This window comes from Mannheimia sp. (genome assembly GCF_056854775.1).
In genome coordinates this window covers 1-42,561 of record NZ_JBXGGI010000152.1, presented here as the reverse complement: position 1 = coordinate 42,561, position 42,561 = coordinate 1, and the positions used below count along the sequence as shown (strand labels likewise).

General features: G+C 39.7%; 43 protein-coding genes and 1 pseudogene. 19 read left to right on the top strand and 25 right to left on the bottom strand.

The window, feature by feature from the left end; genetic code table 11:
* Together ACJHV0_RS10985 and ACJHV0_RS10980 are read right to left on the bottom strand one after the other, a co-directional pair.
* Positions 1 to 845, bottom strand: a pseudogene (locus ACJHV0_RS10985) (iron ABC transporter permease); the annotation flags it as partial.
* A gap of 50 nt (positions 846 to 895) precedes the next feature.
* Complete coding sequence (locus tag ACJHV0_RS10980; RefSeq protein ID WP_025235044.1) at positions 896 to 1,930, bottom strand: ABC transporter substrate-binding protein; 1,035 nt, start codon at positions 1,928 to 1,930, stop codon at positions 896 to 898.
* A gap of 208 nt (positions 1,931 to 2,138) precedes the next feature.
* Here ACJHV0_RS10980 and ACJHV0_RS10975 point away from each other — a divergent pair, with 208 nt between their 5' ends.
* From ACJHV0_RS10975 to glmS, 5 genes are all read left to right on the top strand, one after another.
* Positions 2,139 to 2,573: a MarR family transcriptional regulator gene (locus ACJHV0_RS10975; protein ID WP_283386589.1), complete on the top strand. Its 435-nt coding sequence runs from the start codon at positions 2,139 to 2,141 to the stop codon at positions 2,571 to 2,573.
* Positions 2,566 to 3,408 (top strand): ABC transporter six-transmembrane domain-containing protein, encoded by an 843-nt coding sequence (locus ACJHV0_RS10970; RefSeq protein WP_483134213.1) that lies wholly within the window; start codon positions 2,566 to 2,568, stop codon positions 3,406 to 3,408. The genes ACJHV0_RS10975 and ACJHV0_RS10970 overlap by 8 nt, the downstream gene beginning before the upstream one ends.
* Positions 3,409 to 3,504: 96 nt before the next feature.
* Positions 3,505 to 3,705 (top strand): glycine zipper 2TM domain-containing protein, encoded by a 201-nt coding sequence (locus tag ACJHV0_RS10965; RefSeq protein ID WP_025235047.1) that lies wholly within the window; start codon positions 3,505 to 3,507, stop codon positions 3,703 to 3,705.
* 157 nt (positions 3,706 to 3,862) lie between these two features.
* On the top strand, positions 3,863 to 4,624 hold the full coding sequence (locus tag ACJHV0_RS10960; RefSeq protein ID WP_483134212.1) for a DeoR/GlpR family DNA-binding transcription regulator: 762 nt from the start codon (positions 3,863 to 3,865) through the stop codon (positions 4,622 to 4,624).
* 91 nt (positions 4,625 to 4,715) lie between these two features.
* On the top strand, positions 4,716 to 6,551 hold the full coding sequence (glmS, locus tag ACJHV0_RS10955; protein ID WP_483134211.1) for a glutamine--fructose-6-phosphate transaminase (isomerizing): 1,836 nt from the start codon (positions 4,716 to 4,718) through the stop codon (positions 6,549 to 6,551).
* A gap of 131 nt (positions 6,552 to 6,682) precedes the next feature.
* Here glmS and ACJHV0_RS10950 read toward each other — a convergent pair whose 3' ends face one another.
* From ACJHV0_RS10950 to ltnD, 9 genes are all read right to left on the bottom strand, one after another.
* Positions 6,683 to 7,510, bottom strand: coding sequence for a cysteine ABC transporter substrate-binding protein (locus ACJHV0_RS10950; protein WP_483134210.1), 828 nt, complete (start codon positions 7,508 to 7,510; stop codon positions 6,683 to 6,685).
* A 20-nt stretch (positions 7,511 to 7,530) separates the two neighbouring features.
* Entirely contained in the window at positions 7,531 to 8,262 is a 732-nt protein-coding gene (locus ACJHV0_RS10945) for an amino acid ABC transporter ATP-binding protein (RefSeq protein WP_283387060.1), read from the bottom strand.
* Positions 8,263 to 8,439: 177 nt separating this feature from the next.
* Positions 8,440 to 9,783, bottom strand: a complete 1,344-nt coding sequence (locus tag ACJHV0_RS10940; protein WP_483134209.1) for an alpha/beta hydrolase-fold protein — start codon at positions 9,781 to 9,783, stop codon at positions 8,440 to 8,442.
* Between the two features lie 64 nt (positions 9,784 to 9,847).
* Positions 9,848 to 11,320 (bottom strand): GntT/GntP/DsdX family permease, encoded by a 1,473-nt coding sequence (locus ACJHV0_RS10935; RefSeq protein ID WP_483134208.1) that lies wholly within the window; start codon positions 11,318 to 11,320, stop codon positions 9,848 to 9,850.
* A 14-nt stretch (positions 11,321 to 11,334) separates the two neighbouring features.
* Complete coding sequence (gene denD, locus ACJHV0_RS10930) at positions 11,335 to 12,282, bottom strand: D-erythronate dehydrogenase (protein ID WP_483134207.1); 948 nt, start codon at positions 12,280 to 12,282, stop codon at positions 11,335 to 11,337.
* 12 nt (positions 12,283 to 12,294) lie between these two features.
* The gene (gene otnI / locus ACJHV0_RS10925) at positions 12,295 to 13,071 is read right to left on the bottom strand and encodes a 2-oxo-tetronate isomerase (protein ID WP_483134206.1); all 777 of its coding nucleotides are present in this window, start codon (positions 13,069 to 13,071) and stop codon (positions 12,295 to 12,297) included.
* A gap of 1 nt (position 13,072) precedes the next feature.
* Complete coding sequence (gene otnC, locus ACJHV0_RS10920) at positions 13,073 to 13,705, bottom strand: 3-oxo-tetronate 4-phosphate decarboxylase (RefSeq protein WP_283386578.1); 633 nt, start codon at positions 13,703 to 13,705, stop codon at positions 13,073 to 13,075.
* Positions 13,702 to 14,943 carry a 3-oxo-tetronate kinase gene (otnK, locus tag ACJHV0_RS10915; protein WP_334256998.1) on the bottom strand — a complete coding sequence of 414 codons (1,242 nt, stop codon included), beginning with the start codon at positions 14,941 to 14,943 and terminating at the stop codon, positions 13,702 to 13,704. The genes otnC and otnK overlap by 4 nt, the downstream gene beginning before the upstream one ends.
* Positions 14,943 to 15,848 (bottom strand): L-threonate dehydrogenase, encoded by a 906-nt coding sequence (gene ltnD / locus ACJHV0_RS10910; RefSeq protein WP_483134205.1) that lies wholly within the window; start codon positions 15,846 to 15,848, stop codon positions 14,943 to 14,945. Before ltnD ends, otnK begins: the two co-directional genes overlap by 1 nt.
* A gap of 174 nt (positions 15,849 to 16,022) precedes the next feature.
* Here ltnD and ACJHV0_RS10905 point away from each other — a divergent pair, with 174 nt between their 5' ends.
* Positions 16,023 to 16,781: a DeoR/GlpR family DNA-binding transcription regulator gene (locus tag ACJHV0_RS10905; protein ID WP_283386575.1), complete on the top strand. Its 759-nt coding sequence runs from the start codon at positions 16,023 to 16,025 to the stop codon at positions 16,779 to 16,781.
* Between the two features lie 3 nt (positions 16,782 to 16,784).
* On the opposite strand, the gene ACJHV0_RS10900 is transcribed toward ACJHV0_RS10905, so the two are convergent.
* The 6 genes from ACJHV0_RS10900 to ulaG all read right to left on the bottom strand — a co-directional run bounded on the left by ACJHV0_RS10900 (position 16,785) and on the right by ulaG (position 21,825).
* Positions 16,785 to 17,453 (bottom strand): amino acid ABC transporter permease, encoded by a 669-nt coding sequence (locus ACJHV0_RS10900; protein WP_483134204.1) that lies wholly within the window; start codon positions 17,451 to 17,453, stop codon positions 16,785 to 16,787.
* Positions 17,443 to 18,102: an amino acid ABC transporter permease gene (locus ACJHV0_RS10895; protein ID WP_483134203.1), complete on the bottom strand. Its 660-nt coding sequence runs from the start codon at positions 18,100 to 18,102 to the stop codon at positions 17,443 to 17,445. Before ACJHV0_RS10895 ends, ACJHV0_RS10900 begins: the two co-directional genes overlap by 11 nt.
* Positions 18,103 to 18,239: 137 nt before the next feature.
* A complete protein-coding gene (locus tag ACJHV0_RS10890; protein WP_283386572.1) occupies positions 18,240 to 18,959 on the bottom strand; it encodes an L-ribulose-5-phosphate 4-epimerase in 720 nt (239 codons plus the stop codon).
* Positions 18,956 to 19,816 carry an L-ribulose-5-phosphate 3-epimerase gene (locus ACJHV0_RS10885; protein ID WP_334234144.1) on the bottom strand — a complete coding sequence of 287 codons (861 nt, stop codon included), beginning with the start codon at positions 19,814 to 19,816 and terminating at the stop codon, positions 18,956 to 18,958. The genes ACJHV0_RS10890 and ACJHV0_RS10885 overlap by 4 nt, the downstream gene beginning before the upstream one ends.
* Before the next feature lie 89 nt (positions 19,817 to 19,905).
* The gene (ulaR, locus tag ACJHV0_RS10880; protein WP_483134202.1) at positions 19,906 to 20,649 is read right to left on the bottom strand and encodes an HTH-type transcriptional regulator UlaR; all 744 of its coding nucleotides are present in this window, start codon (positions 20,647 to 20,649) and stop codon (positions 19,906 to 19,908) included.
* A gap of 84 nt (positions 20,650 to 20,733) precedes the next feature.
* Positions 20,734 to 21,825, bottom strand: coding sequence for an L-ascorbate 6-phosphate lactonase (ulaG, locus tag ACJHV0_RS10875; RefSeq protein WP_483134201.1), 1,092 nt, complete (start codon positions 21,823 to 21,825; stop codon positions 20,734 to 20,736).
* A 363-nt stretch (positions 21,826 to 22,188) separates the two neighbouring features.
* Here ulaG and ACJHV0_RS10870 point away from each other — a divergent pair, with 363 nt between their 5' ends.
* The 4 genes from ACJHV0_RS10870 to ACJHV0_RS10855 are packed head-to-tail and all read left to right on the top strand — an operon-like array spanning position 22,189 to position 25,985.
* Complete coding sequence (locus ACJHV0_RS10870; protein ID WP_483134200.1) at positions 22,189 to 23,985, top strand: PTS ascorbate-specific subunit IIBC; 1,797 nt, start codon at positions 22,189 to 22,191, stop codon at positions 23,983 to 23,985.
* Between the two features lie 50 nt (positions 23,986 to 24,035).
* The gene (gene aphA, locus ACJHV0_RS10865; protein WP_025235067.1) at positions 24,036 to 24,755 is read left to right on the top strand and encodes an acid phosphatase AphA; all 720 of its coding nucleotides are present in this window, start codon (positions 24,036 to 24,038) and stop codon (positions 24,753 to 24,755) included.
* Positions 24,756 to 24,796: 41 nt separating this feature from the next.
* Positions 24,797 to 25,267 (top strand): PTS sugar transporter subunit IIA, encoded by a 471-nt coding sequence (locus ACJHV0_RS10860; protein WP_334229539.1) that lies wholly within the window; start codon positions 24,797 to 24,799, stop codon positions 25,265 to 25,267.
* Positions 25,268 to 25,304: 37 nt separating this feature from the next.
* Complete coding sequence (locus ACJHV0_RS10855; RefSeq protein ID WP_025235069.1) at positions 25,305 to 25,985, top strand: 3-keto-L-gulonate-6-phosphate decarboxylase UlaD; 681 nt, start codon at positions 25,305 to 25,307, stop codon at positions 25,983 to 25,985.
* Between the two features lie 69 nt (positions 25,986 to 26,054).
* On the opposite strand, the gene ACJHV0_RS10850 is transcribed toward ACJHV0_RS10855, so the two are convergent.
* From ACJHV0_RS10850 to ACJHV0_RS10835, 4 genes are all read right to left on the bottom strand, one after another.
* Positions 26,055 to 27,194 carry a glycerate kinase gene (locus tag ACJHV0_RS10850; protein ID WP_483134214.1) on the bottom strand — a complete coding sequence of 380 codons (1,140 nt, stop codon included), beginning with the start codon at positions 27,192 to 27,194 and terminating at the stop codon, positions 26,055 to 26,057.
* 9 nt (positions 27,195 to 27,203) lie between these two features.
* A complete protein-coding gene (locus ACJHV0_RS10845; RefSeq protein WP_483134199.1) occupies positions 27,204 to 28,589 on the bottom strand; it encodes a GntP family permease in 1,386 nt (461 codons plus the stop codon).
* 122 nt (positions 28,590 to 28,711) lie between these two features.
* A complete protein-coding gene (locus ACJHV0_RS10840) occupies positions 28,712 to 29,806 on the bottom strand; it encodes a CdaR family transcriptional regulator (RefSeq protein WP_483134198.1) in 1,095 nt (364 codons plus the stop codon).
* A gap of 31 nt (positions 29,807 to 29,837) precedes the next feature.
* Positions 29,838 to 30,671 carry an alpha/beta hydrolase gene (locus tag ACJHV0_RS10835; protein ID WP_483134197.1) on the bottom strand — a complete coding sequence of 278 codons (834 nt, stop codon included), beginning with the start codon at positions 30,669 to 30,671 and terminating at the stop codon, positions 29,838 to 29,840.
* 226 nt (positions 30,672 to 30,897) lie between these two features.
* Between ACJHV0_RS10835 and ACJHV0_RS10830 the strand changes: the two genes are divergently transcribed.
* The 3 genes from ACJHV0_RS10830 to ACJHV0_RS10820 are packed head-to-tail and all read left to right on the top strand — an operon-like array spanning position 30,898 to position 34,500.
* A complete protein-coding gene (locus ACJHV0_RS10830) occupies positions 30,898 to 32,442 on the top strand; it encodes a YjjI family glycine radical enzyme (RefSeq protein WP_483134196.1) in 1,545 nt (514 codons plus the stop codon).
* A 1-nt stretch (position 32,443) separates the two neighbouring features.
* Entirely contained in the window at positions 32,444 to 33,232 is a 789-nt protein-coding gene (locus ACJHV0_RS10825) for a 4Fe-4S cluster-binding domain-containing protein (RefSeq protein WP_334235471.1), read from the top strand.
* Between the two features lie 11 nt (positions 33,233 to 33,243).
* The gene (locus tag ACJHV0_RS10820) at positions 33,244 to 34,500 is read left to right on the top strand and encodes a NupC/NupG family nucleoside CNT transporter (RefSeq protein WP_188157078.1); all 1,257 of its coding nucleotides are present in this window, start codon (positions 33,244 to 33,246) and stop codon (positions 34,498 to 34,500) included.
* 81 nt (positions 34,501 to 34,581) lie between these two features.
* Here ACJHV0_RS10820 and ACJHV0_RS10815 read toward each other — a convergent pair whose 3' ends face one another.
* From ACJHV0_RS10815 to ACJHV0_RS10800, 4 genes are all read right to left on the bottom strand, one after another.
* Positions 34,582 to 36,447, bottom strand: coding sequence for a UDP-glucose:protein N-beta-glucosyltransferase (locus ACJHV0_RS10815; protein ID WP_483134195.1), 1,866 nt, complete (start codon positions 36,445 to 36,447; stop codon positions 34,582 to 34,584).
* Between the two features lie 10 nt (positions 36,448 to 36,457).
* Positions 36,458 to 37,792: a 30S ribosomal protein S12 methylthiotransferase RimO gene (rimO, locus tag ACJHV0_RS10810; protein ID WP_483134194.1), complete on the bottom strand. Its 1,335-nt coding sequence runs from the start codon at positions 37,790 to 37,792 to the stop codon at positions 36,458 to 36,460.
* Between the two features lie 133 nt (positions 37,793 to 37,925).
* The gene (mtnN, locus tag ACJHV0_RS10805; protein ID WP_483134193.1) at positions 37,926 to 38,618 is read right to left on the bottom strand and encodes a 5'-methylthioadenosine/S-adenosylhomocysteine nucleosidase; all 693 of its coding nucleotides are present in this window, start codon (positions 38,616 to 38,618) and stop codon (positions 37,926 to 37,928) included.
* Positions 38,619 to 38,671: 53 nt separating this feature from the next.
* On the bottom strand, positions 38,672 to 38,893 hold the full coding sequence (locus ACJHV0_RS10800; protein ID WP_025235080.1) for a SlyX family protein: 222 nt from the start codon (positions 38,891 to 38,893) through the stop codon (positions 38,672 to 38,674).
* Between the two features lie 86 nt (positions 38,894 to 38,979).
* On the opposite strand from ACJHV0_RS10800, the gene fkpA reads away from it, so the two are divergent.
* The 6 genes from fkpA (at position 38,980) to ACJHV0_RS10770 (ending at position 42,511) form a co-directional block, all read left to right on the top strand.
* Positions 38,980 to 39,705 carry an FKBP-type peptidyl-prolyl cis-trans isomerase gene (fkpA, locus tag ACJHV0_RS10795; RefSeq protein ID WP_025235081.1) on the top strand — a complete coding sequence of 242 codons (726 nt, stop codon included), beginning with the start codon at positions 38,980 to 38,982 and terminating at the stop codon, positions 39,703 to 39,705.
* 95 nt (positions 39,706 to 39,800) lie between these two features.
* Positions 39,801 to 40,469: a helix-turn-helix transcriptional regulator gene (locus ACJHV0_RS10790; protein WP_025235082.1), complete on the top strand. Its 669-nt coding sequence runs from the start codon at positions 39,801 to 39,803 to the stop codon at positions 40,467 to 40,469.
* On the top strand, positions 40,469 to 40,846 hold the full coding sequence (tusD, locus tag ACJHV0_RS10785; protein ID WP_334254428.1) for a sulfurtransferase complex subunit TusD: 378 nt from the start codon (positions 40,469 to 40,471) through the stop codon (positions 40,844 to 40,846). The genes ACJHV0_RS10790 and tusD overlap by 1 nt, the downstream gene beginning before the upstream one ends.
* A gap of 1 nt (position 40,847) precedes the next feature.
* Complete coding sequence (tusC, locus tag ACJHV0_RS10780; protein ID WP_334229529.1) at positions 40,848 to 41,219, top strand: sulfurtransferase complex subunit TusC; 372 nt, start codon at positions 40,848 to 40,850, stop codon at positions 41,217 to 41,219.
* 8 nt (positions 41,220 to 41,227) lie between these two features.
* The gene (gene tusB / locus ACJHV0_RS10775) at positions 41,228 to 41,500 is read left to right on the top strand and encodes a sulfurtransferase complex subunit TusB (RefSeq protein ID WP_025235085.1); all 273 of its coding nucleotides are present in this window, start codon (positions 41,228 to 41,230) and stop codon (positions 41,498 to 41,500) included.
* Positions 41,501 to 41,563: 63 nt separating this feature from the next.
* Positions 41,564 to 42,511: a hypothetical protein gene (locus ACJHV0_RS10770; protein WP_334235475.1), complete on the top strand. Its 948-nt coding sequence runs from the start codon at positions 41,564 to 41,566 to the stop codon at positions 42,509 to 42,511.
* Positions 42,512 to 42,561: the final 50 nt, after the last annotated feature.

Sequence of the window (42,561 nt, the reverse complement as noted above, 5' to 3'; positions counted from 1 at the left end):
ATCATAAAAGACATTGGTGTAAGTGCGAGGGTGTGAGCAATCACAATCCCGGTATAACCATAGAGCCAGTTACTGGCAAAACCAAAGTGTTCCACTAAAAATTCTGTTACGTAACCTGAACGCCCAAGCATTAGCGTTACGCCTAAACCTACCACAAAGGGAGGAGTAACAATAGGTAAAATCGAGAAAATTCGCCCGATGAACGCAGTTCGTTTAGCAATACGAGTGGTATAAAGGGCAAAAGCCAAACCAAACAGAGTGGAAAGCACACCCACCGTTCCCGCAACCGATAAAGAGTTCCCCACCACTCGTGCCACATAAGGCTGTTGTAAAATAGTTAGCACTTGGCTTGGCACAAACTCGTCGCCGTTGTAGAACATTGAAACGAAAATCGCAATGGTTGGGTAAACAATAAAGAAGAAAATCAGCAAAATAATGCTAATCAATGAGCCGATAATAAAGCGATCGCCCTGCATTACTTTAAGAATGGCAAGATTATTAGTGGCTAGCCCTGTAATGGCAATAATCAGAGGCAATACCGCATAGCCTAAGCTGATTTTAAGTACAATTGCCGATAAGAAAATAAAAGCAAATAATAAACCTAAGCCGACTAATTCTAGCTTAGCTCTGCGTTTACAAGCGGTCGGATTTGGCAATAAAAATGCAAAAAGCGATAAGAACCACGCCCAAGTGATATTTAAATTTGGCCAACCCATCGCATTAAAAAGCTCGTCTTTTGTTGAATCAAACAAGCCATAATCTAATGCTTTAGCGGGCAATAAGAGAAAACCGAGTAAACCGATCACCACCCATACAAGCGGTCGGGAAAAAGAAAAACTCTGCATAATACCTCACAGATAGAAAAGAGGGGGAAAGCCCCCTCTAAAAGATAGGATTATTTCGCTAATTTAACTTCATTAACCCATTTGTCAATCAAGCGTTTACGCTCTTCACTTGATCCATATTTCTCAAAATTGTAGTCAATTAAGTTTAAATCTTTTGGATTGAGAGCATAAGGCGAGGCTTCTGCTGTTGTATTGGTTAAAACTTGGAATGCATTCCCTTTTTGCCAAGAGAGTTCTTGAGCTTCTTTAGAAAGCGACCAATCCACGAACAATTTCGCATTTTCAAGATTTCTCGCCCCTTTTAAGATACTCACACCACCAAGCTCATAGCCTGTACCATCAGTGGGGGCTGTCATCTCAATATTTGCTCCGTTTTTCTTCTCAATAGCATAGTCGTGTAAGAAGCCGATACCGATAGTAGTTTCGCCTCGAGCGGTGTTACGAGCCGGCGTAATGCCTGATTTGGTATATTGTGAAATGTTTTTGTGTAATTTGCGGAAGTATTCAAAGGCTTTTTCTTCGCCCCAAAGTTGCACAAAGGTAGCAATTGCTGTGTAAGCTGTGCCTGAACTTTGCGGGTCTGCAATTTGAATCTCGCCTGCTAAACGTGGGTCAAGTAACTCTTCCCAAGTGGTCGGCACTTTCTCAATACCTAATTTTTTCAAACGATCTAAGTTCACGCCGTAACCTAAAATCCCCATATACACCGCAGAGGAATAATTGCCTTTTAATTTTGCAGGATCACGAAATTTTTCGATAATTTGGGTAAGGTTTGGCGATTGATAAGGTTCTAACAAGCCCATTTCTGCCGCTTGTGAATGCGGATCAAGCGTACCGCCGTACCAAACATCCGCCTGAGGGTTATTTTTTTCCGCTTCAATTTTCGCTAATGTGCTACCCGAACCGTTACGCACAAACGAAACTTTTACATCATATTTCTTACCGAAAGCTTGAACTTCTTGCTCACAAAGCTCGTTCGTCGCACTACAATAAACCGTTAAACGACCTTCCGCCAATGCTGATTGAGTAAATAATGAACCGAGTAATAAAGTAGATGCTGTCAAAGCCAATTTTTTCAATTTCATTGTGGTTTCCTTAAAGTTAGGGAGAAAATTAGGCGAAATATAGCAAAAAACGGGACGCAATTCTGTGAGCTGCTTCACAGTTCAACCAAACAAGTGGTCGAATTTGCTTGGGATTTTGCAAATCAGCTTCTAATAAAAGTTGAAATTAGTCCTAAAAATGACTAATATGTGAAATTAGTCAATTTTAGGATTATTTTTAGGAGGGCACTTGCAAAATTATCTCGACCAAATCGGCGATACTTGTACCAATATGTTGATAAGTTACGGCTTGTTCGCAAAAAAGTATCAAATTAATGAAAATGAATTAGCCATTCTCTACACGCTTTGGGTAGAAGGAGCTTGTACCCAAAAACACATTGCTGAAAAATGCCAAATTGCCAAACAAACGATTAATACGCTATGCAAGCGGTGGGAAATTGAGGAAATTTTGCAAAGTGTTATCAGTGAGCAAGATAGACGAGAAAAAACCTTGTATTTTACGGATAAAGGCAGAGCATTTGCTCAACCTATTATTGAAGAATTACTGAGCAGAGAAAATCAAGTTATTAATGCGTTTGGCATACAGAGAATAAAATTTTTACTTGATGAGTTTAAAGCATTGCAAACTGCTTTAAGCCAAAAGCTGGAGAAACATAGTGGCTAGAACAATTCGGACGTTAAAAAATATTGTTAAGATTCACCGTTCGAAATTATTGGCAACCTTTTCGCTTGTGGCATTAGAAAATGTATTGATTTTGCTTTATCCACTTGTTGGTAGCTTTGCGGTAAATGCAGTATTGGCGGGCAATGTTTTCAACGCCTTAGTGTATGCTTTAGTGGTTTTAATTATTTGGGTGGTTGGTTCAGCAAGACGAGCGGTGGATACTCGAGCGTTTGTTAGAATTTATGCCGATTTAGCCATCAAGGCAATTATTAATGAAAAGCAAAAAGGCACAACTTCTTCGGCAACGGCTCACGCAAACTTAGCTCGTCAATTTGTCGCCTTTTTTGAAGAGCATTTGCCGATTTTGATTACAGCTTCATTTTCAATTGTCGGCTCAGTAGTGATGTTGCTGATTATTGAATTTTGGTCAGGTGTGATTGCGTTGACGATTTTAATACTATTTTTGCTGATTTTACCGAGCTATACACGTAAAAATGATCGGCTCTATTTTAAACTGAATAATCGCCTTGAAAATGAAGTACATACTATCGAACGTATTAGAAATGCTGAATTGGTTAAACACTATGATTTGTTATCGAAAATTCGGATTGCCATTTCTAATCGTGAAGCAGTGAGCTTTTTGGTTATTGGCGTTGTGTTGAGCATTTTATTTGGCGTAACCTTAGCTATTCTTGCAAATAAAAAGGTAGAGGCTGGACATATTTATGCCGTCATTACTTATATGTGGAGTTTTGCAATGAGCCTTGATGATATGCCAAGATTGGTTGAAAAATTCTCAGAATTGAAAGATATAGGTAATCGAGTAGAGGTTTAACTATTAATTTATTGAACCTTTTCCAAAAGATAAAATCTTATAAATTGGGTCAAGGAGATTGACCGATTTGAAATTGATTAATAATGAGGGATTAATATGAAATCTATGTTAAAAGTTGTCGGAGTAGCCCTTTTAGCGGTTGCAGTATCAGGCTGTAACAATATGACAAAATCGCAACGTAATACAGCGATTGGTGCTGCTGTTGGTGGTGTTGCAGGCAATGTGATCGGTAATTCAACGGGTGCAACCTTAGGTGGTGCGGCACTTGGTGGCGTAATTGGTAGCCAAATCAAATAATTGCAAAAAATTGACAGAAATGAACCGCTTGTATCGCCAAAGAACAAGCGGTTTTGTTTTGTATAGATTTTGTAAATTATGGATTTCTTGCTTTTCTTTTTATTTTCTTTCTTTATAATGCACAAAGTTTTGAAACGAAACTTAAGTGAAGATTGTAATGTCAAAACGTAACACGCAACAACGCCGTCATTTAATTGTACAGATGGTACAATCGCAACAAGAAGTGAGTGTTGATGAACTCGCTACACTGTTTGAAACTTCAGAAGTTACCATTCGCAAAGACCTAACCGCTTTAGAAGAAAGTGGTTTTTTATTGCGAAAATATGGTGGAGCAGTGAAAATCCCATCAGAAATGATGGAGGAAGAATTTATTGAGCAACTTTCGATTCAAAAGAAAATGATTGCTCAAGCCGCTCGAGATTGTATTCGAGATCATAACCGTATCATTATTGATAGCGGTAGCACGACGGGGGCTTTGGTTAAAGTGTTAAACCAAACAGGTTTAGTAGTGATGACCAACTCGCTGAATTTAGCAGCGGAATTAACCTCTTTGGAATGCGAGCCAACAGTATTAATGACAGGTGGTACTTGGGATTCACGTTCAGAATCTTTTCAAGGAAAAGTGGCTGAACAAGTACTACGTTCGTATGATTTTGACCAACTTTTCATTGGGGCTGATGGGTTAGATCTCGCTCGTGGAACAACTACTTTCAATGAATTAGTAGGGTTAAGTCAAGTGATGGCAGATGTGAGCCGAGAAGTGATAGTGTTGATTGAATCACAAAAAATCGGGCGAAAAATGCCTAATATTGAATTGGAATGGTCGAAAATCACCAGAATTATTACCGACAACCAATTAAGTTTCGAAACGAAAGAACAAATCGAAAAAATGGGTGTCGAAGTGCTTATCGCCAAGTAAGCATATTAAAACAGATATGTAGGGGCGAATTGCAATTCGCCCTCACAAGCAAAATTATTTTATCGTTATTTATTAATAGGAAAGCAAATTTATGTGTGGAATTGTAGGTGCAGTAGCACAGCGTGATGTCGCAGAAATCTTAGTTGATGGTTTACACCGCTTAGAATATCGTGGCTATGACTCAGCCGGTGTGGCGGTATTAAATGCCGATGAGAAAAAAATGCAGATCGTTCGCCGTGTCGGTAAAGTAAAAGCTTTAGACGATGCATTAGAAGCAAAACCGTTATTAGGTGGTACAGGTATCGCTCACACTCGTTGGGCAACACACGGCGAGCCATCAGAAACCAACGCTCACCCACATCGTAGCGGTAAAATTGCGGTGGTGCATAACGGTATTATCGAAAACTACGAAGAATTAAAAGTTGTGTTACAAGAGCGTGGCTATGTGTTCCAATCGCAAACCGATACGGAAGTTATCGCACACTTAGTTGAGTGGGAATTGCGTTCAGCTTCTTCATTATTAGAAGCGGTACAAAAAACCGTAGTACAACTTCGTGGTGCATACGGCACAGTAGTATTAAACGAAGAAGAGCCGGAACATTTAATCGTTGCTCGTTCAGGCAGCCCGCTTGTAATCGGTTATGGTGTAGGTGAAAACTTCTTAGCTTCAGATCCGTTAGCATTATTAAGCGTAACTCGCCGTTTTGCTTATTTGGAAGAAGGCGATGTAGCAGAAATTACTCGCCGTTCTGTTGAGATTTACGACCGTCAAGGCAACAAAGTAGAGCGTGAAATTCACGAAGGTAACGTTGAAGCAGATGCTGCTGATAAAGGTCAATATCGCCACTATATGCAAAAAGAGATTTTTGAACAGCCGGTGGCAATTATGAACACCCTAGACGGTCGTATTAAAGACGGTAAAGTGGATTTATCTGCGATTGCTCCAAATGCCACAGAGATTCTCTCAAAAGTACAACACGTTCAAATTGTGGCTTGCGGTACTTCATACAATGCCGGTATGGTGGCTCGTTATTGGTTTGAATCTGTAGCCGGCGTAAGCTGTGATGTGGAAATCGCCTCAGAATTCCGCTACCGTAAATTTGTAACACGCCCGAACAGCTTATTAATCACGCTTTCTCAATCAGGCGAAACCGCAGATACTTTAGCGGCATTACGTTTAGCGAAAGAGTCTGGCTATATGGCGGCGATGACGGTGTGTAACGTGGCAAGTTCATCTTTAGTGCGTGAATCTGATTTAGCATTCCTAACCAAAGCAGGTGTGGAAATTGGCGTAGCATCAACTAAAGCCTTCACCACCCAATTAACTTGCTTATTGTTATTAAATGTAGCAATCGGTCGCTTACAAGGGAATATGAGCGAAGAACAAGAGCATCACATCGTGCAATCTTTACAACGCTTACCGGCTCAAATTGAAAGTGCGTTAGTGTTCGATAAACAAATCGAAAAATTATCGGAAGATTTTGCTGATAAACACCACACGTTATTCTTAGGACGTGGCGAATACTATCCGATTGCGATGGAATCGGCATTGAAATTAAAAGAGATTTCATACATTCACGCTGAAGCCTACGCAGCGGGTGAATTAAAACACGGTCCGTTAGCATTAATCGACAGCGATATGCCGGTTGTGGTGGTTGCACCTGAAAATGATTTACTTGAAAAAGTGAAATCAAATATTGAAGAAGTGCGCGCCCGTGGCGGTCAATTATATGTATTTGCCGATCACGATGCCGGTTTTGAAGAAGCGGAAGGCTTTAAAACCATCGTTCTACCAAAAGTAGATGAAGTAACTGCCCCAATTTTCTACACCGTGCCGTTACAACTACTTTCATACCACATCGCATTAATTAAAGGCACAGACGTGGATCAACCTCGTAACTTAGCGAAAGCGGTAACCGTAGAGTAACGATAAAAAAACCTTATTCATCACTGAATAAGGTTTTTTCTTCCTTGAAGCTTGCAAGCGGTCAAAAAAGTAGAATTTTTTGCAAATAGTTTAGGTTAGTCAACCGCAAGGTAAGCAATCCGTTCACTTACTTATTTTGCTAAAAGATCTTCTTTTTCGCCATAAACAGGAACTAAAGTTTTCTTATAAGCTTCTTTTAGTTTGCCGTTCGCTTTAAGTTCGCTAATTTCTTTGTTCACGAAATCAAGTAACGCTTTATTACCCTTTTGTACCGCTGGTGCAATTTGCTCAGATGGACCGATATTGCCAATCGCAACATCAAAGTCTACGTTCTCTTTTGCCCAAGCCCAAACTAATGCGTTGTCGTGTGCAAGAGCAACGCCACGTCCGTCTTTTAATGCATTAAAGGTTTCGGTGTTATGGTCGAATTTTAATAACTGAATTTCAGGGTGATTTTTGCTGAAATAAGCATCAGCTGTTGTACCTTTATTCACTAATAAGGTTTTGCCCTCAAGTTGTTTAACATCTGTAATTGGGGCATTTTTTGGAGAAACCACACCTAATGCTACGTTCATATAAGGCTCGGCAAAATCAACCACTTCCGCACGTTCAGGTGTTTTAGTAAAGTTGGCTAATACTAAATCTACTTTATTTGATTTTAGATATTCTACACGGTTTGCTGCTTCTGTGAGTACGAACTCCACTTTGTCAGGGCTACCTAGCAAATCATTAGCGATTTCTTTCGCAATTTCCACATCAAAACCTTGATTTTTACCATTAGCATCAATGTAACCAAATGGTGGTTTATCGCTAAATACCCCAATGCGGATTATACCTTTGTCTTTAATTTGAGCGACGCTATCTTTCGCTTGAGTAGAGCCATTGTTATCACAAGCAGTTAATGTAAAAGCCGCAAGTGTTGTTGCGAGTAGGGTTTTTAAGAGTGTTGAACGTTTCATAATAATTCCTCAAATAGTAGTTAATAATCTAAACCGTGTAAGAACTGTTTTGCCCGCTCGGTTTTCGGTGCTTTAAAAAATTCTTGTGGAGAAGATTGCTCGATGATTTCGCCTTTATCAATAAATACAATACGATCGGCTACCTTCTCTGCAAACCCCATCTCGTGGGTAACAATGAGCATTGACATTCCCTCATCTGCCAATTCCAATACCACATCTAAAACCTCTCTTACCATTTCAGGGTCAAGAGCCGCAGTAATTTCATCTAACAAAATAACTTCAGGGTTCATACATAACGCTCGTACGATAGCAATACGTTGTTTTTGTCCGCCGGAGAGTTCTCTTGGGAAAGCTGTTTTTCTATCAAACAAACCAACTCGTTTTAAGAGTAAATCTGCTTGAGCTTCAACTTCTTCCCGACTGCGTTTTTGAGCCTTTAATGGACCAAGTAAAATATTTTCGATAACGTTTAAGTGTGCGAATAATTCATAGCTTTGAAATACCATTCCCACTTTTTGCCGAGATTGCTCCCAGCTCAAATCTTTGCCAAATTCACCGACACCTTGCATCGTAATTGTGCCACCTTGTTTATCTTCCAATCCATTAATACAACGAAGCAAAGTACTCTTACCACAACCGGAAGGTCCAAGTAATACAACGACTTCGCCTTTATGTAAATCTAAACTCAGATTATTAATTGCGACCGTCTCGCCATATTTTTTATGCAAATTTTGAATAGAGAGTAAAGGCATATATGCGTTGGTTAAGTTATTTGATGAGTTCATTTTGCAAAAAAATTTTTAGGAAAGGAAATTATAAGACGCTATTTTGTATAACTTTTGATTATAAGGGTGGTTTGAGATAAGTTAGGTAACAGAACTGTTACCTAACCTTAAGATTGATTTTATTTTATGAATGATAACCTCACATTACTGGCGTTTTTGTTGAAGTAGCCACTCAATAATTTCAGGACTGTTATAGACAGCGTCCCAAGTATTATGAGGATTGTTATTAACAATGCCATTGTCGCCGGCTTGTTCAAAGCTGAATTCGGTATATTTCACATTAGGGGCGTTAAGTTGCTCGCTTAAAATTTGGTAGTTGATGCGAGAACCTTTCACAGGTGAAACTTTGTCTTCTTTGCTATGGAAGAACCAAATTGGGAGGTCTTTAATCGCCGCCAAATTCGCTTTAGTTGCATTGCCGTCCACCCACTCATTTGTGTAGGCTTCACGTCCGCTCATCAATAAAGCTCCAGCAAAGAAATTTGGACGGGCGAGTAACAGATTTAGTCCGCCCTCTGCCCCACGAGATAAACCGTTCACGTAGATGCGGTTAGTATCAATTTGTGGATTGGCTTTGATAGTTTCATCAATCATTTTGAATACGAGATTGATACGGTTTTCCGTCTGCCAATGAATACCGCCTTTTTGTCCTTTTTCTGCACTATCAAATGGGTCAAAGACTTGGTCATATTGCGGAGCTAACACAAAACTTGGTTCATAAGGCAAGGTTGCAATTGCCCCTTTACTCGAAATTAAATGAGCAAGATTATCTGAACCAACCTGCCCTGAACCGTGTAGGAAAATGACAAGCGGGTATTTTTCATCATTTTTTTGCAAAGGCGAATAGAGGCGATAGTTCAGCTTATTTTTGGGATCATCTAAGCTAATCTGTTTTGCCACGAACTCGTCAAGGTAAGTTGTTTTGATTTTTTCAGGCTCAGCGGTTTGTGTCCATTCTGCCTTACCTAAGGTTGATCCATTCGTTAATTTTAGTAATCCTTTTTGTTCCACCGAATAAGCTAAGCGATTTGCAAAAAATTCAGGAATTCTGACCGCTTGTACCTTCTCACTTTCTACAATTTTGCCGTCTGCCTCTTTAGCTTTGAATTTCATTGGCTCTTTGTTAGCTTCTTTTAGGCTATATGGCACAGCATTTTTATCTGTGGTATCTAATTCAATAATAATATACTTACCGGCTTTCGGAAGGTTTGTGGTTTTCGGCTTACTATTTACATAGGCTTTTAGGACCGAACGGTTTTCTTTTTCCGCATTATCTAAACTGGTTTGGACTTGATAAAGCTGACGAAGATCGCTACCCGATAACACATTTTCAGGGTATTCCAATGCTAAACCGTTAATTTTTTGACCTTGAGGAGTGATTTCGGCAAGTAGAGTAATATTTACCGCTCCGTTAGGTTTAACTTCATCGGCTGCGTATAAGAAAGTAGAGAACGCTAGACCAGCAAGAAGAGAGAGAGTTTTTTTCATAATATTTCCTTATATATAAAAAAATAGACTATGAGATTGTTCTCATAGTCTATTTATCAGTTCATTACTTATTTAAGGTTTTATTTTGAGATTTGATATAGATTGCGATAATTACCATCACTCCAACAGGGAACGCAAGGTCAAATAATGAACCATCGTTACCCCAAACAAGGTTAGCTAGAATAACGCTAATGCCGCCGATACCCCACGCAATAGTGGTTGGTACAGACCAAACAATCATCTGTTTTTTCACATCGTTGATGCCCATCATTCGGTTTACCACCCAGAATAAGCTGTCGTTAAAGTAACCGAAGAAGAGTGAACCCATTGTTGCCGCTTGTGCTGCTAATAACATATTCACGCCCGGAATTTGAGCTAAGATTGGAGCGGAAATAGACGCTGCTGTAATCATTGCAACTGTACCAGAACCCTGAATAAAGCGAACCATTGTTGAAACAATAAACGGAATTAAAATTGGCGAAATCGGTAATTGTGCAATTTGTTCTGCTAATTGTTTACCTGCACCGCTATCACGTAATACTGCACCCAACGCACCACCAGCACCTGTTACTAATAAAATAATACCTGCAGTTTTTACCCCTTCTTCAAGATGAAGAGCAGTTGTTGTTCTATCAGTATTTGGTAGAAGTGTATAGACAGCAACTAATACACTCAACGCAAGTGCAATCATCGGATGACCAACGAAAGCGAAGAATTGATAGACAGCTGATTGAGCTAATTCCGTATTGCCTTTTGCCGCTAAATCAAACATTGCTTTAATGAAAATTAGGGCAATAGGAAGCACGATAGGTAATAAAGATAAACCTAAACTTGGTAAGTTTTTCTTCTCACGGCTCTCGATGTAGTCATCAAATTTTTGTTTTAATTCTTCTTGAGTGAAAACTTGTTGGTTAAACTCAGGGTATTTTTTATCTAACCATTTAGCATACAGAACGATACCAATTACAGGTAATACTGCCATTGCCATACCGACTAATAACATTAAGCCAAGATCAACATTAAATAGTCCTGCAACACCTAATGGACCTGGTGTTGGTGGTACAGTGTGGTGAGTTACTACTAAGCCACCAGCAAGAGCAACCCCTAAGGTTAAAAGTGAACGTTTACCATTTTTCGCTAATGCTTTAGCCACAGGGTAGAGAATAACAAAAGCAGAATCTACGAAGATAGGGATACTTACCACATAGCCTGTGATTGCTAATGCCCATTCTTCTTTTTTCTTACCTAACATTTTGATAAAGCTATATGCCATTTTTTCTGCTGCACCAGAAACTTCAAGCACACTACCCATCATTACACCCAAGCCGATAACAATACCGATACCACCTAATGTGCCACCAAAACCTTTACTGATAGCACCTAAAGTATCATTTACGGACATTCCACCGATAAGACCAGCAAGGGCGGAGGCAATTAACATTGCAATAAATGCGTGAACACGTGTTTTTAATACTAGATAGACTAAGACAAATACGGCAATTAATAGTCCAATAATCGGAATGGGTAAGCCAAACATAGAATTGCTCCTAATTACATATCATATTGAATAAATTGTTGGATGACTTCTTTGAAGTTGTTATCAGCCGTAAAGCCAAGTTTGAGAGCTGTAGCCTTATCTATCTCAACCGGCCAGCTGGCAACAATATTGTTAATATTTTCATCAAATTTGAACTGGACTTTGTCTAAGATTTGTTCTCCTTTTATTGAAACTAAATCAGATAGCATTTGCTCTACGCTTACTGTAAAACCCGGTAGATTAATCACGTGCCAGTCGCGTGGTGGCAAACTAGGTAAAGTTAATGCGTGGATAAAGTTATTAATTACCGTATTCGGGCTGGAAAGCCATAAACGTAATGAGCCTGATACAGGGCAGATAGCCTCTTCCCCGTGTAAAGGTTCACGGATAATACTGCTCACAAAAGAGGATGCTGCTTTATTGGGTTTACCCGGGCGGATACAAATTGTAGGTAAGCGAAGCACAATGCCATCAACAAAACCCTTGCGAGAATAGTCATTGATGAGCAATTCACACATTGCTTTTTGTGAGCCATAAGTTGATTGTGGTGTAACTGCTGTACCATCAGTAATTACATCTGGTAGCTCGCCGCCAAATACCGCTAATGAGCTAGAGAAAATAAAGCGAATATTCGGGTTATTTTTGCGACAAATTTCAAGGAGATTACGAGTTGCTAAGAAATTAATTTCATAACCTAAATCAGGGTCTTGCTCTGCGTGGCTACTCACGATTGCAGCTAAATGGAAAATAGCGGTCGTTTTTTCGGTAATAATTGCATCTAAACCTTCTGGATTTCTTAGATCCATTTCTAAACAACGTACACGAGAGTCATTATTTGGTGCCGTTGGTTTAATCACATCAACTAACACTAATTCTTCAATTTTGTCTGAATGCTGAGTTAATAAGGTTTTTGCAAGGCGTTGTCCTAAAAAGCCTGCTCCACCTGTAATGACGATATTCATTTTATCTATCCTCTATTTATATTGCTCGAACCAACCTAATCCTGCGGTTGTTTCCGCTCTTGGTTTATATTCACAACCCACATAGCCGTCATAACCGATTTCATCGAGTTTGTTGAAAATGTATTCGTAGTTAATTTCGCCTTCATCAGGCTCGTGTCTATCCGGCACAGATGCAATCTGAATATGAGCAAATCTGCCGTTTAATTTATCGGTTAAACGAGAAAGATTGCCGTCCACATTCTGTGCGTGGAAATAATCAAGCTGAACAAATACATTATCTCGATTAACGGCTTCTACAATTTCCAACGTATCAAACTGGCTTTTTAGCAGATAGTTTGGTTTTACTTCAGGGCTGAGTGCTTCCAGTAACACCTTGATACCGTGCGGTTTAAATTTGTCTGCGGCATATTGCACATTTTTGATAAAAGTCTGTTTATAGGCTTCACGATCTTCGCCTTCCGACACAACCGCAGCCATCACGTGCACATTTTTACAACCTAATGTGAGGGCGTACTCCAACGCTAAATCAATATCACGGTGGCTATCCGCTTCACGTCCCGGAATTGCCGACACGCCCCATTCGCCGTTGGAAACATCACCTGCGGCTGTGTTGAACAACACTTGCTTTAAGCCGTATTTCTCTAACTTGGATTTGAGTTCTTCAGCTGGGTAGTCATAAGGCCAAAGGTATTCAACATACTTAAATCCTGCTTTTGCTGCCGCTTCGAAACGCTCTAAAAACGGCACTTCGTTAAACATCATCGTTAAATTTGCTGCAAATTTAGGCATTTTATTTTCCTCTGTTTTTTAGGTCATTCACTTCGTCATCAGTGAGATAACGGACTTTCTGACCCTGTAGAATAAAATGAAGTTTGGCGGTTTCTTCCAACTCTTCGGTGTTATCCACTGCATCAACTAAATCTGAACCTGTTACTACAACACCGTGATTTGCCAGTAAAAAGGCTTTACCATCTAAGGCTCTTTCGCCTAATTCTCTTGCAATATTGCTATCGCCCGGTCGGTAGTAAGGAATAACGGGCAATTTCCCAACACGCATTACATAGTATGGTGTGAAGGCTTTCATTGCGTTATCTGTGTCCAGATTTTCTAAGCAAGAAAGTGCAGTTAAATAAGTTGAATGTAGATGCACGATTGCTTTGCAATTTGGATTTTTCCGGTACATTGCCAAATGGAAAATCGATTCTTTAGAAGGTTTATCGCCCTCAAGTACATTTCCTTCCATATCTAGAACTGAAAGACTCTCAGCCTGTAGCCGTCCGAGTGATGAACCTGTTGGTGTAACTAAAATACGATTTTCATCTAAACGAACGGAAAGATTACCCGCTCCGCCTACAGTATAGCCTCGCTCAAATAAAGAGCGAGCGAGGTTTACCATTTCAATTTTTTGTTCTTGTTCGGTCATTGGTACATTCCTTGTGCATAAGAGAAGAAATCTTCTTTTCCAAAGTTTCCGGATTTCAATGCAAGAAAAATTGGTTTTTCGACCGCTTGTAACCACGGCACACCCGGTGCAATTTGCTTACCGATGTGGAAACCACTAAATCCAAGCTGTTGAACTACAATGCTAGAGGTTTCACCACCTGCGGTAATAAAGTTGGTTACACCAAATGCGTGCAGTTTTTCCGCTAACTTGGCGAATGTTGTTTCAATAGCGTGGCTGGCTTTGTCGCCGCCGAATTGGGTTTGGATCTCTTTGAGTTTTTCCGGCGGTACTGTGGCATAAACCAAAGGAGCTAAGTCACCATCTAAATTCTCAACAACCCATTGGTAGATTTCTTCTACATAGTTCGGGTTGTTAATCGCTTTTTCTGCTTCTAAGAAATAGCTTGGAGCTTGTTGCTTGTACGCACTCACTTGGCTGTTCGTCATTACTGAGCAAGAGCCTGAAAGTACGACGGTTTTGCCTTTGCTTGGCACAAATGCATTCGTGCCTTTCTTACCACCTGAACGGTAAGCCGCCATATAAGCCCCTAAGCCTGAGCCACCGGTGACTAATTTGAAATCCGCCACGGCTTCGGCAAGTACCGCAAGTTGCGAATTATCCGCTGCATCTACAACGGCATATTTGTAGCCTTGTGCTTTTAATTCGGCAAAGCGAACTTTCACACGCTCCACTCCTTGAATCACATCAGCATAAGCAACTAACCCTGTTTTACCTTGAGATTGAGCATCCATTAAACGCACTAAGTTGGCATCTTTCATTGGTGTAATTGGGTGGTTACGCATACCTGATTCGCTTAATAACACATCGCCGACGAATAAGTAGCCGTTAAAGATCGTACGACCATTAACAGGTAGAGCCGGAGTTACCACCGTAAAATCGGTCTCTAATGCTGCCATTAATGCATCAGTAACTGGACCAATATTGCCTTTTTCGGTACTATCGAAAGTTGAGCAATACTTAAAATAGAATTGTGTGCAACCGTTCTGTTTTAACCATTCCAATGCTGACAACGATTGTGCAATCGCTTCATCAACAGGGTTTGAACGAGATTTCAGGCTAATTACAATCGCATCAACGTCATCATTTAATGCTGCTTGGGGTATACCGTTCATCTGTACGGTGCGTAAACCGTTTTCAACTAAGAAGCTGGCAATATCACTCGCACCGGTAAAATCATCTGCAATAATGCCTAGCATTAGTTGCCTCCTTTTTTTGGTAGCTCAATACCGCTGAAAATTTTAATTACGGCACTGTCATCTTCTTTGCCGTAACCTGCGTTACTTGCCTCAGTAAACATTGAATAAGCCGTGCTGGCTAAATGGAGTGGGAAGCGTAAAGATTTTGCTGTGTCGTTTACTAAGCCTAAATCTTTTACGAAAATATCCACCATTGAAAGAGGAGTGTAGTCGCCATCAACGACGTGTTTCATTCGGTTTTCAAACATCCAAGAGTTACCTGCAGCGTTAGTTACTACGTCATACATTAGGTCTAACGGAATACCTGCACGAGCCGCTAATGCCATTGCTTCTGCACCTGCGGCAATATGTACACCAGCTAATAGTTGGTGAATAATTTTCACCGTTGCACCTAAGCCAATTTCTTCGCCGATGTTGTATACTTTGCCTGCAACGGCATCTAAAACAGGTTTTAATTTCTCAAATGCTTGTGCAGAACCTGATGCCATAACCGTCATTTCGCCTTGTGCGGCTTTAGCTGCACCACCTGAAACAGGAGCATCTAACATAATTAAGTCTAAATTTGTTAATTTATGTGAAATTTCTTTCGCATCTTGTGCAGAAATGGTAGATGAAACCATTACTACAGTACCTTTTTTCAAATGTTGTGCTAAACCATTTTCACCAAATAACACGGCATTCACTTGGTTTGCATTCACAACTAATAACAAAACTGCATTTAAATCTGCTGCGAACTCAACTGCATTATTGCTAACACCTTTTGCACCAGCTGCTTTTAAGGTTTCTAAGTAGAGCGGGTTTAAATCTACACCGTAGGTGTCTAAACCTGCTGCGATACAAGACTTCGCTGCTCCCATACCCATTGCACCTAGGCCGATAACGGCAACGCTATATTTTTGACTCATTGTTTATTCCCTCAAATAAATTAATGAACTTGATGGGGGTATATTAACCAATAGGAAAGATAAAATCTGTGATGAAGATCACAAATATTAACAATTTATGTTAACTTTTGTGATTTTAATTTTAGAGGATAAATCTGATATAATTTGTAACAACAACTAAAATTAGGCGAAAAAATGATTCCTATAGAACGACAACAGAAGATATTGCAATTTATTAATAATAATGGGGTAGCTAGTATTCAATTTTTAGCAGATAAGTTAAATGTTTCACATATGACTATCCGTCGTGATATTCAAAAACTTGAAGATGAAGGTAGAATTTCGTTAGTCTCAGGAGGGGCTCAATCCGTTGAAAGATTAGCGGTTGAGTTACCACATATTGATAAATCAAGTTTGTTCCACGAGGAGAAATCCGCCATTGGTACTTTAGCTGCAAAGCTGATTTCAAGCCATACTACCGTATATCTTGATGCAGGCACGACAACGTTAGAAATTGCTCATCAAATTGCAGATAGAAAAGATCTGCTAGTTATTACAAACGACTTTGTAATAGCCCATTATCTTAGTAATGTAGGAAAGTGTGATTTAATTCATATAGGTGGGAGTGTTTGTAAAGAAAATTTCTCAACAACAGGCTCACTTGCTGCGGAGTTTCTTAAGAACCTTTCTATTGATATTGCCTTTATTTCAACCTCATCTTGGAGCTTGAAAGGTTTAACAACGCCAAATGAAAATAAAATTCCTGTAAAAAAAGCGATATTACAATCATCAAAGCAAAATATTTTAGTTACCGATTCATCAAAATACGGCAAAATTGCTACTTTTTTTGTTTGCCCTTTGACCGTATTTGATCAAATTATTTGCGATAGCGGATTGTTTGAAAATGTGCAAGATGCACTTAAAGGGCTTGATGTTAAACTGAATATTGCATAGTAATTAACTCTCCCACCTATGTTCTAATTTGTTCGCCAATAATGAAAGCGGGTAGCAAATTAAGAAATAGAGCACGAAAATTAGCCCATAGACAAAAAATGACGCATTAGGATTGGTAAGAAGGGAATTTTCAATAATCTGTTGTCCTACTTTTACTACTTCAATGACACCAATGAGGGTGGCGAGTGAGCTGGTTTTAATCATTCGAGTAAATAGATTGATCGCACTTGGCAACAGACGGCGAGTACCCTGTGGTAATTCAATGTGGCGGAAAATCTGCATACGGGTTAAACCAGTTGCTTTTGCGGATTCTATTTGGTGTTTTTCGATTGAAGCTAAAGCACCGCGTACCAAATCGCCCATTTCAGCTGTTCCCCATAAAGTAAACACCCATATACAAACCCAAACACCGCTAATGTGAATATCTAACCACGTTGATATGCCAAAATAGAGCATAAAGAGCCAAACTAAGATTGGCACAATGCGTATTGTTTCAAGGTAAAAACGAGTAAATCCGCGTACAATCAGGCTATTTGAACGCATAATCAAGCCAAATAATATGCCTAAAACCAGCGATAGTGTAACGGATATAAAGGATATTTTAGCTGTTAGCCATAGCCCTTGAGCCAAGCGGGCGGCATTTTGCCCTTCCCATAACCAATCAAACCCCATATTTTGCCTTCCTTACTCTGTTTTCAAAATGACGGACCAAAAGCGATATTGGTAGCAAGATAATTAAATAAGCAATAAATAGCATAAATAACGCTTCGTTGGTTTTATAATCCATACCAATAATATCTTTAGTAACAAATAATAATTCTGCTACGGCGATAGCACTAATAACAGAGGTTTCTTTAATTAAAAAGAGTACATTTGCCCCAATGGCTGGAATAGATACTGCCCACGCTTGTGGGAAAATAACATATCGGAAGATTTGGTGAGGTTTTAAGCCGATAGATTTTGCAGCTTCTGTTTGCCCTTTGGGAATAGCTTGTAAACCGGCTCGTAGGCTTTCTGCCATATAGCTAGAACCCAGAAAAACTAAAGCGATTACACCACAAGTAAAGCCGTCCCACTTAATCCCTATTTTCGGTAAGCCATAGTAAAGGAAAAAGAGTTGAATGAGCAAAGGCGTATTACGAGAGAGCTCTATATAACCTTTTGCAATACTATAAAGCGGTCGTATTTTGTAAGCAGTAATAACGGCAACAATCAACCCGAAAAAGAGAGAAAGGGAAATTCCCCAAAACGAGAGTTGCAGGGTAAGCCAAGCTGCATCTAAAAATTTGGGGATACTGTTATAAATATAAGTCCAATTCATATCGCATAAACACTTTGGGGATAATGAGGGCTATTGTGTGAGAAGTAAAATAAAAAGGGAAAGAATTAGAACTACTTTTTTATATAGATTAGTTATAAAAAAATCAGCACATTGCTGTGCTGATTTTTTAGTTTGAATTATTGACCATAGTAAGCATTTTTACCGTGTTTGCGGAGATAGTGCTTATCTAACAATTCTTGCTGCATTGGCTCGATATCCGGGCGAACTTGGTGGCTGATAAAATTCATATAAGCAACTTCTTCTAGCACAACTGAATTATGCACCGCATCGTGTCCGTTTTTACCCCAAGTGAATGGACCGTGTGAATGCACTAATACGCCCGGAATAGCAGTTGGCTCAATACCACGAGTACGGAAAGTTTCCACAATTACACGACCCGTTTCTAATTCATATCCGCCCGCAATTTCTTCAGGGGTCATTTTACGGGTACAAGGAATTGCACCGTAGAAATAATCACCTTGTGTTGTACCGAGTGCTAACAGATCTTTACCTGCTTGAGCCCAACCCACAGCGTTGCGTGAATGCGTATGTACTACGCCGCCAATATCTGTAAATTCACGATAAAGTTCTAAGTGAGTTTCTGTGTCCGAAGATGGCTTTTTATCGCCATATACACGGTTGCCTTGTAAATCAACAAGCACAATATCTTCAACCGTCATTGCATCATATTCAACACCTGATGGTTTTATAGCAACCAAGCCTGTTTCACGGTCAATTTCACTTACATTGCCCCAAGTGAAAGTAACTAAACCGTGTTTTGGTAATTCTAAATTTGCTTTTAAAACACGTTCTCTTAATGCTTGTAATGCCGGTGTTAATTCGGTTAATTGAGTCATAGCGTGAAGCCCCCTTCTGTCATTTTTTGTTCAATCCAACGGCGAGCATTAATAATCTCAGCGATTGGCTCTTCTGCTTTTTCTGTCCACATTTCGATTAAAAATGCACCACGATAATTTAATTCAGCCAGCGTTCTAAAGCAAGCAACAAAATCTACACAGCCATCACCGAACGGCACATCACGGAATTGCCCTTTGCAAGTTTCAGTTACTTTGTAGGTATCTTTCAAGTGGATTGCTGAAATTTTATCCATTCCTAATTTAAGTTCTTCCGCTACGTTATCATTCCACGCAGAGAGATTACCTAAATCAGGATACACCGTAAACCAAGGAGATTTGATAATATCGTCCCATTTCTTCCAGCGAGAGATAGAACTCATAAACTTGGTATCCATAATTTCCACTGCAATAGTAACTTGGTTGCTTGCCGCAAGCTCTACAGCCCATTCTAAGCCTTCTTGGAAACGTTGGATCGTACCTTCGTCTTGCTCTTCATAATAAACATCATAGCCGGCAAGCTGAATGGTGCGAATGCCGAGATCAACTGCTAATTGGATAGCCTTTTCCATAATCTCATAGGCTTTTTGACGCGTTGCTTCATCACGAGAACCGAATGGGAAACGGCGATGCCCTGATAAGCACATTGATGGAATGGTTACACCTGTATTAATGATTGTTTTCACTAATTTAGCACGCTCTTTTTTGCTCCAATCAAGGCGGGCGAGGCGTTCGTCCGTTTCGTCAATCGACATTTCCACAAAGTCAAAACCGCAGACTTTAGCGATGGAAAGTCTATCTTGCCACGAAATATTTTTTGGCAAGGCTTTTTCGTAAATACCGAGTTTGTGTTTTCTCATAGTTTTCCCTAAGGTTGATTTTTATTGTATAGAAAGAGTACAGCAAGCGGTGTGATTTTTGCAAAATTTTGCTGAAATCAGACCGCTTGTTATGCCAAAATAATTTCTAATCCTTTTGCCTTTAATTCTTGAATAATTGCGGGGTCGGCTTCTTTGCCGGTGATCAGCAAATCGATTTTATCAAATTCTTTGAATAACATTCCGACTTTTTTGCCGAGCTTGGTGCTATCCATTAGCACCACATAACGTTCGGCGTGCATTGCCATTTGTTGTTCGGCATTGGCGATGATCATATCGGTTTTAAATAAACCTTCGGTGGTTAGTCCTTTACCGCTGGTGAACATTGTAGTCGCAGCATAGGTCATCTCATTTTGGGTGTTGAGCGAGAGCATTACTTTTTTATTTTTATTATATTGCCCGCCCATAATCACTACATCATCGTGAGAGCCTTCAATCAACTGATTTGCAAGCGGTAGATAATTGGTAATAATTTGCAATTTTCGCCCACAGAGTACATTGCCGAGCATTTCCATTGTTGAGCCGCAAGTTAAAATTAAACTTTCTCCTTCGTTGCATAAATGCCCAGCTGCTTCAGCAATACGTTGTTTTTCTTTGGCATTGTTGGTTTTTTTAGGCTCTTTATTTGAAGGTGAAAAAATTGCTTCTGCCCCGTTTCTCACTTTTTTTAATTTGCCTTGCTCATTTAATTTACTGATATCTCGCCTTGCGGTGGCAGGCGAAATATTTAGCAACTGCATAATATCAGTAGTTGAGAGAACTTTACGTTCGCCCAGCAATGCTAATAATTCTTTGTGTCTGTAGCTTTCGTTCATTATTCCTTCCTTGTTTGCATTGTTATTGTAAGTTGTAATGAACCTTAAAGATAGAGGCGAATGAAATTCGCCTCTAAGTAGCCATTACAGCATTGATTTAAATTGAATATTTGGCTCTTGCTCGAAGCAGTCATCAAAACCACGAGGGTGGTGGTATTCAATTAAATCTTTATCGCGAGGGTAAACATATTTGCCGCCCACTTCCCAAATGAATGGGTGGAATTGGTATTGCAAGCGGTCTTTACGCATACGCCATAAATCAATGATTTCTTGCGTACTTGCCATAAAGTTTGTCCAAATATCGTGATGAACAGGAATGATTACTTTACAACGTAAGCATTCTGCCATACGCAATAAATCAACAGAAGTCATTTTATCGGCAATACCGACAGGGTTTTCGCCATAGTTATTTAAAGCAACGTCAATATCAAATTGTTTACCGTGTTTAGCAAATTGGATTGAGTAGTGAGAGTCTGCACCGTGATAAATGTTACCGCCAGGGGTTTTAAACACATAGTTTACTGCTTTACGCCCCATTTCTTCGTCAGACGGACAAAGTCCGGCTAACTCACCACCTCGTTCTTCAGCACCTTCAACAGGTAAAGTTACGAGACAGGTGCGGTCGAAAGAGTCTAAAGCGTGAATTTCGACGTCTTTTAATTTCACTACATCGCCTGGTTTCACGATGATAATACGTTCTTCCGGCACGCCCCATTTTTTCCATAATTCTGCACAGTGCCAAGGACCAACAAATTTAACGTGATCGAGTTTAGGGTTATTACAAATGGCAGCAGCGACGTTTACGTCAATATGATCTGAGTGATAGTGAGAAGCGAGAATGAAATCAACCTCATTGATCGCAAAAGGATCTAATACCATTGGTTGAGCTCGTAAGTTTGGTTGTAATTTACGCACACCTGCCATATTTGCCATTTGATGCCCACGCACCATATCTTTTACTTTCTTAGTTGATTTACCACGTCCACACCATAAATCCATACAAATATTTGCACCGGCAGGGGTTTTGATCCAAACACCTACACAGCCTAACCACCACATTGCGAAATTGCCTTCAGGCACAATTTCTTCTTCAATTTCTTCATTTAACCAAGTTCCCCATTCTGGAAAAGTTGAAAGAATCCAGCTTTCACGGGTAATTTCTTGAATTTTGCTCATTGTGAACTCCTGTTTTGTTCATTTAAAAGAATAATTTAATCAAAACAAATCATATATAATCATAATTAAATAGCCAACTACTTTTTTAGAAAAATGTGATCTAAGTCTAATTTTGGTATTTATTTTTATAAAAATATATTTTAACTATTTGTTAGTTATCTATATTTTAAATATAAAATAGTATTTATAGCTATTTATAACAGTGGAATTAAATAATCAGAGTATATAAAAATAAAATGTGATCTTGCTCACAAATAATAAAAAATAATCTTTTGCAATCTGATAAGAGCATTTATCATTTAATTGATGCCGTAATAGGCTATATTTCCCTCAAATTCAAATCTCTCAAAAAGAGGCTAAATTATGGACTTTTTAACTGAAATTCTCCTTTTCTTAAAGGATCAGGTGTTAAATAAAGCACCATTTTTACTAGGTATTGTGGCTTGTTTAGGCTATATCCTACTGAAAAAAGACACATCGACTATTCTAAAAGGTACGATCAAAACCATCGTCGGTTTTATGATTGTGCAAGCAGGTTCAGGTTTCCTGGTAACAAACTTTAAGCCGGTGATTGATGGTTTAGCAAAATATCACCAATTAGCAGGTGCGGTTATTGACCCTTACACCAGTATGCAATCGACCATTCAAACAATGGGTGAAAATTACTCTTGGGTAGGCTATGCGGTAATTGGTGCATTATTCTTAAATATCTTACTGGTGGTGTTCCGCCGTTTAACCGGTATCCGCACGATTATGCTTACAGGGCATATTATGTTCCAACAAGCAGGCTTGGTTGCAGTGTTCTATATGATCATTGGTGCTTCAATGTGGGAAACCATCATTTACACTTCTGTATTAATGGCACTTTACTGGGGTATTTCTTCCAACATTATGTATAAACCAACCCAAGCGGTAACAGGTGGTGCAGGGTTCTCTATCGGGCATCAACAACAAATTGCTTCTTGGATTGCAGTAAAACTTGCTCCAAAACTTGGCGATAAAAACGATACTGTGGATAAAATGAAATTACCGAACTGGTTAAACATTTTCCACGACAGTATTTCGGCGACTGCTTTAGTGATGACCGTTTTCTTCGGCATTATCTTACTTTCTTTTGGTTTAGATAACTTAAAAGAGCTTGCCGGCAAAACCAACTGGTTTATGTATATTCTTGAAATGGGCTTGAAATTTGCGGTAGCGATTCAAATCATTGTAACCGGCGTGCGTATGTTCGTAGCAGAGCTTTCTGAAGCCTTCAAAGGTATCGCAGAACGCTTAATTCCAAACTCTGTGCTTGCAATTGACTGTGCAGCAATCTACGCTTTCTCACCAAATGCAATGGTATTCGGCTTTATGTGGGGTGCTATCGGTCAGTTTGTGGCAGTGGGCGGATTATTAGCCGTTGGTTCACCGGTGTTAATCATTCCGGGCTTTATTCCAATGTTCTTCTCTAACGCAACCATCGGTGTGTTTGCGAACCAATTCGGTGGTTGGAAAGCAGTGATGAAAATCTGTTTTGTAATGGGTATCATCGAAGTGCTAGGTTCTGCTTGGGTAATCCAAATGTTAGCGAGCCAAGGCACAACCTTCAACGGCTGGATGGGTATGGCAGACTGGGCATTATTCTTCCCACCAATCTTACAAGGTATTATCAGCGTACCGGGTTTCTTCTTCGTGATTGTGGCTGCTGCCCTTGTGTATATGTTCTTCGCCTCTAAACAACTTCGTGCGGAAGAAGCGGAAGCAGCAGCAAAAGGTTTAACCCTTGAACAGCTTGACGGCTACGGCTTAGATGAAGTGAAAGCAGAGCCAAAAGCAGAAGTAGTTGCACAACAAGCGGTCGAAAATGCTGAAAATTCTGCAAATCCAATCCGTATTTTAGCGGTATGTGGCTCAGGTCAAGGCTCATCAATGATGATGAAAATGAAGATCAAAGGCTATTTAGACAAACGCGGTATTCCAAATATTATGGACTCTTGTGCGGTAACTGATTACAAAGGCAAATTAAATGAAGTAGATATTATTGTATCAAGCAAACATTTAGCCAATGAAATCGACGTACCAGAGGGTAAAGCGGTACTCGGCGTGCAAAATATGCTAAACCCGAACTCATTCGGCGATGAATTAGTTGAATTAATCAACAAACATCAGGCAAAATAATCTTAATTCCCCTTACTTTGTAAGGGGAAATTTACTAACAGGAATAATATATGAAATTCTCTCGTACTTTTCTATTCACTTTACTATCAACCGCCTTAGTATGTTCTGCTCAAGCAGCACCAAAAGAACCATACACTCAACCGGGTTTTGACACTCGTAGCATTGAAAAACAACAAGCACCAATTCATTGGGTTTCAGTCGAGCAAATCAAAGCAAGCCTTGAAGGAAAGCCGCCAATGAATGTTAGTTTTGATATTGATGATACTGTATTGGCAAGTAGCGGTTGTTTCTATTATGGTAAAGAAAAATATTCACCAAATGATTACAGCTATCTGAAAAATCAAGATTTCTGGGATGAAATCAATGCAGGTTGTGATAAATACTCTATTCCAAAAGAGGCTGCCCGTGAACTTATTAATATGCATCAAGAGCGAGGAGATAAAGTTTTCTTCATCACAGGACGTACAGCCGGTAAAGATGATCAATTAACACCATTGTTAGCAAAAACATTTGGCATTAAAGATATGCAGCCGGTGAATTTTATGGGTGGACACGGCGTAGATCAACTTAAAACTAAATTTAATAAAACGGCAGGCATTTTAAAACATAATGTACAGTTACATTATGGCGATAGTGATGATGACATTCTTGCAGCAAAAGAGGCGGGTATTCGTGGTATTCGTTTATTGCGTGCAACCAATTCAACTTATTTACCGTTCCCACAAGCAGGTGGATATGGTGAAGAAGTTTTAATTAATTCTAGTTATTAATCTGTTATGATTTGTATAGTAATTATCTTTAAGGAAAGAAAATGAACTTAAAACAATCTCTTATTGAAAACAATTCAATTCTTCTTAATCAAAAAGCAGCAAACTGGAAAGAAGCAATTAAACTAGGTACAGATCTACTTGAAAAATCTGGGGCTATTGAACCTCGTTACTACGATAACATTATCAGCAAAATTGAAGAAATGGGACCTTATATTATTCTTGCACCGGGTTTAGCAATGCCACACGCACGCCCTGAAGAAGGTGTGGTTAAAACGTCATTTGCGTTAGTAACTTTGGTAGAACCTGTTTATTTTGATGGCGAAGATGAACCTGTTTCTGTGTTATTTACCCTTGCAGGGAGCGATTCAGATCGCCATATGCAAGGTTTGATGGAAATTACCCAAGTTTTAGACGATGAAGAGAGTGAAACTGGGGTCAATTTAGAAAAAGTCTTAGCCTGTAAAACTGCTGATGATGTTTATGCAATGATTGATAACGCATTGAACGGCTAGTATTAACAAATTTTAAAATCCACAGAGGAATATTAATATGTCAAAACCCTTACTACAAATCGCATTAGATTCACTCAGTTTAGAAAAAGCCGTTGCGGATGCAAAACAAGCTGAAAATTTAGTAGAAATCATAGAATGTGGCACAATTTTAGCCTTTGCAGAAGGTATGAAAGCTATTTCTACCTTACGTGCATTACACCCAAATCACATCATTGTGTGTGATCTAAAAACTACCGACGGTGGTGCAATTTTAGCGAAAATGGCGTTTGAAGCAGGTGCAGATTGGCTCACTGTTTCTGCTGCTGCTCACCCGGCAACCAAAGCTGCTTGCAAAAAAGTGGCTGATGAGTTCAATGCAGCTCACCCGGAACTCAAAGTGAAAAAAGAGATTCAAATTGAAATCTACGGCAACTGGACAGTTGAAAAAGATGCGAAAGAGTGGGTGGAATTAGGGGTTACGCAAGCAATTTATCATCGCTCTCGTGATGCAGAATTAGCAGGTAAAGGCTGGACAGCAGAAGATATCGAGTTAATGAAACAATTGTCTGATCTAGGCATTGAAGTTTCTATCACTGGTGGTATTGTGCCGGAAGATATCCACTTGTTCAAAGAAATTAAAAACGCCAAAGCCTTTATTGCCGGTCGTGCATTAGTGGGTGAAAAAGGCAAACAAACTGCTGAAGCGATTCGTGCAGAAATTGAGAAATACTGGGGTTAATGAGCCTCTATAAAAGAATAGAGTTCTAGCTATCAACTAGAACTCTATTTTTATGTGTTGAAAATAGCTTTATTTAGCTGCCGCTATTTTCCATAGCCTTGCAACATTCTCTGCGGTGGAAATCAGATTTTCTTTACCGAGTTTCAGCGTTTCTTCAAGACTACCCAACTGTCGGATAATCGGGAACACTGCATCAATACAGTGTTGATAAACCACAGGGTAGTCTTCTCGTAAACAACCGACAATCGCAATCACTGGCTTGTCAAACTGCTTAGCTGTTTTGGCAACGCCAATTGGGGTCTTACCTGCGATGGATTGAGCATCCATTCTGCCCTCGCCTGTAATCACCAAGTCCGCATTTGCTACTTTTTCGGCAAGACGAGTAGCTTCAATAATAATGTTCACTCCGGAACGAAGTGTAACATTTGGTAACAGTAATAATCCGCCCCCCATCCCGCCAGCCGCTCCAGCTCCTGCGGTATCGGCAATATTTATACCAAGCTGAATTTGGGCTTGTTTGGCGAAATGGCGGAGAGCATTATCTAAGGTTTTGACCATCTCAGGTGTTGCTCCTTTCTGCGGTCCAAAAATGGCGGAAGCCCCACGCTCGCCACATAACGGATTATCCACATCACAAGCGACTTCAAAGGCGACTTGAGATAAACGTGGATCTAAACCGCTTAAATCAATCTGTTGAATTTGATTTAACGCTTCGCCGCCAAAGCCGATTTCTTGCTTTTCCGCATTGCGGAATGTTGCCCCTAAGGCTTGCAACATTCCCACTCCGCCATCGTTAGTAGCACTGCCACCAATGCCGAGAATGATTTTTTCCACCCCGAAATCGAGTGCGGCTTTAATCAGCTCGCCAGTACCATAACTGGTGGTAATCAGCGGATTTCGCTTGTTGTTTGGTACAAGATGTAAGCCACTTGCCGCCGCCATTTCAATAAAGGCGGTTTTTTTATCGCCCGATAGCCCGAAAAACGCTTCAACTTGGTTTGCAAGCGGTGCTTTTACGCTGATTTTTTGCAAATTACCTTGAGTGGCATCAATCAGCGATTGCACTGAACCTTCACCGCCGTCTGCCATTGGTACAAGCTCATAATCAGCATTCGGGAAAATGCGGGAAAAACCTGTTTGAATTGCCTGAGCCACCTCTAAAGCGGTCAGGCTCTCTTTAAATGAATCGGGAGCAATTACAATCTTCATCATACTTCCTTACAATAATACTAATGAGAGTAGATACACTGTAAGAATACCAACCACGCCCATAATGAAGGTTAGCGTGGTTTGTGTGCGATAACCCTGTTGCGGCGTGAGTTTGGTAAAGTTAGTAACCACCCAGTAATAGCTGTCGTTGGCGTGGGAAACACACATTGAGCCTGCGGCAATTGCCATCACAGTTAGAGCTGCCGCCATTTCGCTGGTTAAACCTAAGGCGTTCATTAGTGAATCCGGGGCGTTGAACATTCCCATAATAGAAGCAGTTGTAATAATCGCCACAGTTGAGCTGCCTTGTGCGGTTTTCAAAATAGCTGAAATCAAGAATGGGAAGAAAATGCCTGCGGTGCTGATAATGTGGGCGTTTTGTTTGATGTAATCCACAAAACCTGCTTGAGTAATCACATTACCTAACACGCCACCTGCTGCGGTAATGAATAGGATTGGTCCGACTAATTTCAAGGTATCGTTGGTTAAGCTGTCAAACTCTGCCATTTTACCGCTCGAAGCCAGTAAGAAAATCGCAAAGACGACACCAACTGCAAGAGCAATAATCGGGTTGCCGACAAACTGTAAGAATGTGCCGAAATCACCACTTACGCCTGCGATTTTAGCGATAGAGCCTAACGCCATTAAGATAATCGGTACAAAAATCGGGGCAAGGCTTAAAAAGCCACTCGGTAATTTTCCATAGTGTCTCAGTAAGTCTTCATAACTTTGGTTGATGATTTTATCCGCTTCCGCTTCCGCTTCTTCGCTAACCGAGACTTGTTTGCCGATATATTTTGCAAAGAAGTAGCTGGCAATTAGCACAGGAATTGATACCACAACGCCCATTCCGATAACCAATAATAAGTTATGGCTTAATCCTACTGCACCCGCAGCTGCAATCGGACCGGGTGTCGGAGGAATAAAAACGTGAGCAGCATATAAACCGGCACTCAGTGCAACTGCCATTCCAACCGGATTTGCCAAGATTTTTTTGCGAATCGCTTCACGGATTGGGTTTAACACCACAAAACCGCTATCGCAGAAAACAGGAATGCCGACCACCCAGCCCATAATCAGCATTGCAAGCTCAGGGCGTTTTTGCCCAACCACTTTAACTACCATATCGGCAAGTTTCAGGGCGGCTCCTGTTTTTTCTAAAATCGTTCCGATAATTGCCCCAAAGATGATGACAATCCCGATACTTTTGAAGGTGTTACTAAACCCTTCGCCGACAATAGACGGAATTTTCGCCAGCGGTAAACCGGCTAATAGAGCCAATGCCAATGAAATCGACATTAATGCCAAGAAAGGGTGAACTTTCAGTTTGGCAATCATATAGATCATAATAATGATTGCCACCACAAAGGTGAGAATAAGTGCAATACCGGACATAATCAGTCTCCTCGTTGTAGAATAATCAACCCATTATTGGAGATCTGCCGGTAAAAATCTTTATATGAAATTGCAAAAAATTTGTTAAAAATGACCGCTTGTTTTGTATTTTTCTACAATTTTTACGATAAAACCGCACCAAGATAAAGCACAAATTTTTGCTCTATGTTATTGAAAGATAAGCCGGTAATCTGCTCAATCTTCTCTAACCGATAGCGTAGGGTATTTGGGTGGATAAACAATTTTTGTGCAGCGTGATCCAGATCACAATTTGCAAAAAAATAGTGGCGAAGACTTTTCAGTAGCACCTGTTTTTTATCTGAATTCAGCAACGCTTGGAAAGGGACAAGTAACGTTTTTGCCTCCCAAGAGTGGCTAAAACTATGTAGCAAAGCCGGCAGTTTGAAATCTTCAAAATAAATAATCCGCTTGCGGCTTTGGATCTGCTCGGCATAGTTGAGCGTATGGCGGGCGGTTTGATATGAAATGTTGGTTTGCGATAAATTCTCAACCGCCAACCCAACCACTGTTTTAAAGGAAATATCGGGTTCTGCCAGTTTATTTAAGGTATTGCGAATCAGTGATTTATCATTCGATAAATTATTCAATAAGGCGATTTTATCCAAGCTAATTACCGCAGTGAGCAATGCCGGGAAATGATGCTCGAAGAAATCTATTAAGTGTTGCAATTTTTCAGCGGTTGGCGTATTCACTTTAATCAATATAACCGACAGTGGTTTTGCAAAATCTTGCTCAAAAAAGCCCGCTTGTTCGTGAATCTCTTCCGTGCTGAGTGTGCCTTTTAGCAAAGCTCGCACAAATTCTTCACGATAACGCCGCTGCCAACGTTCTTGTTCCAGCTCAAAGGCTTGTTGCATAATCAGCTCTGCAGCCATTTTCACTAACTGAGCATATTGGCGAATTTCTTGCGGTAGCCCTGAAATGCCTACTACCCCCACGGTAGAGCCGAGGTAGTGTAGTGGTAAGTTAATGCCTGCTTTTGCCTCATAGTGCCACTGTTTTGCAAGATTTTCATCAATTTCGACTGCTTGATCTTGGCGTAACGCCAACACCGCCCCGGTATGTCGCTGTCCGATACGAGTGGTATCGCCGGAAGCAATAATCACGCCTTCACTATCCATCACATTGACGGAATTGGGAATAATCTGCATCGTGCGTTTTACAATACGGTCAGCAATGGCTCGGTTGAGTTTCATCTTTTATCCTGTAGTAATCGGCACAGTCTATTTAGCGTTTTAAGAGCGAGAAATGTAAAAACTCGACAAAATGATCAGCCCAGTGCATTTCGTGATGGATTTCGTTTGCCATAATGCGTAGGCGAATGTTATCCAGTGGCACACCGGTGCGAATTAGCGACTGATAATAGTTTAACGAGCAGTCAATATAAGTTTGGTTCATATTGGAGATAAAGTGTGAGTCGATTTCATCGCCTTCATTCGTGCCGACCTGAATAAACACCTTGGTATTTGGTTGTATTGGGTGCTGGTGCGTAAAGTGTAAAAAATCCGGCTCGCTAAACCAAGAAGCCAGAGAAAATACGCCTAAATGCCCGAAAATATGAGGGTAGGCACTTCCCATATAAGCAGTGATAATGCCCCCCATTGAGCTACCGGCAAGTAATGTATGCTCACGCTGCGGTTTGGTTCGGTAGTGGATATCAATAAACGGCTTCACTGTTTCCACCACCCATTTGGCATAATCGCCGCCTAAACCACCTGCATTTTTGGTTTCAGGTGTTGAACCTGTGGTGGTTTTCCAAGGACCATATTCATTTAAACGTTCTGTGCCTGCATTATCAATGCCGACAATAATCATCTTTGGTAACTCCGGGTGCGATTTAATGGTTGGAATAATTTTCCACGAATGCCCGGAGTAAGACTCTTTGCTGTAAAACACATTCTGCCCATCGTGCATATATAACACAGGGTAAGTTTCCCATTTTTCGTGATGATAATCTTTCGGCAGCAATACCCGAATACGGCGATGGTGATGTAAGTATGGCACATATAAAAAATGTTCCTGCATTTCCAGATAGTGATGATTGAAATGTTTATGTGCCATTATGTTTATTCCTTTCTGATATTAAATGTTGTCATCACCTTATTTTACACCTTAATTTTATGACGAGAAACAAGCGGTCATAAAAAGTGAATTTTTTGCAAATTCAAGCAATCGTTTGCCTTATTCTTTTTCGATATATAAAAGAGAAACTGTGATCTAAATCACAGTAATTTTAGCCGGGCTTAGTTAAAATTCCTCCTGATATTTCCAATAAAAGGAGAATGCTATGCAGGCTTCATTACAAGATATACTTGATGTGGTAAAAGCAAAAAATTTAACTTATCAACAAAAGTTGATGAGTTTGGGTAATATTGCCGAGCGGTTATTTAGCCCCGTTGAGTTACTCGGTTATACCGAAGAAGAGTGGGCGTATATTAACAATCAGATGATTTGCGATCTGTGTGAAGGTTATGCGATTTACCGCCCTCGTTATATTCTGCCTGATTATAATGTTTATATTCAAAAAGGTTGTAAATTCTTAGATTTACCACCGCCAACCAATCTTGATGAAGTGCTGGACGGGTTATTGATTCTCTACTCTCACGTTCCGTCAATTACCACTTTCCCTGTCTATATCGGGCGTTTAGATGAATTATTAGATCCGTTTATTACCGATGAAGAACAAGATTACATCAAAATTAAACGTTTCTTAAATCATATCGATAAAACCATTTCAGACTCATTCTGCCACGCTAATATTGGACCTTATGATACCAAAGCAGGGCGTTTAATCTTAAAAGCTGTGATTGAACTTGAAAACACCACGCCGAATATGACGATTCGTTATGATAAAACCAAAACCTCTCGTGAATTTGCGGAATTAGCAGCGAAAGCTTGCTTGTTGGTTTCAAAACCTTCTTTCGCCAATGATGCCTACTACCGCCAAGATTTAGGCGATGAATATGGCATTGCGAGTTGTTATAACGCCTTACCGGAATGTGGCGGTGCTTATACCTTAACCCGTTTACGCTTAGGCACAATCGGGCGTGCTTGTGCAAGTGTGGATGAAATGGTCAATAAACTATTGCCAAAAGTAGCGAAGTTAGCACTTTCTACAATGGATAAACGCCATAAATTCTTGGTAGAAGAAAGTAACTTCTTTGAAAGTAGTTTCTTAGTTCACGAAGGATTTATTAAACGCACGAACTTCACGGGTATGTTTGCGATTGTAGGGCTTGCTGATGCGGTAAATCATTTATTAGAGCAAGAAGGTTTAAGCGAAACCTTCGGACAGAGCAAGCGTGGCGATGAAATTGCAACCCTGATTATGGATAAACTGCAAGAAGTCAATAATGCTCATCAAGGTGTGTATGCAGAACGTACCAACGATCACTATTTACTACACGCTCAAGTTGGGGCAAGTAACCACGCAGAAGATAAATTGAATACGCCGGCTCACCGTATTCGTGTCGGTCAAGAACCAACACTGTTGGCTCATTTAAAACAATCCGCCCCTTTCCATAAATATTTCCCATCGGGTACAGGCGATTTGTTTGCGTTTGACCAAACCTACACCGACCATTTAGATGCCGTTGTGGATATTATTGATGGCTCATTTGAACAAGGTTATCGCTACATTACCACTTACTTGAAAAATACCGATTTAATTCGCGTAACGGGTTATTTAGTGAAGAAAAGTGAGGTGGAACGTTACCGTCAAGGCGAAGCCGTATTGCGTGATACCACTTGGTATGGTGCGGGTACGGACGATTGTGCCAAAGTATTCGACCGTCAGTTGCGTGATGAAGAAAATGTAACTGCGGCACAATAAAATGGCTGCACTTTCTGATATTTTTGTGCCGTTGCATCGCATTATTCCCTTTTCTAATGTGGAAGGGCAGGGTAACCGCACAAGTATTTTTCTACAAGGCTGTAAGCTGAACTGCTTGTATTGCCATAATCCGGAAACAATTCCTCGTTATACAGAGGAGGCAAAACAGGTTAGTTTGCAATACTTATATGATCAGGTGATGGAGGCTGTGCCTTTTATTCGAGGGGTAACTATTTCGGGGGGCGAGCCGACGATTCATCATAAAAAATTAGTTCCGCTGTTTGAAGCATTTCGCCGAAAAGGCTTAACCTGTTATTTAGATAGCAGTGGCTTTTTTGATTTTGAGGCAACAGAGCCGTTAATTAATGTTACCGATAAATTTCTGTTTGATCTTAAAGGTGATGGAGTAGGTTTACAAACGCTCTGCTTTGATCGAAAAAATCAAGCCGGCAAAGTGCCTGAACAGGTTATTCCAAGCGTTAATCATATTAAGCCTGAAAACTTGGCTCGTAATTTGCAAAATTTAGCCAAATTATTACCGCTTGATAAGGTGGAAGAAGTGCGTTTGGTTTACCTCAACGAGTTTTATGATGCCTATCATTTACTCGAAAAAGTAGCTCAATTACTTAAGCCTTATCCAAACGTATTGCTCAAAATTATTCGGGTGCATACTAAAGGAGCAAGAGACGAAGAAGGTTTAGCCTGCTTTGTACCAAGCATTGAGCAAACAGATAAACTGGCGGCATTTGCCAAACAGTGTGGAATAAACAAAATTATTACTATCTACTAACGGAGTTCTCTATGGATATATTCATTAGCATTATCGGCGTATTTGTCCTATTAGGTATTGGGGCTTTACTGTCTAATAATCGACGTGCAATTAATTTGCGAACCGTATTTGGTGCATTAGCCATTCAAATTGCTTTTGCTGCACTTATTCTGTATGTGCCAGCAGGGCGTGATGCGTTACTTGCCACCGCAAATGGCGTGAGTAAAGTGATCAATTACGGTAATGAAGGGATTTCATTTTTGTTTGGTAACTTAGCTGATCCAAGCAATAGCAGTATTGGCTTTGTGTTCGCCATTAAGGTATTACCGATTATTATCTTCTTCTCTGCACTGATTTCATTACTCTACTACATTGGCGTGATGCAATGGGTGATTAAAATTATCGGTGGCAGCTTACAAAAGTTACTCGGCACTTCACAGGCGGAATCAATGTCTGCGGCAGCGAATATTTTCGTTGGACAAACTGAAGCTCCATTAGTGGTAAAACCTTATATCAGCCGAATGAGTGATTCAGAACTCTTTGCCGTAATGGTAGGTGGAACAGCATCTATCGCAGGTTCTGTAATGGCTGGTTATGCAGGAATGGGCGTGCCTTTAACTTACTTAATTGCAGCGTCATTTATGGCTGCACCGGCAGGTTTGTTATTTGCGAAATTAATGTATCCGCAAAATGAACACATTTCAGATACCATTGATGAAAATGTTGAAATCGAAAAACCAAATAATGTGGTGGAAGCCTTAGCTAACGGTGCAAGTTCAGGGGTATCTTTAGCGATTAATGTTGGTGCGATGTTAATTGCCTTTATTGCGGTGATTGCATTACTTAACGGCATTATCGGCGGAATTGGTGGTTTATTTGGGCGGGAAGATTTAACGCTACAAATTCTATTGGGCTACATCTTCCAACCGCTTGCATTTATTATTGGTGTGCCTTGGGAAGATGCTGATATTGCAGGGCAGATGATCGGTATGAAATTAGCGGTAAATGAGTTTGTAGGTTATCTGGAATTTGCCAAGTATCTGCAACCTGATTCAGTTGTGCAACTAAGCGATAAAACCAAAGCAATTATTACTTTTGCATTATGTGGTTTCGCTAATATTAGCTCCATTGCAGTATTAATTGGTGGTATTGGCAGTATGGCTCCAAATCGCCGTTCAGACATCGCTCGCTTAGGCTTAAAAGCGGTAATTGGCGGTACATTAGCGAACTTAATGAGTGCAACTATTGCAGGTTTCTTTATCGGCTTAAGTGGTGCTGCTTTAGGTTAATACAAGCGGTCAAATTCGATAAATTTTTTGCAAAAAGCCTAAGTAATTAATGATTACTTAGGCTTTAACTTTATCGGTAATTTAATGTTGGGTTTCCAGCCATTCATTTACTTTGGCTAAGAATATTTTCCCCATTGGGCTTGGATCGCCAGAGAATAAGGTTTGCAGTTTATTATTCTCAATAATATCCCGTCTGAGAGCTAAACGTTCTTCGTGATTTTCCGCTAAACGAATTGCTTGAGCAACATATTCATCTGCGGTTTGAGTAATAAGCCACTCAGGTAATCCAAGACGTTTAAATAATCCTTCATCAATATGTTCGTGAACTTCATCCCCAGTTTTACAAATGCCGACTAAACCTAGTGTTACCATATCAATAATGCCATTAGTATTCCCGAATGGGAATGGGTTTAGCATCATATCGCAGTTTTTTAGGATATTTAGATATTGAGCGTATGGCTGATGTGGGTAGGCGGTTGCATCATTACCTAAATAACTTTTGATAAAACGCTCTACATATGGGTGTGTAATACCTGTCGATTGTCCTAATGCGAAATGGAAATGGACTTTCACTTTTGCGTTATCACGAATAGCCCTTAGTGCTTGTAAGAAATATGGGTTTAATTTCATCGTTGTTGAAGCAATACCAATATTAACTACTTCAGGCTTTTCACGTAGGTTATAGGTTATCTCTTTTGGAGTTAATGCTGAAGGTACATAAGGCAAAGCATCTTTTGGTAAACGTAGTAATTGTTCACTAAAGCATTCTTCAGAGCCGACATAATCATCTTCCACAATCACATATTCTATAAAATCTGAATGCGTGGTTGCCGGATGACCTAATGCAATTGCTTGGATTGGAGCTAAGCGGGTATTACTTGCAAAGATAGTTGTTAAGTCCATACCAATACTAGGCATATAAAAAACCGCTGGATTATATTTATCACAAATTTCTTTTAGCAAGAGCAATCTGTCGAATAAAGTGCCACCTTGTGGATAGGTGTAAAATTCATCAAAAACAGATTTGCCTGCTTCATCTATGGAATTTCCCCCTAAACCAATTATATGAAAATGATCACGAGCTGCAATTAAAGAAGTCGAATGTGTACGGTAAATAGAATGTGAGGAAGTAAAATTCTCAATTAATACTACCATAATAGGTTTTCCACCCTTATAGCCAAGAGTTCTAATTTCCCTATCTTCCCAGCCGGCAGCCAGTAAGTGGCGACGGATAACACTGTTTAATGCTCGTTTGATATTATGTTTATTGTTTTTAACATCATAACTGCAGTGCATATATACATCGTGAGAAATTGCATTAGGCAGTTGATCTAAGTTCTCAAATTGGGCTAATTTTTCAGGAAACCATTGTAAAATAGCAGCACGTTTTGTGAATGCAACAGGTGTTCCAATAAAACGAGGTGATTGTAATGCAAAACACAGTGAAGCTGTAAGTTCCTTAGAAGCATTCCAGGCAGCATCTAGATTCAACAGAATATTCGATTCTGGTAAATATAAAATACAGAATTTGGTTAAGGCTTGTATAGTTGCTTCTAAATCTACTGCATTTGGATTAGTGGAAGTCTTATTTTGATTATAAGTACGCAATATATGATCTGCATTGATATACGGAGAACTTGCAAAAATAAGTGCAATCCAACGTTGTGCAGTTAGAAAGCTAATGGCATCAGATTCCGATATTTCTAATTCAGGGTCTTGGAAGAATTGCGTAATAGCTACAGCCATACGAGTACAAAAATAAATTGTTCTATCTTGCTCTAACTCATCTAATTGATGAGGTGCATCAAATTCAATATCGTAAATATTCCCAAAATGACTATCTAACTTGTTGAGAATAGATAATAGTTCAGCACAAGCTAAATCATAATCTTTGTTAGCCACCGCTTGTTCGAAGCGAATGACACTCGGCTGTTTTTCTTCTGACATAATTTTGTCCTTAGTTCAACGTTCCCCACAGATCGTACTCATCTGCATTGGTAATGGTTACTGAAATAACTTGACCGACACTCACGTCTTTATTTTCAAGATTATCAACATACACGACACCGTCAATTTCTGGTGCATCAGCCATTGAACGCCCGATAATACCTTCTTCATCAATTTCATCAATGATTACAGGTAAGGTTTTACCGATTTTAGCCTGTAAACGCTCGGCTGAAATTTGTTGCTGTAACTGCATAAAGCGGTGGAAGCGTTCTTCTTTTACTTCTTCCGGTACTTGATCCGACATATCGGTTGCAACTGCACCTTCCACCGGGCTGAATTTAAAGCAGCCGACACGGTCAAGTTGGGCTTCTTTTAAGAAATCGAGTAATAGTTGGAAATCTTCCTCTGTTTCGCCCGGGAAACCGACAATAAAAGTGGAACGTAGCGTTAATCCAGGGCAGATTTCACGCCATTTTTTGATACGCTCAAGGGTTCTTTCAATCGAGCCGGGACGTTTCATCGCTTTTAAAATTTTCGGGCTGGCGTGCTGAAGTGGAATATCCAAATACGGCAGAATTTTGCCTGCTGCCATTAGTGGAATTAAATCGTCTACGTGTGGATACGGATAAACGTAGTGCAAACGCACCCAAACGCCCATTGAACCTAATTGCTCACAAAGTGTGATTAAGTTACTTTTAATCGGCATACCGTTCCAGAAAACGGTTTTAGTGGCTTCTTCTTTTTTGCGATCTAATGAGTAAGCAGAGGTGTCTTGAGAGACAATTAATAACTCTTTTACACCGGCGTCCACCAAGCGTTTTGCTTCATCTAATACTTGTACGATAGGGCGGCTTGCCAGATCGCCACGCATTGACGGAATGATGCAGAATGTACAACGATGATCACAGCCTTCTGAAATTTTTAAGTAAGCGTAATGCTTTGGTGTGAGTTTTACGCCTTGTTTTGGTACGAGGCTAGTGTAAGGATTAAATTCCGGTTTCGGCACATATTTGTGAACGTGGTTCATCACCGCTTCATAACTGTGCGGACCTGTGATCTCCAATACTTTCGGATGAACTTCGCGAATTTGGTTCTCTTTTGCTCCTAAGCAGCCTGTAACGATCACTTTTCCGTTTGCTTCTAAGGCTTCGCCAATGCTTTCCAATGATTCTTGCACCGCAGAATCAATAAATCCGCAGGTGTTTACAATCACTAAATCGGCATCTTCATAGCTTGGAATAATGTTATAACCATCAGCACGCAGCTCGGTTAAAATACGTTCGGAATCAACTAAATTTTTAGGGCAGCCTAAGCTGATAAAACCAATATTCGGGGTAGCACTCATATAACTCTCAACAATTAAAAAAGAAAATGCCTACAACTTTTGTCTTGTAGGCAAAAAACTAGCGAGATTTTACAAAAAATTGCCGCAAATAGCGATAACAAGCGGTCATTTTTTGATAAAGTTTTGCAAATAGTTAGTCAATATCATTCAGCATTGCTAACACAATAACAGATGATTTCTCAGCCGCTAAAGGTAAAAATTCTTCAAATGATAGATGAGACTCTTTATCTGCTACATCAGAAACCGCTCTCACAATCACGAACGGCACGCCAAAGCCATTACAAACTTGAGCAATCGCCGCCGCTTCCATTTCTACTGCTACAACATTTGGGAAGTTTTGGCGGATTTCGTTAATTTTTTCTTTGCCATTGATAAAGGCATCACCACTACAAATTAAGCCTGAAACCACGTTAAAACCTGCTTTTTTCGCTTCTTTTTGGGCGAGTTCGACTAATTGCCCATTTGGCTCAAATGCGGCTGGATTTGCAGGAAGTTGCCCGATTTCATAGCCGAAAGCGGTTACATCAACATCGTGATGACGTACTTCGGTTGAAATGAGAATATCGCCCACATTTAAGTTTGAGTCTAAGCCACCAGCAGAACCTGTGTTAATAATCATATCAGGTTGCGTGAGCTGAATAAGTAATGTTGTGCCGATGGCTGCCGATACTTTACCAATGCCTGATTGTAATAACGCAATACGCGTATTGTTAATTTTTCCTTCAAAAATTTTACAGCCTGCTAATTCCGTGATTTTCGGTTCAACCATTAAGTTGCGTAAAATTTCAACTTCTTGTGCCATTGCACCAATAATACCAATTTTCATTATTTTGCTTTCTCTACAATTCTATTTAATTAAAAAATGCTATTTTAACAGCATTAATAGTGAGGTGGTGGTGTTTCTTCAGAACGTGAAGCCACTTGGCTTACTTGAGCCCCTTTTAATTTTTCAGCAATATGGCGAATTTGAGTTTGTAGCTTATCTATCGCAAATTGTTGCTCGATTAATGATTGATTTAACTCCTCAATAATCAACTCTTGAAAGGCAACTTTCGTCTCCAATTCGGTAATTCTTGCCGATAATGTACAATTATTATCCATTTTAGTGAAAAAAAGGTTGTGTGAAATGAAATTACACTTTACCCTATCTAAAGTCTTCTTAACAGTTATTTTTATAAGGAAAAATTATGTTAAAAATGAAGTTATCCGTAGCTGCCGTTCTTGCAGGGGCATTTTTTGCAACAAATGCAATGGCTGAAGAAAAAGCTGATCCAAAATTTGTTGATGAATCATCTTATGCGGTTGGTGTATTAATGGGTAAAAATATCAATGGTGTGATCGAATCACAAAAAGAGATTTTTACTTATAATCAGGATAAAATTTTAGCGGGTGTGCAAGACACACTGAAGAAAACAGGTAAATTAACTGATGAAGATTTACAAAAACAGTTAAAATCTTTAGATGCTTATTTGTCAGCGAAAGAAGCTAAAATTAACGAAGAAAAAACGAAAGCCACTGTTTCAGCAGGCGATAAATTCCGTGCAGATTACAAAAAACAAGCCGGCGTGAAAGAAACCTCTTCGGGCTTGTTATATAAAATTGAAAAAGCAGGTGAAGGCGAATCTCCAAAACCGCAAGATACGGTTAAAGTTCATTATAAAGGTACTTTAACAGACGGTACGGTGTTTGATAGTTCATACGATCGGGGTGAGCCGATTGAATTCCAATTAAACCAACTCATTCCGGCGTGGATTGAAGCAATCCCAATGTTGAAAAAAGGCGGTAAAATGGAAATTGTTGTTCCACCGAAATTAGGCTATGGTGAACGTGCAGCAGGTAAAATTCCAGCTAATTCAACCTTAAAATTTGAAATTGAATTATTAGATTTCAAAGCGGCAGATGCTAAGAAATAATTAATATTCAATTCTCATTGAAGCTACACAAGCGGTTAGATTTATTATAAGATTTGCAAAAAATGTGATAAAACTAACCGCTTGTAATTTATATTATGACCAAAAAATTCACGCCTTTTTCTGATGAAGATCACGCAATTCTTGCTTCTTACTTCCCCATTGTAGATGGCATTGCCGCTCTTATCGGCGAGCATTGTGAAATTGTTCTCCATTCATTAGAGTTTCTTGAACATTCCGCGATTTATATTGCAAACGGACACAATACCAATCGTAAAATTGGCTCACCGATTACTGACCGTGCGTTAAAATCGCTACATCATATGGCAACGGATAGCGTGTCTAAGCCTTATTTCACCAAAGCAAAAGGCGGCGTGTTGATGAAATCTATCACGGTGGCTATTCGTAACGGCAAGCAACACGTTATCGGACTGTTGTGCATTAATATCAATTTAGAAGTGCCGACTTCGCAATTCCTCAGCTCCTTTATTGCTCCGCAAGACGAAGCGGCAGATGTTACCTTTGCCAGCTCGGTGGAAGATTTAGTGGCTCAAACCATTCAAACCACGATTGATGATGTGATGGCGGATCGAACGATTTCTAACAATAATAAAAATCGCCAAATCGTGATTTCTCTGTTTGAAAAAGGCATTTTTGATATTAAAGATGCGATTAACCAAGTAGCTGAGAAGCTAGATATTTCCCGCCATACTGTTTATCTCTACATTCGCCAAATCAAGCAACCGGAGAAAGGGGAGAGTGATTAATGGACTATGTATTAGCGATAAAATCTCCCGTGTATGGCTCGCAAGGGGCGTATTTAGCCTACCAAGTGGCAGAAGAATTATTGCAAGCCAAGCACAATATTCGCCAAGTATTCTTTTTTCAAGAAGGCGTAAGCAATGCCAATGCATTGGTTAATCCTGCAAGTGATGAAATCAATTTAATCGAAAAATGGCAAAAATTAGCCGAATTACACCGCTTGCAGCTGCATTTGTGCATCGCCGCCGCTCAGCGTAGAGGCATTGTGGACGAGCAAACTTCCTCTTCCGCCACTACCAATTTAGCACAAGGTTTTACCCTCGCAGGGCTTGGTGAATTCAGCCAAGCTGTATTAAAAGCGGACAGACTTCTCACGTTTTAAAATGAAAAAATATAAAATTGCCTTTCTTTTTACTCAGCCTCCTTTTGGTTCATCAGTTAGCCGTGAAGGGCTAGATGCCTTACTTGCGGCAAGTGCATTTTGTGATGAGCAAGAGCTCGCTATTTGCTTTATCAATGATGGCGTGTTCAATTTAATTTCAAATCAACAGCCGGAACAAATTCTGCAAAAAGATCATATCTCTACGTTTAAATTGTTAGATCTTTATGATTTAAGTGAATGTTTTGTCTGCCAAGAGAGCGTGAATGTGCGTAGATTGGAGAATGCACATTGGATATTGCCAAATGTTCAATGTAAAACGCAAGCTGAAATAATGATGTTACTCAATCAAGCTGAAAAAGTGATGACTTTTTAAGGAATACAATGCTTTATACCCTTTCCAAAGCACAATATGATGATGAAATGCTTAGTCTGTTACATCATTTGAATGACAATGATGCCGTTATTTTATGGCAAGACGGCGTGTTACAAGCGGTCAAAAATCCACAATTTTTTGCAAATTTGCCCCGTTGTTATCTCTTAGAACAAGATGTTATCGCAAGAGGATTACAACAAACTCTCTCTGAATTTCGCACCATTTCATTAGCAGAATGTGTGAAATTAACTGAACGTTATTTTCCTCAAACAGCATTGTAATTTTCTTTGTAATGGCAAATAAATTGAATTATGATGGGAACTACTTTAAAAGGAGGAGTTATTATGAGAACAAAATACCTTGTTTCTTTATTTGCACTTGCCCCTGTTTTTGCTGTGGCACAACAAAATGATCCAAATTGGGTTGATAAGCAACATAGCAAAGCCAGTAATACACTGGACCGCTGGGCAAATAATATTAACGATTGGTTAGGTGAAGCTGACCCAGACAAGCCCGGTACGGCTTCTTTGCGTGTTATGCTAGACAGCCGCTGGGATAAATATGACAAATTTACCGTTAAGCCTCGTGTTCGCGGTAAAATCAAATTGCCCGTATTAAAAAAACATCTAAATGTGGTATTTGGTGATGACGAGCTTGATAATGAATTAACCGATAAAAACCACGTTGGAAAATTATACAAAGATATTAAGGCTAACAAACGTTATAATTCCCGCGAAGCAAGAGATTCTAACGCTTCTATCGGTTTACGTTGGTCTGATGGTATTAAAGCATTAGGGATTGAAACCGATTTTGACGTTGGTGTTCGTTCCGGTAGCGATATTTTCGGGCGTGTCCGTGTCAGTAAAGATTGGAAAATTACCGACCAATTTACCACTCGTTTAGAGCAAATCTATCGTTATGGTTCAGAGAGTAAGCACTATTTACGCACAAACTTTGAAAATAAATATAATGAAACGGATACAACCTTCATTATGAACCATACTCATTTTGAGTATCGTAATGATTTAGATGAAGAAAGAAGCTGGGGAAACAGTTTATATCGTCAGCATAACTTCAAACCGCTTACGCATATCAGCTATGGTATTGGTATGGGGGGGCGAATGGATAAGGATTTCGCAAGATTTAATTATTGGGGACCATTTGTAACTTACCGCCAACCAATTTGGCGTAATTGGCTCTTTATCCAACCGGAAATTAGTTTCTACAACGATAAAGATAAAGATCGTAAGCACTTTGTTCACACATTTGTACGTTTAGAAGCGATTTTCTAATTTCTATCTATAAATTACAAGCGGTTGATTTTGCAAAATTTTTTACAAAA

What these genes read in the sequence shown, in the direction of transcription:
- tusB (WP_025235085.1), top strand. Translation starts at nt 41,228, where the DNA reads ATGCTTTATACCCTTTCCAAAGCACAATATGATGATGAAATGCTTAGT.
- ACJHV0_RS10945 (WP_283387060.1), bottom strand. Translation starts at nt 8,262, where the DNA reads ATGCCTTTACTCTCTATTCAAAATTTGCATAAAAAATATGGCGAGACG.
- ulaG (WP_483134201.1), bottom strand. Translation starts at nt 21,825, where the DNA reads ATGAGCAAAATTCAAGAAATTACCCGTGAAAGCTGGATTCTTTCAACT.
- ACJHV0_RS10790 (WP_025235082.1), top strand. Translation starts at nt 39,801, where the DNA reads ATGACCAAAAAATTCACGCCTTTTTCTGATGAAGATCACGCAATTCTT.
- fkpA (WP_025235081.1), top strand. Translation starts at nt 38,980, where the DNA reads ATGTTAAAAATGAAGTTATCCGTAGCTGCCGTTCTTGCAGGGGCATTT.
- ACJHV0_RS10890 (WP_283386572.1), bottom strand. Translation starts at nt 18,959, where the DNA reads ATGACTCAATTAACCGAATTAACACCGGCATTACAAGCATTAAGAGAA.
- ACJHV0_RS10895 (WP_483134203.1), bottom strand. Translation starts at nt 18,102, where the DNA reads ATGAATTGGACTTATATTTATAACAGTATCCCCAAATTTTTAGATGCA.
- ACJHV0_RS10840 (WP_483134198.1), bottom strand. Translation starts at nt 29,806, where the DNA reads ATGAAACTCAACCGAGCCATTGCTGACCGTATTGTAAAACGCACGATG.
- ACJHV0_RS10980 (WP_025235044.1), bottom strand. Translation starts at nt 1,930, where the DNA reads ATGAAATTGAAAAAATTGGCTTTGACAGCATCTACTTTATTACTCGGT.
- tusC (WP_334229529.1), top strand. Translation starts at nt 40,848, where the DNA reads ATGAAAAAATATAAAATTGCCTTTCTTTTTACTCAGCCTCCTTTTGGT.
- otnC (WP_283386578.1), bottom strand. Translation starts at nt 13,705, where the DNA reads ATGACCGAACAAGAACAAAAAATTGAAATGGTAAACCTCGCTCGCTCT.
- ACJHV0_RS10950 (WP_483134210.1), bottom strand. Translation starts at nt 7,510, where the DNA reads ATGAAACGTTCAACACTCTTAAAAACCCTACTCGCAACAACACTTGCG.
- ACJHV0_RS10825 (WP_334235471.1), top strand. Translation starts at nt 32,444, where the DNA reads ATGGCTGCACTTTCTGATATTTTTGTGCCGTTGCATCGCATTATTCCC.
- ACJHV0_RS10835 (WP_483134197.1), bottom strand. Translation starts at nt 30,671, where the DNA reads ATGGCACATAAACATTTCAATCATCACTATCTGGAAATGCAGGAACAT.
- ulaR (WP_483134202.1), bottom strand. Translation starts at nt 20,649, where the DNA reads ATGAACGAAAGCTACAGACACAAAGAATTATTAGCATTGCTGGGCGAA.
- ACJHV0_RS10845 (WP_483134199.1), bottom strand. Translation starts at nt 28,589, where the DNA reads ATGTCCGGTATTGCACTTATTCTCACCTTTGTGGTGGCAATCATTATT.
- ACJHV0_RS10935 (WP_483134208.1), bottom strand. Translation starts at nt 11,320, where the DNA reads ATGTTTGGCTTACCCATTCCGATTATTGGACTATTAATTGCCGTATTT.
- ACJHV0_RS10885 (WP_334234144.1), bottom strand. Translation starts at nt 19,816, where the DNA reads ATGAGAAAACACAAACTCGGTATTTACGAAAAAGCCTTGCCAAAAAAT.
- ACJHV0_RS10860 (WP_334229539.1), top strand. Translation starts at nt 24,797, where the DNA reads ATGAACTTAAAACAATCTCTTATTGAAAACAATTCAATTCTTCTTAAT.
- ACJHV0_RS10820 (WP_188157078.1), top strand. Translation starts at nt 33,244, where the DNA reads ATGGATATATTCATTAGCATTATCGGCGTATTTGTCCTATTAGGTATT.
- ACJHV0_RS10855 (WP_025235069.1), top strand. Translation starts at nt 25,305, where the DNA reads ATGTCAAAACCCTTACTACAAATCGCATTAGATTCACTCAGTTTAGAA.
- ACJHV0_RS10815 (WP_483134195.1), bottom strand. Translation starts at nt 36,447, where the DNA reads ATGTCAGAAGAAAAACAGCCGAGTGTCATTCGCTTCGAACAAGCGGTG.
- tusD (WP_334254428.1), top strand. Translation starts at nt 40,469, where the DNA reads ATGGACTATGTATTAGCGATAAAATCTCCCGTGTATGGCTCGCAAGGG.
- ACJHV0_RS10905 (WP_283386575.1), top strand. Translation starts at nt 16,023, where the DNA reads ATGATTCCTATAGAACGACAACAGAAGATATTGCAATTTATTAATAAT.
- glmS (WP_483134211.1), top strand. Translation starts at nt 4,716, where the DNA reads ATGTGTGGAATTGTAGGTGCAGTAGCACAGCGTGATGTCGCAGAAATC.
- ACJHV0_RS10965 (WP_025235047.1), top strand. Translation starts at nt 3,505, where the DNA reads ATGAAATCTATGTTAAAAGTTGTCGGAGTAGCCCTTTTAGCGGTTGCA.
- otnK (WP_334256998.1), bottom strand. Translation starts at nt 14,943, where the DNA reads ATGCTAGGCATTATTGCAGATGATTTTACCGGTGCGAGTGATATTGCC.
- ACJHV0_RS10850 (WP_483134214.1), bottom strand. Translation starts at nt 27,194, where the DNA reads ATGAAGATTGTAATTGCTCCCGATTCATTTAAAGAGAGCCTGACCGCT.
- denD (WP_483134207.1), bottom strand. Translation starts at nt 12,282, where the DNA reads ATGAATATCGTCATTACAGGTGGAGCAGGCTTTTTAGGACAACGCCTT.
- aphA (WP_025235067.1), top strand. Translation starts at nt 24,036, where the DNA reads ATGAAATTCTCTCGTACTTTTCTATTCACTTTACTATCAACCGCCTTA.
- ACJHV0_RS10900 (WP_483134204.1), bottom strand. Translation starts at nt 17,453, where the DNA reads ATGGGGTTTGATTGGTTATGGGAAGGGCAAAATGCCGCCCGCTTGGCT.
- ACJHV0_RS10960 (WP_483134212.1), top strand. Translation starts at nt 3,863, where the DNA reads ATGTCAAAACGTAACACGCAACAACGCCGTCATTTAATTGTACAGATG.
- rimO (WP_483134194.1), bottom strand. Translation starts at nt 37,792, where the DNA reads ATGAGTGCTACCCCGAATATTGGTTTTATCAGCTTAGGCTGCCCTAAA.
- otnI (WP_483134206.1), bottom strand. Translation starts at nt 13,071, where the DNA reads ATGCCTAAATTTGCAGCAAATTTAACGATGATGTTTAACGAAGTGCCG.
- ltnD (WP_483134205.1), bottom strand. Translation starts at nt 15,848, where the DNA reads ATGAGTCAAAAATATAGCGTTGCCGTTATCGGCCTAGGTGCAATGGGT.
- ACJHV0_RS10800 (WP_025235080.1), bottom strand. Translation starts at nt 38,893, where the DNA reads ATGGATAATAATTGTACATTATCGGCAAGAATTACCGAATTGGAGACG.
- ACJHV0_RS10770 (WP_334235475.1), top strand. Translation starts at nt 41,564, where the DNA reads ATGAGAACAAAATACCTTGTTTCTTTATTTGCACTTGCCCCTGTTTTT.
- ACJHV0_RS10830 (WP_483134196.1), top strand. Translation starts at nt 30,898, where the DNA reads ATGCAGGCTTCATTACAAGATATACTTGATGTGGTAAAAGCAAAAAAT.
- ACJHV0_RS10940 (WP_483134209.1), bottom strand. Translation starts at nt 9,783, where the DNA reads ATGAAAAAAACTCTCTCTCTTCTTGCTGGTCTAGCGTTCTCTACTTTC.
- ACJHV0_RS10870 (WP_483134200.1), top strand. Translation starts at nt 22,189, where the DNA reads ATGGACTTTTTAACTGAAATTCTCCTTTTCTTAAAGGATCAGGTGTTA.
- mtnN (WP_483134193.1), bottom strand. Translation starts at nt 38,618, where the DNA reads ATGAAAATTGGTATTATTGGTGCAATGGCACAAGAAGTTGAAATTTTA.